At 46.7% G+C, this 57,671-nt stretch carries 56 protein-coding genes and 1 other RNA gene (2 of these 57 cut by a window edge); 19 read left to right on the top strand and 38 right to left on the bottom strand.

What is annotated here, in order from left to right:
• Nucleotides 1–470, bottom strand: the 5' portion of a protein-coding gene (locus tag ABCW47_RS12910; RefSeq protein ID WP_343210350.1) for a response regulator transcription factor. The gene continues 223 nt to the left of window position 1, outside the view; the window shows 470 of its 693 coding nt (coding positions 1–470); the start codon lies at nucleotides 468–470; the stop codon falls past the left edge of the window.
• Between the two features lie 5 nt (nucleotides 471–475).
• Nucleotides 476–2,047, bottom strand: a complete 1,572-nt coding sequence (locus ABCW47_RS12905; RefSeq protein WP_343210349.1) for a sensor histidine kinase — start codon at nucleotides 2,045–2,047, stop codon at nucleotides 476–478.
• Nucleotides 2,048–2,473: 426 nt separating this feature from the next.
• Here ABCW47_RS12905 and ABCW47_RS12900 point away from each other — a divergent pair, with 426 nt between their 5' ends.
• Both ABCW47_RS12900 and metK read left to right on the top strand, forming a co-directional pair.
• On the top strand, nucleotides 2,474–2,986 hold the full coding sequence (locus ABCW47_RS12900) for a hypothetical protein (protein WP_343210348.1): 513 nt from the start codon (nucleotides 2,474–2,476) through the stop codon (nucleotides 2,984–2,986).
• A gap of 94 nt (nucleotides 2,987–3,080) precedes the next feature.
• A complete protein-coding gene (metK, locus tag ABCW47_RS12895) occupies nucleotides 3,081–4,268 on the top strand; it encodes a methionine adenosyltransferase (protein WP_343210347.1) in 1,188 nt (395 codons plus the stop codon).
• A gap of 56 nt (nucleotides 4,269–4,324) precedes the next feature.
• Here metK and ABCW47_RS12890 read toward each other — a convergent pair whose 3' ends face one another.
• The 7 genes from ABCW47_RS12890 to ABCW47_RS12860 form a co-directional block, all read right to left on the bottom strand.
• Entirely contained in the window at nucleotides 4,325–4,522 is a 198-nt protein-coding gene (locus ABCW47_RS12890; RefSeq protein WP_343210346.1) for a heavy-metal-associated domain-containing protein, read from the bottom strand.
• A gap of 13 nt (nucleotides 4,523–4,535) precedes the next feature.
• Nucleotides 4,536–4,832: a metal-sensing transcriptional repressor gene (locus ABCW47_RS12885; RefSeq protein WP_343210345.1), complete on the bottom strand. Its 297-nt coding sequence runs from the start codon at nucleotides 4,830–4,832 to the stop codon at nucleotides 4,536–4,538.
• 31 nt (nucleotides 4,833–4,863) lie between these two features.
• Nucleotides 4,864–7,119, bottom strand: a complete 2,256-nt coding sequence (locus ABCW47_RS12880) for a heavy metal translocating P-type ATPase (RefSeq protein ID WP_343210344.1) — start codon at nucleotides 7,117–7,119, stop codon at nucleotides 4,864–4,866.
• A 116-nt stretch (nucleotides 7,120–7,235) separates the two neighbouring features.
• Nucleotides 7,236–7,400, bottom strand: coding sequence for a hypothetical protein (locus ABCW47_RS12875; RefSeq protein ID WP_343210343.1), 165 nt, complete (start codon nucleotides 7,398–7,400; stop codon nucleotides 7,236–7,238).
• A 33-nt stretch (nucleotides 7,401–7,433) separates the two neighbouring features.
• Entirely contained in the window at nucleotides 7,434–8,732 is a 1,299-nt protein-coding gene (locus tag ABCW47_RS12870) for a UDP-N-acetylglucosamine 1-carboxyvinyltransferase (protein WP_343210342.1), read from the bottom strand.
• A 135-nt stretch (nucleotides 8,733–8,867) separates the two neighbouring features.
• On the bottom strand, nucleotides 8,868–9,374 hold the full coding sequence (locus ABCW47_RS12865) for a shikimate kinase (protein WP_343210436.1): 507 nt from the start codon (nucleotides 9,372–9,374) through the stop codon (nucleotides 8,868–8,870).
• A gap of 102 nt (nucleotides 9,375–9,476) precedes the next feature.
• On the bottom strand, nucleotides 9,477–10,067 hold the full coding sequence (locus tag ABCW47_RS12860) for a flavin reductase family protein (protein WP_343210341.1): 591 nt from the start codon (nucleotides 10,065–10,067) through the stop codon (nucleotides 9,477–9,479).
• A 551-nt stretch (nucleotides 10,068–10,618) separates the two neighbouring features.
• Here ABCW47_RS12860 and ABCW47_RS12855 point away from each other — a divergent pair.
• Entirely contained in the window at nucleotides 10,619–11,341 is a 723-nt protein-coding gene (locus tag ABCW47_RS12855) for a TVP38/TMEM64 family protein (RefSeq protein WP_343210340.1), read from the top strand.
• Nucleotides 11,342–12,386: 1,045 nt separating this feature from the next.
• Here ABCW47_RS12855 and ffs read toward each other — a convergent pair.
• From ffs to metG, 5 genes are all read right to left on the bottom strand, one after another.
• An RNA gene (ffs, locus tag ABCW47_RS12850) (signal recognition particle sRNA large type) lies at nucleotides 12,387–12,648 on the bottom strand.
• A gap of 197 nt (nucleotides 12,649–12,845) precedes the next feature.
• Complete coding sequence (gene tadA / locus ABCW47_RS12845; protein ID WP_343210339.1) at nucleotides 12,846–13,313, bottom strand: tRNA adenosine(34) deaminase TadA; 468 nt, start codon at nucleotides 13,311–13,313, stop codon at nucleotides 12,846–12,848.
• A 7-nt stretch (nucleotides 13,314–13,320) separates the two neighbouring features.
• Nucleotides 13,321–14,196 carry a 16S rRNA (adenine(1518)-N(6)/adenine(1519)-N(6))-dimethyltransferase RsmA gene (gene rsmA, locus ABCW47_RS12840; RefSeq protein WP_343210338.1) on the bottom strand — a complete coding sequence of 292 codons (876 nt, stop codon included), beginning with the start codon at nucleotides 14,194–14,196 and terminating at the stop codon, nucleotides 13,321–13,323.
• A 9-nt stretch (nucleotides 14,197–14,205) separates the two neighbouring features.
• Complete coding sequence (locus tag ABCW47_RS12835; protein WP_343210337.1) at nucleotides 14,206–15,003, bottom strand: TatD family hydrolase; 798 nt, start codon at nucleotides 15,001–15,003, stop codon at nucleotides 14,206–14,208.
• Nucleotides 15,004–15,113: 110 nt separating this feature from the next.
• Complete coding sequence (metG, locus tag ABCW47_RS12830) at nucleotides 15,114–17,066, bottom strand: methionine--tRNA ligase (RefSeq protein WP_343210336.1); 1,953 nt, start codon at nucleotides 17,064–17,066, stop codon at nucleotides 15,114–15,116.
• A 171-nt stretch (nucleotides 17,067–17,237) separates the two neighbouring features.
• On the opposite strand from metG, the gene ABCW47_RS12825 reads away from it, so the two are divergent.
• Nucleotides 17,238–19,037 carry a DUF885 domain-containing protein gene (locus tag ABCW47_RS12825; RefSeq protein WP_343210335.1) on the top strand — a complete coding sequence of 600 codons (1,800 nt, stop codon included), beginning with the start codon at nucleotides 17,238–17,240 and terminating at the stop codon, nucleotides 19,035–19,037.
• A gap of 217 nt (nucleotides 19,038–19,254) precedes the next feature.
• Here the strand turns inward: ABCW47_RS12825 and ABCW47_RS12820 are convergent, their stop codons facing one another.
• From ABCW47_RS12820 to ABCW47_RS12810, 3 genes are read right to left on the bottom strand one after another with little or no spacing between them, the layout of a single operon-like run.
• A complete protein-coding gene (locus ABCW47_RS12820) occupies nucleotides 19,255–19,827 on the bottom strand; it encodes a GNAT family N-acetyltransferase (protein ID WP_343210334.1) in 573 nt (190 codons plus the stop codon).
• Between the two features lie 30 nt (nucleotides 19,828–19,857).
• On the bottom strand, nucleotides 19,858–20,421 hold the full coding sequence (locus ABCW47_RS12815; RefSeq protein WP_343210333.1) for a hypothetical protein: 564 nt from the start codon (nucleotides 20,419–20,421) through the stop codon (nucleotides 19,858–19,860).
• A gap of 27 nt (nucleotides 20,422–20,448) precedes the next feature.
• A complete protein-coding gene (locus ABCW47_RS12810) occupies nucleotides 20,449–20,868 on the bottom strand; it encodes a DUF3842 family protein (protein WP_343210332.1) in 420 nt (139 codons plus the stop codon).
• 248 nt (nucleotides 20,869–21,116) lie between these two features.
• Between ABCW47_RS12810 and ABCW47_RS12805 the strand changes: the two genes are divergently transcribed.
• The 5 genes from ABCW47_RS12805 (at nucleotide 21,117) to ABCW47_RS12785 (ending at nucleotide 28,108) form a co-directional block, all read left to right on the top strand.
• Nucleotides 21,117–21,722, top strand: coding sequence for a DUF4352 domain-containing protein (locus tag ABCW47_RS12805; RefSeq protein ID WP_343210331.1), 606 nt, complete (start codon nucleotides 21,117–21,119; stop codon nucleotides 21,720–21,722).
• 11 nt (nucleotides 21,723–21,733) lie between these two features.
• Complete coding sequence (locus ABCW47_RS12800; protein ID WP_343210330.1) at nucleotides 21,734–23,731, top strand: aryl-sulfate sulfotransferase; 1,998 nt, start codon at nucleotides 21,734–21,736, stop codon at nucleotides 23,729–23,731.
• Between the two features lie 75 nt (nucleotides 23,732–23,806).
• The gene (locus ABCW47_RS12795) at nucleotides 23,807–25,822 is read left to right on the top strand and encodes an aryl-sulfate sulfotransferase (protein WP_343210329.1); all 2,016 of its coding nucleotides are present in this window, start codon (nucleotides 23,807–23,809) and stop codon (nucleotides 25,820–25,822) included.
• A 127-nt stretch (nucleotides 25,823–25,949) separates the two neighbouring features.
• The gene (locus tag ABCW47_RS12790; RefSeq protein WP_343210328.1) at nucleotides 25,950–26,627 is read left to right on the top strand and encodes a response regulator transcription factor; all 678 of its coding nucleotides are present in this window, start codon (nucleotides 25,950–25,952) and stop codon (nucleotides 26,625–26,627) included.
• Nucleotides 26,624–28,108 carry a sensor histidine kinase gene (locus tag ABCW47_RS12785; RefSeq protein ID WP_343210327.1) on the top strand — a complete coding sequence of 495 codons (1,485 nt, stop codon included), beginning with the start codon at nucleotides 26,624–26,626 and terminating at the stop codon, nucleotides 28,106–28,108. Before ABCW47_RS12790 ends, ABCW47_RS12785 begins: the two co-directional genes overlap by 4 nt.
• A gap of 90 nt (nucleotides 28,109–28,198) precedes the next feature.
• Here the strand turns inward: ABCW47_RS12785 and ABCW47_RS12780 are convergent, their stop codons facing one another.
• From ABCW47_RS12780 to ABCW47_RS12770, 3 genes are all read right to left on the bottom strand, one after another.
• A complete protein-coding gene (locus ABCW47_RS12780; RefSeq protein ID WP_343210326.1) occupies nucleotides 28,199–29,734 on the bottom strand; it encodes a leucine-rich repeat domain-containing protein in 1,536 nt (511 codons plus the stop codon).
• Nucleotides 29,735–29,847: 113 nt separating this feature from the next.
• A complete protein-coding gene (locus ABCW47_RS12775; protein WP_343210325.1) occupies nucleotides 29,848–31,053 on the bottom strand; it encodes a YibE/F family protein in 1,206 nt (401 codons plus the stop codon).
• Between the two features lie 92 nt (nucleotides 31,054–31,145).
• Nucleotides 31,146–32,681: an alkaline phosphatase gene (locus ABCW47_RS12770; protein ID WP_343210324.1), complete on the bottom strand. Its 1,536-nt coding sequence runs from the start codon at nucleotides 32,679–32,681 to the stop codon at nucleotides 31,146–31,148.
• A gap of 213 nt (nucleotides 32,682–32,894) precedes the next feature.
• On the opposite strand from ABCW47_RS12770, the gene ABCW47_RS12765 reads away from it, so the two are divergent.
• The 4 genes from ABCW47_RS12765 (at nucleotide 32,895) to ABCW47_RS12750 (ending at nucleotide 35,800) form a co-directional block, all read left to right on the top strand.
• Nucleotides 32,895–33,482: a TetR/AcrR family transcriptional regulator gene (locus ABCW47_RS12765; protein ID WP_343210323.1), complete on the top strand. Its 588-nt coding sequence runs from the start codon at nucleotides 32,895–32,897 to the stop codon at nucleotides 33,480–33,482.
• Between the two features lie 79 nt (nucleotides 33,483–33,561).
• The gene (locus tag ABCW47_RS12760) at nucleotides 33,562–34,410 is read left to right on the top strand and encodes an ABC transporter ATP-binding protein (protein WP_343210322.1); all 849 of its coding nucleotides are present in this window, start codon (nucleotides 33,562–33,564) and stop codon (nucleotides 34,408–34,410) included.
• Nucleotides 34,407–35,087 carry a fluoroquinolone export ABC transporter permease subunit gene (locus ABCW47_RS12755; protein WP_343210321.1) on the top strand — a complete coding sequence of 227 codons (681 nt, stop codon included), beginning with the start codon at nucleotides 34,407–34,409 and terminating at the stop codon, nucleotides 35,085–35,087. Before ABCW47_RS12760 ends, ABCW47_RS12755 begins: the two co-directional genes overlap by 4 nt.
• Nucleotides 35,084–35,800, top strand: a complete 717-nt coding sequence (locus ABCW47_RS12750) for an ABC transporter permease (protein ID WP_343210320.1) — start codon at nucleotides 35,084–35,086, stop codon at nucleotides 35,798–35,800. The genes ABCW47_RS12755 and ABCW47_RS12750 overlap by 4 nt, the downstream gene beginning before the upstream one ends.
• A gap of 58 nt (nucleotides 35,801–35,858) precedes the next feature.
• Here ABCW47_RS12750 and ABCW47_RS12745 read toward each other — a convergent pair whose 3' ends face one another.
• The 8 genes from ABCW47_RS12745 to ABCW47_RS12710 all read right to left on the bottom strand — a co-directional run bounded on the left by ABCW47_RS12745 (nucleotide 35,859) and on the right by ABCW47_RS12710 (nucleotide 43,635).
• A complete protein-coding gene (locus ABCW47_RS12745; protein ID WP_343210319.1) occupies nucleotides 35,859–36,704 on the bottom strand; it encodes a PhnE/PtxC family ABC transporter permease in 846 nt (281 codons plus the stop codon).
• A complete protein-coding gene (locus ABCW47_RS12740; protein WP_343210318.1) occupies nucleotides 36,701–37,504 on the bottom strand; it encodes a PhnE/PtxC family ABC transporter permease in 804 nt (267 codons plus the stop codon). The genes ABCW47_RS12745 and ABCW47_RS12740 overlap by 4 nt, the downstream gene beginning before the upstream one ends.
• On the bottom strand, nucleotides 37,470–38,276 hold the full coding sequence (phnC, locus tag ABCW47_RS12735; RefSeq protein ID WP_343210317.1) for a phosphonate ABC transporter ATP-binding protein: 807 nt from the start codon (nucleotides 38,274–38,276) through the stop codon (nucleotides 37,470–37,472). The genes ABCW47_RS12740 and phnC overlap by 35 nt, the downstream gene beginning before the upstream one ends.
• Nucleotides 38,277–38,341: 65 nt before the next feature.
• A complete protein-coding gene (locus ABCW47_RS12730) occupies nucleotides 38,342–39,280 on the bottom strand; it encodes a phosphate/phosphite/phosphonate ABC transporter substrate-binding protein (RefSeq protein ID WP_343210316.1) in 939 nt (312 codons plus the stop codon).
• 35 nt (nucleotides 39,281–39,315) lie between these two features.
• Nucleotides 39,316–40,434 (bottom strand): phosphonoacetaldehyde reductase, encoded by a 1,119-nt coding sequence (locus ABCW47_RS12725; RefSeq protein WP_343210315.1) that lies wholly within the window; start codon nucleotides 40,432–40,434, stop codon nucleotides 39,316–39,318.
• Entirely contained in the window at nucleotides 40,431–41,270 is an 840-nt protein-coding gene (gene phnX, locus ABCW47_RS12720) for a phosphonoacetaldehyde hydrolase (protein ID WP_343210314.1), read from the bottom strand. Before phnX ends, ABCW47_RS12725 begins: the two co-directional genes overlap by 4 nt.
• Before the next feature lie 280 nt (nucleotides 41,271–41,550).
• Nucleotides 41,551–42,312, bottom strand: a complete 762-nt coding sequence (locus ABCW47_RS12715; RefSeq protein ID WP_343210313.1) for a DeoR/GlpR family DNA-binding transcription regulator — start codon at nucleotides 42,310–42,312, stop codon at nucleotides 41,551–41,553.
• A gap of 423 nt (nucleotides 42,313–42,735) precedes the next feature.
• Nucleotides 42,736–43,635 (bottom strand): hypothetical protein, encoded by a 900-nt coding sequence (locus ABCW47_RS12710; RefSeq protein WP_343210312.1) that lies wholly within the window; start codon nucleotides 43,633–43,635, stop codon nucleotides 42,736–42,738.
• Nucleotides 43,636–44,023: 388 nt separating this feature from the next.
• Here ABCW47_RS12710 and ABCW47_RS12705 point away from each other — a divergent pair, with 388 nt between their 5' ends.
• From ABCW47_RS12705 to ABCW47_RS12685, 6 genes are all read left to right on the top strand, one after another.
• A complete protein-coding gene (locus ABCW47_RS12705; RefSeq protein ID WP_343210311.1) occupies nucleotides 44,024–44,803 on the top strand; it encodes a TraX family protein in 780 nt (259 codons plus the stop codon).
• A 115-nt stretch (nucleotides 44,804–44,918) separates the two neighbouring features.
• Complete coding sequence (locus tag ABCW47_RS12700; RefSeq protein ID WP_343210310.1) at nucleotides 44,919–45,578, top strand: TetR/AcrR family transcriptional regulator; 660 nt, start codon at nucleotides 44,919–44,921, stop codon at nucleotides 45,576–45,578.
• A 187-nt stretch (nucleotides 45,579–45,765) separates the two neighbouring features.
• A complete protein-coding gene (locus ABCW47_RS12695; protein ID WP_343210309.1) occupies nucleotides 45,766–47,073 on the top strand; it encodes an MFS transporter in 1,308 nt (435 codons plus the stop codon).
• Between the two features lie 113 nt (nucleotides 47,074–47,186).
• Entirely contained in the window at nucleotides 47,187–47,693 is a 507-nt protein-coding gene (locus ABCW47_RS15145) for an immunoglobulin-like domain-containing protein (RefSeq protein WP_425516086.1), read from the top strand.
• Between the two features lie 152 nt (nucleotides 47,694–47,845).
• Nucleotides 47,846–48,307: a YbhB/YbcL family Raf kinase inhibitor-like protein gene (locus ABCW47_RS12690; protein ID WP_343210308.1), complete on the top strand. Its 462-nt coding sequence runs from the start codon at nucleotides 47,846–47,848 to the stop codon at nucleotides 48,305–48,307.
• Between the two features lie 60 nt (nucleotides 48,308–48,367).
• On the top strand, nucleotides 48,368–48,724 hold the full coding sequence (locus tag ABCW47_RS12685; RefSeq protein WP_343210435.1) for an arsenate reductase family protein: 357 nt from the start codon (nucleotides 48,368–48,370) through the stop codon (nucleotides 48,722–48,724).
• 73 nt (nucleotides 48,725–48,797) lie between these two features.
• On the opposite strand, the gene ABCW47_RS12680 is transcribed toward ABCW47_RS12685, so the two are convergent.
• The 10 genes from ABCW47_RS12680 to ABCW47_RS12635 form a co-directional block, all read right to left on the bottom strand.
• Nucleotides 48,798–49,850, bottom strand: coding sequence for a GmrSD restriction endonuclease domain-containing protein (locus tag ABCW47_RS12680; RefSeq protein ID WP_343210307.1), 1,053 nt, complete (start codon nucleotides 49,848–49,850; stop codon nucleotides 48,798–48,800).
• Between the two features lie 40 nt (nucleotides 49,851–49,890).
• On the bottom strand, nucleotides 49,891–50,916 hold the full coding sequence (locus ABCW47_RS12675; protein ID WP_343210306.1) for an SIR2 family protein: 1,026 nt from the start codon (nucleotides 50,914–50,916) through the stop codon (nucleotides 49,891–49,893).
• A gap of 151 nt (nucleotides 50,917–51,067) precedes the next feature.
• Complete coding sequence (locus ABCW47_RS12670; RefSeq protein WP_343210305.1) at nucleotides 51,068–51,595, bottom strand: spore maturation protein; 528 nt, start codon at nucleotides 51,593–51,595, stop codon at nucleotides 51,068–51,070.
• Nucleotides 51,596–51,621: 26 nt separating this feature from the next.
• The gene (locus ABCW47_RS12665) at nucleotides 51,622–52,203 is read right to left on the bottom strand and encodes a nucleoside recognition domain-containing protein (protein ID WP_343210304.1); all 582 of its coding nucleotides are present in this window, start codon (nucleotides 52,201–52,203) and stop codon (nucleotides 51,622–51,624) included.
• A 102-nt stretch (nucleotides 52,204–52,305) separates the two neighbouring features.
• Nucleotides 52,306–53,148: a 16S rRNA (cytidine(1402)-2'-O)-methyltransferase gene (gene rsmI / locus ABCW47_RS12660; RefSeq protein WP_343210303.1), complete on the bottom strand. Its 843-nt coding sequence runs from the start codon at nucleotides 53,146–53,148 to the stop codon at nucleotides 52,306–52,308.
• A 30-nt stretch (nucleotides 53,149–53,178) separates the two neighbouring features.
• The gene (locus ABCW47_RS12655; protein ID WP_343210302.1) at nucleotides 53,179–53,943 is read right to left on the bottom strand and encodes a tRNA1(Val) (adenine(37)-N6)-methyltransferase; all 765 of its coding nucleotides are present in this window, start codon (nucleotides 53,941–53,943) and stop codon (nucleotides 53,179–53,181) included.
• Between the two features lies 1 nt (nucleotide 53,944).
• Nucleotides 53,945–54,841, bottom strand: a complete 897-nt coding sequence (locus ABCW47_RS12650; protein ID WP_343210301.1) for a PSP1 domain-containing protein — start codon at nucleotides 54,839–54,841, stop codon at nucleotides 53,945–53,947.
• Nucleotides 54,834–55,829 (bottom strand): DNA polymerase III subunit delta', encoded by a 996-nt coding sequence (gene holB, locus ABCW47_RS12645; RefSeq protein ID WP_343210300.1) that lies wholly within the window; start codon nucleotides 55,827–55,829, stop codon nucleotides 54,834–54,836. The genes ABCW47_RS12650 and holB overlap by 8 nt, the downstream gene beginning before the upstream one ends.
• A gap of 196 nt (nucleotides 55,830–56,025) precedes the next feature.
• Nucleotides 56,026–56,613 carry a nucleoside/nucleotide kinase family protein gene (locus tag ABCW47_RS12640; protein ID WP_343210299.1) on the bottom strand — a complete coding sequence of 196 codons (588 nt, stop codon included), beginning with the start codon at nucleotides 56,611–56,613 and terminating at the stop codon, nucleotides 56,026–56,028.
• Between the two features lie 41 nt (nucleotides 56,614–56,654).
• Nucleotides 56,655–57,671: the 3' portion of an aminotransferase class I/II-fold pyridoxal phosphate-dependent enzyme gene (locus ABCW47_RS12635; protein WP_343210298.1), read on the bottom strand. Its footprint extends 384 nt past the window's final position; the window shows 1,017 of its 1,401 coding nt (coding positions 385–1,401); its start codon lies off the right edge, out of view; the stop codon is at nucleotides 56,655–56,657.

The following is a 57,671-nucleotide window of genomic DNA, read 5'->3' as shown; positions in this document are numbered from 1 at the left end:
GTAAACTGCTTCTCCTCTCCGTGAATATACACACGGCGGGCTGTTTTATCAATCTTAAGTCCTCTGATCTCAATAATCTCGTTTTCCTTTATGCCGGAACCTATCAGCCGCTGATACCTCGCCAGATGGGCCTTCACCCTGGCGACCAGCTCACTGGGACTGAACGGCTTCGTCATATAGTCGTCCGCTCCCAGTCCAAGCCCCCTTATTTTGTCTACATCCTCTTTCTTGGCAGAAACCAGAATAATCGGAATATTCTTCTTCTCCCGGATAGCCCTGCAAATTTCAAACCCATCCAGTCCCGGCAGCATTAAATCCAGTATAATCAGATTATAGTTCTCAGCCAGAGCCGCCTCCAGTCCGGCGGGCCCGTTGCACTCAATATCCACCTGAATATCACTCAGCTCCAGATAGTCCTTCTCCAGCTCTGCGATCGTAATCTCATCTTCAATAATCAGAACTCGATCCACGTCTTTCACATCCTTTCATGATTTTTAAATGGATTGGAAGGAATCCTTATAATTCGTTTCTTCGGCGGAGGCACCGGAATTTCAGCCTCAGCCTTCTCCCCTCTGGCTCCGTATTTTTTCAGCGTAAAGCAGATCGCAGTTCCCATGCCCTCTCCGCTCTTCGCATATATTTTTCCCCCGTGATCATCAATAATCTTCTTGGCAATGGAAAGCCCCAGTCCGCTTCCACCTTTTGCCGAATTTCTGGAAGCATCCGTCCGGTAAAATCTCTCAAAAATATGATCCACTTCATCCTTGGCAATCCCTTTGCCGTTGTCCTCTATCTGAATTGCCACAAAGTCACCCTGGTCTTTGATCCGTATATTGATAATCCCTTTCTTCTTGTCCATATATTTCAGAGAATTCCCGAAAATATTATTAATTACCCTCTTTAGCTGCTCTCCATCGGCCATAACCGTCACATCCTGCGGAATCTCGTTATAGTAGCAGAGTTCTATATTTTTTACCTCCATATCCAGGCTGCGTTCATTAATACAGTCCGAGAAAAATTCCGCAACATTTAATTCCTTGAAATTATAAACCATGGCATCACTCTCGATTTTCGTAAAATCAGCCAGTTCGTCCACCAGATAGGTCATGTCATTCGCTTTGGCATAAATCGTTTTCAGGTACTTCTCCTGCTTCTGGGGAGTATCTGCGATACCATCCATGATGCCTTCTGTATATCCCTTTATCGCCGTCAGCGGAGTCTTCAGATCATGGGAAATATTCCCCACCAGTTCCCTGGAGTCCTCCTGATACTGTATCTGGCGGTCAATCATCGCTTTCAGGCGGATACGCATCTTCTCAAAATCTCTGCACAGCATGCCGATCTCGTCGTTCGACTCCGCCTTAATCGAATACTCCAGGTTTCCCTTCTGTATTTCATTGGTAGCCTTCCACAGCTCGCTCAGCGGCCGGAAAATTCCCTGATAGATCCAGTAGGTCAGGATCAATGCCGTGATGCAGAGAATCAAAACAATCGAAAATAGTATCTGGCTGATAAAAGATTTAGCCTGGGGCAGGAGCGTATTCACATCCGTCACCAGGAAAAGCGATCCCTCTGATCCATCCGAGAATAAAAAATCCTGCTGCTTGAGCAGAAACGCCTTCTCCCCGCTCATGTAATAGCTTCCTTCATAGGAATCCGGCCCTGAATAGTCGGGCAGCTCCGCTTCCATTGTGCGGTAAGCGGAAGCATCGCCATTATAAAAAATTTCGTTTCCCTTTCGCACCAGCAGGAAGGATGAGCAGGTGTTTAACTCCTGATCAAGCCCGGTGAGATATTCCATATCTTCAAACTTCTCAGGGTTCTCTGCTGCCGTCTTCTGAACCTGTGCAAAGGTTTCCTTTGTCGCTTTATCAAAAATCCGGATCGGGCTGTATAGGACCTGCGTAACACCGTCATTTACATCATAATGTTTCTCAATCGAATTATTCTGCAGCACGTAAATCAGGCCGCCGGCAACTGCCAGCAGCAAAATTGGAAATAGCATCGTGATTAAAAAAGCCGTCATCAGACGTTCCCGCAGTTTCATGAAAAACCTCCAGGTCGAAGTAAATTAGTATGCCGCTGCAAGCCATGCAACCTCGCCTTCCTCCGGTCGGCTCGGTTTCGGGCTGCGCCCTGTCTGCTATCCGCAAGCCATGCAACCTCGCCTTCCTCCGGTCGGCTCGGTTTCGGGCTGCGCCCTATAAGACCAGGAGCCGGAAGAATCCTTTATGCAAGCATAGGATTCTTCCGGCTCCTGGTCTTGCATGGCTTGGCTTTCGAATATTATACCATATTTCCACCGGCTGTCGGGAAACTTTATAAACATTTCATGAAGTATAAACTTATTTTATATTTTCTGTTATTTGACGGAGCTATTAGGGTTTTTAACGTCCCCAAACTATGTTATACTGTTCTTTACTGCGGGATTTATCCCGGACTATAGTTTACATAAGAGAAGGGTTACGGGGATATGAACAAGAAAACATTTATGAAACTTATCGTTGCCATGCTGTTGATTCATTTAGATTTTAATATTGGTCTGGGAGGCGCCTCACTGGATATTCTGCCGAACTTCATCGGGTATATCCTGATCTTTCTGGCACTGTGCGATTTTGAAAAGCTTTCCTCCGGTTTCAGGAAATTCAAACCGGTCTGTATCGTACTGATCTGCTATAGCGCTGTTACGTGGGTGGTTCCTATTAACATCTATCTGGTTCATGCAATTGTATATTTTATCAATGTGGCCTTCTGGTTTATGCTGCTGGCCGGAATCAGCGCTCTTTGCCGGCAGAGCGGGCTTACCGCGCGGGCCAACACACTGGCGGGGATACGGAATTTTTATTGTATCTTCCAGATCTGCTTCTTTATAACGGCCAATCTGTTTTATATTGAGATTCTCGCCATGATTCTGGGTGTGATTAACCTGCTTATGATTCTGCTTATTGCCTATAATTTCAATCAAATTCGACAGGAGATCCAGTAATGCTTGACTGAATATAGGAAAGGTTGTATCGTTATAGCTATATGTTCAGGCCTGTACAGGGCCTGAGACCAGAGATATGAAAGGAGATTTACAAATGAACAAAAGACTGATTACTTCTGAGTCAGTTACAGAAGGGCATCCCGATAAAATCTGTGATCAGATTTCCGATGCCATATTAGATGCTCTGCTGGAGCAGGACCCCATGAGCCGCGTGGCCTGTGAAACAGCTGTTACCACCGGACTGGTCCTGGTAATGGGAGAAGTAACTACCAGAGGTTATGTTGATATTCAGAAAATTGTCCGGGACACGATTCGGGGGGTGGGCTATACCTCTTCCAATGCCGGATTTGATGCAGATACCTGCGGCGTAATCGTTGCGCTGGACGAGCAGTCCCCTGATATCGCAATGGGGGTCAACAAGGCTTTGGAAGCCAGAATGTCTAATGAAGATATTGAGGCAATCGGCGCCGGGGATCAGGGCATGATGTTCGGCTATGCCACGAATGAAACACCAGAATATATGCCATATCCGATTCACCTTGCACACCGGCTCACCAGACAGCTTACCAAGGTCCGCAAGGATGGCACGCTGCCTTATCTGCGTCCGGACGGCAAGTCACAGGTAACAGTGGAATACGATGAACAGGGCAGACCGATCCATCTGAATGCGGTAGTTCTTTCCACCCAGCATAAATCTGATGTGACACAGGAACAGATTCATGAAGATATCAAAAAATATGTATTTGACCCGGTTCTTCCCGGTGAAATGATCGATGAGGATACAAAATTCTACATCAACCCCACCGGCCGTTTTGTTATCGGCGGTCCCAACGGGGACAGCGGCGTTACCGGCAGGAAGATTATAGTTGATACTTACGGCGGGGCTGCCCGCCACGGCGGCGGGGCCTTTTCAGGCAAGGATTGTACCAAGGTAGACCGTTCTGCTGCGTACGCCGCCCGCTATGCGGCCAAAAATGTAGTAGCAGCCGGCCTGGCCGATAAATGTGAGGTGCAGCTTTCTTATGCCATCGGCGTTGCACAGCCCACTTCTGTCATGGTTGATACATTCGGCACAGGCAAAATAAGCGATGAAGCATTAAGCGATATCGTACGGGAAGCCTTTGATCTGCGTCCGGCTGGTATTATACAGATGCTGGACTTAAGGAGGCCGATCTATAAGCAGACCGCGGCCTACGGTCATTTTGGCAGATCTGATCTGGATCTTCCATGGGAAAAACTTGACAAGGCGGATGAGCTAAAGAAGCTCGCTGCTGATAAATAATATCAGAATAAAAGAAAGGCCGGACAGATTAAACAAAATCCGTCCGGCCTTTTTCTCTAGTTCGCTGCCTGTGCAGTAAAACCAATATCGTCCATCTCGGAGATCGCCAGCTTAACCGCCGCCTCATCCCCGTCCACGCTCACGGTCTTATCGGCCAGATTCACCTCAAACTTAAGGCCTGCGGCTGTTAAGACGTCTGTAATCCTCTTTACGCAATGCTCACACGCCATTTCCTTCACATTTAATACTGTCATTTTCTTATCCTCCTTATTTCATAAGTTTTCTCAATGTTTTCATCAATTCATCTATGACCTCATCTTCCTTGTCATCCTTTATATCCCGGACAACGCAGGTGCGGATGTGATCTTCCAGCAATTCTTTACTGAAGCTGTTGAGCGCAGACTGAATCGCGGATACCTGGGTGAGGATATCCACACAATAAACCTCTTCCTCCACCATCCTTCTGACTCCCCTGACCTGACCCTCGATCCGGTTCAGCCTGTGAATCAGTCTGGTATATTCATCTGTGTCTCTGTGCTTCTTTTTACCGCTTTCCTCAGACATACATTTCTCCTCCTGGTTACTGATTACTCTCTTAATCCAGCTTCTTTGTGCGCAGACGAAGTGCATTGCCCACAACGCAGATCGAACTCAGCGACATAGCAAATCCGCCGATCATAGGACTCAGCAGCATTCCGTTTATCGGGAACAGAAGCCCGGCCGCTACCGGAATACCGATCGTATTATAAAAGAACGCCCAAAACAGGTTCTGCTTGATATTGCGGATTGTCAGCTTACTCAGTTTAATTGACTTATAGACATCCCGAAGATCTGATTTCATCAGCACAATATCACTGGACTCTATCGCCACGTCGCTGCCGTTTCCAATGGCTGTTCCGATATCCGCCTGCACCAGCGCCGGTGCATCATTGATACCGTCTCCCACCATCATAACTTTTTTACCCTTCGCCTGCAAGTCCGCAACTACCTGCGCCTTGTCTCCCGGGAGTACCTCGGAGATAACGCCGTCCACTTTAACCTGCCGTCCGATGTAATCTGCCGTCAGCTTGTTATCACCGGTCAGCATATATACTTCAATGCCCAGGCCCTTCATTTTCTCAATCGCCTCGATACTTGTTTCCTTTACTGTATCGGCCACACTAATGATACCCTGAACCTTCTGATCCACAGAAACAAACATCGGCGTCTGTCCCCGGCCTGCCAAAACCGCGGCCTGCTCTTTATATTCACCGGCCTCTTCAATCCCATTATGGCCCTCCAGCAGCTTTATATTGCCCACCAGCACCATATGGTCCTGAACCTTTGCCTGTACGCCCATACCGGTAATGCTTTCAAACTCTTCCGCAGGATAAAGAACGCCGTCCTCCCGTTTTTCTCTGGCTCTTGCTACAATAGCCTGCGCCAGAGGATGCTCCGACCCGGCCTCAACGGCGGCAGCAAGCTGGAGAAGTTCATCCGGCTCCATATCCTGGCTTACAATATCCACTACCTGAGGTTTACCCTCCGTAATCGTACCGGTCTTATCCAGGACAACGGTATCAACCTTGTGTGTTGTTTCCAGTGCTTCTCCGCTCTTAATTAAAATACCATTGCTGGCGCCAAGTCCGGTTCCTACCATAATTGCCGTAGGAGTGGCAAGCCCCAGGGCACAGGGGCAGGCGATAACCAGAACAGAAACAAATATTTTCAGCACAAAGGCCAGATCATAGCCAAGCAGCAGCCATATTACGGAAGCTGCCAGGGCAATGATCATAACCGCCGGCACAAAGTAGCCGGCCACTTTATCTGCAATCTTGGAAATAGGGGCCTTTTTGCCCTGCGCATCCTCAATCAGCTTTATGATCTTTGCAAGGGTAGTGTCTTCACCGGTACGGCTGACTTCCACATACATAACCCCATTGTAATTCATGCTTCCGCCGATCACTTCGTCTCCCGCGCTCTTTTCCACAGGTATACTCTCACCGGTCAGCATGGATTCGTCCACGCTGCTCCCGCCTCGTACGACGATACCATCCTGGGGTACCCGTGAACCTGGCTTAATGACAATAATGTCGCCTTTTCTCAGCTCACTGATCGAAACAGTGACTTCTTTTCCGTCTTTTTCCACAATCGCAGTCTCCGGAGTGAGCTCCATCAGCTTCTGAATAGCTCCGGATGTCTTTCTCTGGCTGTTGCTCTCCAAATATTTGCCCAGCATGACAAGTGTGACCACAACCGCCGCCGATTCATAATAAAGATGATGTGCATTCATTGGATTGGATGGAATCAGAATCGTCTGAACCAGACTGTAAATAAATGCACTGCTTGTTCCCACTGCTACCAAAGAATCCATATTGGGATTCCCGTGGAACAGTGTCTTAAATCCAATCAGATAAAACTGCCGTCCGCAGTAGAGAACCGGGATTGTTAAGACCAGCTGCAGCAAAGCAAAATTCAGCGGGTGCGTATTCATATGAATAATATCCGGTACCGGCAGCTCAAAGGGCAGCATGTGCCCCATAGCAAGATAGAGCAGTCCCACTGAAAATACTATAGCGGTGATCAGCCGTCTCTTAAAATTCTTATGCTCTTTTTCTTGCTCCATGGCTGTCAGCTTCTTTTCATCAGCCCCCGGCGCCTCATATTTATGAATACCAAATCCGGCCTTTACCACTTTTGCCTTGATCAGTTCTTCATCTACTTTCGAATCATCATACACAATGGTCATTCTGCCGGTTGTCAGATTCACATCGCTGCGCTCTACTCCGTCTATCTTCCTGGTGGCCCGTTCCACGCCGCTGGAGCAGGCGGCACAGGTCATACCTTCGATTATATAAATTTCTTCTTTCAAATTCATCCCCTGCTTTCTTCAATCATTTTGGCATATACTATATACCCCTATTAGGTATATTACGCTGTATTTCGTATTTTGTCAATAGCAACGCTGATTTTTTCTTTCAATATGCCTCAGTATGCCCCGATTCCCTGCAAAACAATCGCGCCGGTCATTTCGCAGCCCGTCTTATTGTAACAAATGCCGGCAAACTGCCTTAAATAAAGAAAAGCGCCTGCAGGCCACTCTATGACCTGCAGGCGCTTTCCCGGGAAACACAGCAAATTTCTTTGACGCATTTCCCTCCCCTTTTATTCAAACCCCAATACTTATTAGCCTACTTTAAATTTGAACTTGCGGATTGCCCGCTCGTCTTCCACATTTACCTTTGCCATATCGGCTCCCAGCATCTGCATCTTTCTCTCGAATGTTTCATAGCCCCGTTCAATAAAATGTATCTGTTCAACCATTGTATAACCGTCCGCCGCCAGGCCTGCAATGACAAGTGCCGCACCCGCGCGCAGATCAGGCGCACATACCGTTGCTCCGGTAAGCCCGTTCACACCGCTGACAATGGCCGTATTTCCCTCTACCTTGATATCAGCTCCCATCTTGAAAAGCTCATCCACATACATAAAACGGTTTTCAAAAATACTTTCCGTCACAATGCTGGTCCCGCCTGACATAGCCAGGAGTGTTGTAATCTGAGGCTGCATATCCGTGGGAAATCCCGGATAGGGCAGTGTTTTCACCTGCGTATGTCCCAGACGCTTGGTCGCAACAACTCTGACGGCATCATCAAATTCTTCAACATTAGCGCCAATCTCAATTAACTTGGCCGTTATGGACTCCAGATGCTTCGGGATAACATTTTTAATCAGGATATCTCCCTTGGTAGCTGCCGCGGCAAACATAAAGGTTCCCGCCTCTATCTGGTCCGGAATAATAGAATATTCTGTTGCATGCAGGCTCGGCACGCCTGTAATACGGATGACATCAGTCCCCGCACCTTTTATATTGGCGCCCATGCTGTTTAAAAAGTTCGCCACATCAACAACATGAGGTTCCTTAGCCACATTCTCCAGTATCGTTTTACCTTCTGCCATACAGGCAGCCAGCATAATATTAATCGTAGCGCCGACGCTGACCACATCCAGATAAATATGATTACCCTTTAAGTGTTCCGCTTCCACACAGATCATATCCTGCCCAATCGTAACTTCCGCACCCAGCGCTTTAAAACCCTTTATATGCTGATCAATCGGCCTGCTGCCGATATTGCAGCCACCCGGAAGAGCAACTCTGGCTTTCTTGTATTTTCCCAGCAGCGCTCCCAGAAGATAATAGGAAGCTCTGATTTTTCTGATATATTCATTGTCTACATCCCAGGCGTGGATATTTCTGGCATTGATTTTCACTACATGCTTTTCTGTCTTTTCCACCGTAGCGCCAATGCCCTCAATGGCCTGAATCAAAACATTTATATCTCGTATATTTGGTAAGTTATCAATGGTCACAGTTTCATCGGTCATTGTCGCTGCAGCCAAAATGCCAAGAGCAGCATTCTTCGCGCCGCCGATTACAACCTCACCTGCAAGGGGTTTCCCCCCTTTTATAATATATTGGTCCATTGCACACCTCGAATATAATCTCTTTTTTCGTTCCAAAAATTTAACAGCTTTCCCATTATAGCACACAGGCCCGCATATGAAAACACTTTTTGTCAAAAACATGGCAGTATCCGGCATTTCCCGGCCCTAAAAACTTCAGGTACCGCCCAGTTTTTCCTTCCCATTCCGGAAGGTTTCAATTGCTTCCCTCGTCTTCTGCATCAGCTGGCCAACGCTCAGTCCGTCCGCATCCACGATAATATGTGCATATTTCTCATAAAGAGGACACCGTTCCTTATACAGATCCTTCAATGACTGGCCATCTTTTAATACGACTCCCCGTTTTTTCGGGTTACCGATTCTCTTTTTCAATACCGTATAGCTCAGTCTTAAGTACACCACCGTCCCAATCTCCCGCAGGTGCTCCATGGCTTCTTCTCCATAGACTACACTGCCTCCCGGCGAGATAATGCTGCGTTCTGCCAGAATACCCGCATTGATCCGATTCTCTATTGCAATAAATGAATCAATTCCTTCTTCTACTATAATTTCACTCAGCAGACGTCCTTCCGTCTCCTGAATCAGCAGATCTGAATCCACAAACCGAAACCCCATCGCCTTGGCGAGTATAACCCCTATCGTACTCTTTCCCGCCGCAGGCATACCAATCAGTACAATATTATTGTTCTCCACTTTTCTTCTCCTGCCGGCAAAACTGCCGGCCCCGTATCTTCGATCTTTTATGGTGCAGGCTGAAAATTTCATTCAGCCTTTCTTTCTTCGTACAATTTTCTGTGCGCCGCGAACGGAAAATCCAAACGTCCCCAGGCCTTTGCCCAATCCATAATAAGTTCCGTGCGAGTAAACAACCGGCTCTGCCGCATCCAGATGAAATTTCCCCTTATCATCCAGATACGCTGCATCCACATCCACACACACGATCTCCGCCAGAAACATATCATGGCTTCCAAGAGGAATCACCTGCTTTACCCTGCATTCCAGGTTAACCGGACTCTCCTCAATAAGCGGAGCCTTCACTTTCTCAGCCGGCCGGGCGGTTAATCCCATCTTACTGAATTTATCCACGTCTCTGCCCGATGCAACGCCACAATAATCCGCGGCCCGCAGCAGCTTCTTCGTCGTCAGATTTATCACAAATTCCTGTGTCTCCTGAATCATATGATAGGAAAATCTGGACGGCCTCACCGATACAGATACCATCGGCGGATCAGAGCAAACAGTTCCCGTCCACGCCACTGTAATGATATTGGGCCTGCCCTCCAAATCAGCGCAGCTTACCATAACAGCAGGCAGCGGATACAGCATATTGCCCGGTTTCCAGACCTTCTTCTCCATCTTATTTCCTTCCTTTATTCTATCCGAAAGCCGCCTGCCAAAGTTCCCATCCAGAACCGGCAGCTTTCCCTGTATCTTCTTATGTAGACAAACCGGCTGATTTCTGTGCACATAAACCTTGATACTTTAATATATCCCTGGGACCGGCCGGGCGTTCGTCGTACATTTCTTAATTTTATCGGGCCATCCATCTCCCCATGTCTATTCTCCGCATCTGGATATCCTGCAGCAATACAGGAAAATCAAAAGGATCAGGCAGCCATTATTAAGCATATAGTACCATCGGACATTCGGAAAAACAAGGACAAACACAAAAAACCACTTTTTACAAGTAGCAGAGGCAGCTATATTTTTCTTCCTTTTCCGATTTTCCCGTGTTATAATTTTATAACATAATCAAGACAAACCCGATATTCATAAATTAATAGTACGGGATTTTTAATTAGAATGAGTTACGGTACAAGGGCTGTTTATTGCCGTCAGGGTCAGGAGGGGTATTCTGTCAGATGGCGGCAGGTTTGTTATATGGCAAACTGAAAACAGGGGGTTATATGAAGAAGAAAAAAACAAAGATGGAGTTTGTCCGTTATCTGCTTCTGGCAGTGACTATTATTGTGATTATGGCCGCTGTCGTTTATTTCGTGTCCATTGTTGCTCCGGATCTGATTCCGCTGCTTGAGCACGGTAATGAACAGGAAATTGAAAATTATCTGAGAAATGCCGGAAATCTTGGCTATATATTTCTGGCGCTGCTGCAATTTCTGCAAATTGTAACCGTTGTCTTTCCGGGTTCTCCGATACATATAGTCGCCGGGCTGTTATACGGTGTCATAATCGGCACACTGCTGTGTCTGATCAGCCATATAGCTGCTAATTTGTTTGTCTTTTTACTTTCCCGCAAACTGGGCAGCCTTATCGACGGAATGTTTCCGGCCAAGAGCAACGGCCGGTTCGAAACCATGCTCTTACATACAAAAGATCCGGCATATACCGTATTTCTGGCCTGTCTGATTCCAATGGTTCCCAATGGCATGATCCCTCATATCGCCGCAAAGACAGAAATCACTTTAAAGGAGTTCACTCTGGCAGTTGCCTGCGGCAGTTTCCCTAGTATTTTTATTTTTGTATTCTGCGGAAGGCTTTTACTGCAGGGACATTTTATCCTTGCCGGAGTTCTGGCTGTTCTGGAATTAATCGGGGTTCTTCTGCTGTTTCATTTCAGAAACAGGATCATGGAACATCTGCCCAATCGCAAACAGCATGGGGCTGCCTGAGCAGATGGTAAACGAGCGAAAAGAAGCCCTCCGTGTGTTTGACGGAGGGCTTTTAGTTTTTTATTCAGTTTATTTAATTGTACTATATTTAATAAGCCGGAGGATTATTTTTAAGGCCATTCTATGAATGTTGTTTCCTTACTGATTTTATTATTCCTCTTTTCCATATCTTACTGTTTTATGAGAGTCTTTTAATCCTTCAATCTTCACATCATCTTCTGCTCTTCAGTCCTGATTCACATCACTTCCAAAGTGTTCTTATGAGTTTCTAATCTCTGATCTTCTGTCCAAACTCCTTAATTGAATTTGTCCTTATCCACTTAATGTTCTGTCATTGACCTTACTAACGGCTCTGCCATCAATCGTTTATCAACGACTCTCACACTAACTTCATTAACATAGGGAAACGTCTATGTTAAATCTACTCTCTTACCGGAATAATGAAACCTCTTTTTTTAATTAGATGAATCAATGAGTCCTTCTTAAAATCCATCTTGTCACTCCGACTTTTGTATATTGTTATATACGAGATGTTTTACTTTGCGAAGGCCATTCTTTCTGACTTCATTGATTCACCTTTTAAATGTTCATCTATCGTTGCCAAGGGAATCACCTTACCTTTCTTTTACTTCAACTCTGTTGTTATTAAGTGTTTGTTCTTTGTTATCTTGATTATAGTATAGTGCTTTTTATTTGTCAACACATTTTTCTAAAATAATTCATTTTATCTATTTACATCAGTTTTCAGAATATTCTTTCAATTAATCCTTCTGATTAGAACCAGTTATCAGACAACTTTTTTCTCCTAAACTCTCTGAAACGACTGGCGCCGCACACGGAGAGAGCCATCTTATATAAAGAAAAAACTCTGCACATCAATGCGCAGAGTTTTTTCAAGTACGCCTCGGCGTACTTGCTGCGAGCCGCCGGAGGCTTTATCTCGGAAGGAGACTGAGCTCCCACCAAGACGTATTTGTTATTTACTCACCACCTATTGAGGTGGGAGTCTTATCTACTTCCATGATAAATCTATTTAATTTAAATTCCGTGCATTCTGCTTCGAATCCCTTTCATAGGCGATACCTTTACAGTTAACTCGGCTCAGGCACCCTTACGGCACACAGAAGGTTCCGCTTAGTGCTGCTCCATTCCTGACCTGACACGGTTCACGAATTCCTGTTGCGCAAGACCCAAACGTCAACATCACTTATAAAGGCCGGCCCCACAAAAAAAGACCCTCGGCAGAATATCACCCCTGCTGTAGCGGATTGCAGGTACAGGGCACCGCTATCTCCCCGGCTGCACGGAAACTTTATGACAAAATAACACGTGGTTTACAGTATAACCGCTTTATTATAGTATGTCAAGAATATTAATTTTAAAATAATCTAAGGAATAGTGAAGAAGGAAGAGTGAATAATGAAAAATGAAGAACGGGAGAAAGAGTGTTTCTTCAAGAGTTAGCTATTATAATCTTACTACGTTTTTCCTTCTTCATTCTTCCTTATTTGCTGCTCTTTCCCTTCCTCAGCTTCCTGAAGAATTCCTTCAATAGCCCGCTGCACTCTTCTTCCAGCACTCCTCTGGTCACTTCCGACTGATGGTTGAATTGTTCCATTTCGAGCAGGTTTAATATAGACCCGCAGCAGCCGGCCTTAGGATTCATACATCCGATAACAACCCTTGGTATTCTGGCCTGAATGATTGCCCCCGCGCACATCTGACATGGTTCCAGCGTCACATACATGGTGCACTCTTCCAGCCTCCAGTCCCCCAGCTTTTTACTTGCTTTTCCGATTGCCAGGATCTCCGCGTGAGCCAGCGTGCTCTTCTTCGTATTCCGCTGATTATAGCCCCTTGCTATTATTTTATCTTCATGAACGATCACGCAGCCGATTGGAACCTCCAGCAGATCACCCGCCTTCCTGGCCTGTTTCAGCGCTTCTTTCATATAGTAGATATCGTCTTTCATGTTACTTTCATACCTCGGTTCTGTCGGCTGTCAGCAAGTTAGTAAAGGCTGCAAAGTCTTCCAGCGTAAAGGTTTCTCCCCGCACGGTAGGACTTTTACCCATCTTACGGACCGCCTGTTCGATTTTCTCCTTGGGAATGGAGATCACAGGGGAATTGTTCAGGCTGTTGACCAGGGTTTTCCGTCTCTGGTTAAATACCGCCCGGATAATCTGAAACATTAATTTCTCATCCTTTACCTCGACCACTGGCTTTTCATGCAGGGTCAGCCGGATCACTGCCGAACCCACATTTGGTCTGGGCATAAAACAGTTCGGCGGTACATTGGCCGCCAGATATGGGCTGGCGTAATACTGGACACCCAGGGACAGTGCCCCATAATCCTTGGTCCCCGGGCCGGTCTGCATTCGCTCCGCCACTTCTTTCTGCACCATGACTGTGATGTTCTCCACCGGCACATGACTTTCCAGAAGACCCATTATGATAGGCGTTGTAATATAATAAGGCAGGTTAGCGACGACCTTAATCGGCTTCCCGCCGTTTTTCCGGTCGATCAGTTCCTGAATATCCATTTTCAGGATATCCTGGTTCAAAATTTCCACATTGTCATAGCCGGATAAGGTGTCTTTCAGAATAGGGATCAGATTCTGATCAATCTCCACCGCCACGACTTCTCTTGCACTCTCGCACAGATACTGGGTCATGGTGCCGATTCCCGGTCCGATCTCCAGCACCATATCGTCTTTTGTAAGTCCTGCTGCCGCGATAATCTTATCCAGCACCCTGGTGTCGATCAGAAAATTCTGACCAAACTTTTTTTGAAAGTTAAATTTATACTTCTGAAGAATCTCAATTGTATTCTGGGGATTTCCAAGTGTCGCCATCCGCGTTCCTCAAACCTTTCTGATTGTATTGACTGTCTCTTCTTCCATATGGTATAGCTTAAAGGCATTCTTTCGGGTGGTATCTATTACCTGTTCCGCCGTTATCCCTTTCAGCTCCGCTATTTTCCCGACGACAAGAGACAGGTTGCCGGAACAGTTTCTTTTTCCCCGGTTGGGTACAGGAGCCAGATAAGGGCTGTCCGTCTCCAGAACGATTCGTTCCAGCGGCACGCTCACAACTACCTCTTTCAGTTTTTTCGCGTTCTGAAAGGTGACCACTCCGCCCACACCGATATAAAATCCCATGTCTACATATCTTTGTGCCATCTCTGCCGAGTAAGAAAAGCAGTGAATGACGCCGCCGATCTCCTCTGCTTTTTCCTGTTTCAGAATATTGTAAGTATCCTGGGCCGCATCCCTGCTGTGAATAATGACTGGCATTTTCAGCTCCCTGGCCAGATTCAGCTGCCTGATAAACCATTTCTTCTGTGTATCGTGATCCGGTTCATCCCAGTAATAATCCAGCCCGATCTCACCTACCGCTACTATTTTCTCTCTAAAAAGCAGCTCCCGCAGAAGGCCGAAATTCTCCTCATTCAGCTCCCCCGTCTCGCTGGGATGGACACCAACCGCTCCATATATAAAAGGATATTGCTCCGTTAATTCCACTGTATCCCGGCACCCCTGCAAATTAGCCCCTACGTTGACAATCGGCCCTATGCCGGAAGCATGAAGGCGGTTTAAGAGCTCCTCCCTGTCCGGATCAAACTGTTCGTCATCATAATGCGCATGTGTTTCAAATATCATGTCAGCCTCCGTTGTCTTTCCTATTCTGATGCGTTAACGCCTATGGTAAAAACAGACTTCACAGCCCAAAAGGCTGTGAAGTCTGATCATCTCTTTTTTCAGTTCTGTGTTTAACAGATCTCCGCTCCGGACGGCATGTCCTTCTCGGGAACAACCAGAGCCAGATTGCCATTTTCATCTTCTGCACATAAGAGCATCCCCTCGGAAAGAACCCCGGCCAGCTTGGCAGGTTTTAAGTTCACCAGAACCATAACCTTCTTGCCAACCATTTCCTCCGGTTTATAAAACGCCTTGATGCCGGATACGATCTGCTTAACCTGACTGCCGATTCTTACCTGGGAGCACAGAAGTTTCTTCGACTTCTTCACTTCCTCACAGGCAATAATCTCTCCTACCTGAAACTGCATGGCGGCAAAGTCATCATAGGCAATCTCCGCCTTCGGCTCCAGATCAATTACGTGTTCTTCCGGTTCTTCCGGTTTTGCCTGGTCTGCCTTCAGTTCTTCGACCTGGGCCAGCACCTCATTCAGATCCAAACGGGCAAACAGGATTTCCGGTTTGTCCGTCACTTTATTTCCCGACGGATACAGCCCGTATTGATCCATCTGATCCAGGCCGCGGCAGGCAGTATTCAGCTGGGTGAAAATCTTCTGCGCGGTTTCCGGCATAAAGGAAGCCAGCAGGCTGGTCCCGGCTGTAATGCTCTCCGTCAGATTATAGAGAACTTCCGCCAGGCGGTCTTTCTTAGCCTCATCCTTGGCGAGCGCCCATGGCATTGTCTCGTCGATATATTTATTACAGCGTTTAAACAGCGTGAATATCTCAGAGATAGCATCCGCCACCCGCAGAGAATTCATCTTGGCTTCTACCTTCTTCGGCGTCTCCAGAGTCAGAGCCTTTAACTCTTCATCCACAGGTTCCGCTTCACCGGTACGTGTTACCACGCCGTCAAAATACTTATTGGTCATTGAGATTGTCCGGTTTACCAGATTGCCCAGAGTATTGGCCAGGTCGGAATTCATCCGCTCTACCATCAGCTCCCAGGTAATCGTTCCGTCATTGTCAAAAGGCATTTCATGAAGCACGAAATAGCGGACGGCGTCCACTCCGAACATACGGACCAGATCATCCGCATAGATCACATTTCCCTTGGATTTGCTCATTTTGCCTTCTCCCTGAAGAAGCCAGGGATGTCCAAAAATCTGTTTTGGAAGGGGCAGATCCAGCGCCATCAGCATAATCGGCCAGTAGATCGTATGAAAGCGGAGAATATCCTTGCCGATTAACTGCAGGTCCGCAGGCCAGAACTTCTTAAAGTTCTCACCGTGATTGCCGTCAACATCATAGCCCAGACCTGTAATATAGTTATTCAGAGCGTCAATCCACACATAGACTACATGCTTATCATCAAAATCCACCGGGATTCCCCACTTGAACGAGGTACGGGACACACACAGATCCTGAAGGCCCGCTTTGATGAAGTTATTCATCATTTCGTTCTTGCGGGACTCCGGCTGGATGAATTCCGGATGTTCCTCAATATGTTTGATCAGCCGGTCCGTATAGTTGCTCAGTTTCAGAAAATAGGCTTCTTCCTTGGCCGGCTGGCATTCTCTTCCGCAGTCCGGACATTTGCCGTCTGCCAGCTGGGAAGCCGTAAAGAAGGATTCACAGGGCGTACAGTACATCCCCTCATAGTATCCCTTGTAAATATCACCTTTTTCATAGAGCTTTTTAAATATCTTCTGCACCTGTTTTTCATGATAAGGATCGGTGGTCCGGATGAATTTATCATAGGATGTATCCATCATATCCCAGATTGTCCGTATCGTCTCTGAGACCTGATCTACAAACTCCTGAGGCGTGACCCCTGCTTTCTCTGCTTTCTGCTCAATCTTCTGTCCATGCTCGTCCGTCCCGGTCTGAAAGAACACATCATACCCCTGTGCCCTTTTATATCTGGCAATACTGTCCGCCAGAACCGCCTCATACGTGTTTCCGATGTGTGGTTTGCCGGACGTATACGCAATTGCTGTAGTAATATAATACGGTTTCTTCTCCATTCCCGTAATCCCCTTTCAATTCAGAGCAAGTTCTTTCCTATATAAAGAACGAATATAATATAACCAATGTAGCGAATCCGCAGGACTTTGTCAAGGTTGCCCGCGGTTTTTGTGCTATACTTGGACTTGTCTATGTATAATAGTAGCAGAGAATAATCTTGGGAGGTTCACATGAAAAAAAATAGTTTGAGAGCTGCGGCTGCCCGGGGTAAAGCCCCCGTCACCGGAAGGAAAAAAGGAACTTGGAAAAATAAAATAGTATTCGGTATTCTCCTGGTCATTCTTCTTGTGGTTTCAGTGACAGCCTGCAATCTATTTTCTTTCCGTCCCTCCGGTTCGGAAGAGGTTCAGAAAGAATTCGATTCCTTTGTTAACGATATCTTTTTATCAAAGGTTCAGGGGGACAGTATTTCACTGAACTGTTACCTGTCGGACCCGGAAGCCTTTGGAATTACCGATTTTGCGCCTACTTTGGGCAGTTTTTCAGCGGATGAGCTGCGCGCTCAGCTGGCGTCCAGCGAAAATATCCAGGCTGCGTTAAAAAATTTTCCATATAAGAAGCTGACTGATGAGCAGCAGCTGATTTACGATTCTCTCAAGTTTTCCTATCAGACCGATCCCAAATCGGAAGATTTTATCTATTATTATGAAGCTCTGGGGCCTACGACCGGTCTCCAGGCACAGCTTCCGATTCTGCTGGCAGAATATCATTTTTCTTCCTCTGCAGATGTAGAAGAATATCTTGAGATTCTTCCTCTGATCTATCCGTATTTCGAAGAAATTGCCGCATTTGAAAAGGAAAAATCGGAAGCCGGGCTGTTTATGAGTGATTTTGCTGCAGATGATATCATTAAGCAGTGCAGCGGGTTTATATCCAGTCCCGATTCCAACTTTCTGCTGGAAACCTTTTCCGACCGTCTGGAAGGACTGGAACTCACCGACAAGGAAAAGAGCGGCTACATAAAACAAAATAAAAAAGCGGTGAAAGAATCTGTAATCCCCGCCTATGAACTCTTAATTGACACGCTGACAGAATTAAAAGGAACCGGGACCAACGAGGAAGGGTTATGCCACTATCCTCTCGGCAAGGAATATTATACCAGCCTGGTCCAGGGCAGCACCGGTTCTTCCAAGTCGGTGGAGGAGATGGAAAAACGGCTGGAAAAACTGCTCTCCGACAGTCTGGGGCAGATGAAAGAAATTGCTACCGCCGATCCGGATGTATATGACGAGATCCTGACCTCTGTTTTTCCGGATGCCAAGCCAGATGAACTTTTAAATGAGTTAAAGGAAGCTTGTGCGGTCAATTTCCCGGGAACCCCGCAGACTGCTATTAAGGTAAATTATGTCCATCCCTCTCTGGAAGAGTATCTGAGCCCGGCTTTTTACCTTATGACCCCAATTGACGAGGCCTCCGAGCACGCCATCTATATCAACGGCGGCAGCGATTATGACGCGGCCTCTCTGTTCACCACTCTGGCGCACGAAGGATATCCGGGGCATCTGTACCAGGATCTCTACTTTTCTTCCCAGGATGTGAGTCCGCTGAGAAAGGTCATGAGTTTTGGCGGTTACAGCGAAGGCTGGGGAACCTATGCGGAAATGTCTTCTTATAATATGGCCGGTTTAAAGGAAAATGTGGCGGGCATGCTTTCTAATAATATGGAAGCAACCCTGGCGGTACACGGGATTACCGACATCGGCATCCATTACTATGGCTGGAGTTTAAAAGAGGCAGAACAATTCCTGGCCAAATTTGGTATTAAAGATAAGGACAGTATAGAGCGGATCTATAAGCGTATTGTGGAAGATCCCGGCAACTATCTGAAATACATTGTCGGTTACTGTGAGATACTGGATCTGAAAGAACAGGCGAAGAAAAGCTGGTCCGATTACAGTGATATGAAGTTCCACACTTTCTTTTTGGATATGGGGCCTTCTCCCTTTGACGCGATAAAAAAGAGGATCTGATGAAACTTTATTCGAATCTGGTTGACATATACAGAGAGAGAATTTATACTTAAATTGGTATAGGTATTGTTTATAAATGAGACAGTCCGGCAGGCCGGATTGCTTATACTAAATTAGGCTAATCCATTATATGGTTTAGATATGGTTTGATGAATTGAGATATAATCAGGAAAACCCCGCAGATTCTGTCTGCGGGGTTTTCCTTCGTGAACGATTTTTAATCCATCGTGATAAACACGTTGCTTTCATAGTATTTCTCAGGCACCAGGGTATGATAGATATCCTCAAATTCCCGGAACAGCATTTCATCATCGGGTTTCCCTGCAACAGGCAGGTAGAAAACACGGTAGTCAACTGTGAATACACAGGCTTTAATGCCGGTGCGCACCGCACCGTTTCTCTCATAAAACTGTACTCTGCGGGTCCTTATATTTTTTTCCTCCTCGTTCTCTGCCCGGTCAATATCCTCCGTCTCAATCAGAATACCCTGGGTATCCTGATAGGCATCCCGAAGTTTCTGCAAAAAGGTGCTGCCCAGCCCACGGTCCCGGTACTCTCTGCAGACGGCATAATAATCCAGCAGGGTACAGGAACTTGTCCTGCTTCGTACAAGCAGTGCATATGCCAGCAGCCTGCCTTCTTCAAAAAGTCCATAGCCCTCATATAAATTCAGTTCCATAAGCATCAGAATTGTTTTCAGCGGCTTTAATTCAGCCTGTGGAAATGCTTCCTGCATATGCGTATGATAAATGTCCGATACAAATGTACGGTCTAATTTCTTTATATCCATTTCTGATTCTACCTCTCTTATTTTTCTATTCTAATATATCTTTGAACTTCCAGGCTTATAGTAATCCCTGGAAGGATTGCTTTCTCTCTCAAATTCCAGTACATCCTGTAGCCTTATAACTCTGTAGGAAGGGATATAAGCTTCCTTGTATATTTTTGAATGTTCCACCGGCGGAAATCCCTTTTCCTCATAGCTGGTAATGAAGCGTATAAACTCTTTTGTGCTCCAGGGGAGTCTCCCTGACCGGCAGCACTGGTAGAGGCTGTCCAGTTTTTTGGAAAACTGATGCTTGTCTCCTTTCACTTCCTTTGCCGCTTCAAGGAACGCACGATTGATGGTCACCGGTGAAATGCCTGCATCCACAGCGGGCCGCAGATTCAGGCGGCAGAGGCCATTTCCGATTCCCTCGACCATATTTTCATCAATACCCCGGCTGTACGGGTTCTCCATCTCCTTTTGAAGCAGTCTCAGACTTTCTGCCTCATCCATAATCAGATGACCGCTTCCAAATTCATTCTGATAAATCAATTTTACCGCATCCTGCATCTGCATGAGCGGATAATGCTTATAATTGGTTAATAATATTGTTATCATACGTACTCCCGAACAATCCAAACCATATTAATCTTCTATATTTAATGCAACCTGTTTTACTGCCAGCCGTATCAGTTCTCCCAAAGGAACATCCTGAACACCAGCCACCACATTGTTGCAATGGCAGTGGTTTACAGGTATTAAAACCTTGACCGCCCTGCAAAATCCCACCGCTTGTGCCATGGCAGGTGTAATTTCGCCCAAAAGCGAATTGGCGATCACCATTCCCAGCGGCCCTACAATAATATCGGCATCTTTACTGTTGACAATAATAGGATTTTCTCCGGTAGCCCCGTAATGAGCTCCGGCTTTCAGCATGGCAGAGGTAGCCAGGCTGTTTGTGCCGATCCCGTATATTTCAATACCGGTCACATTTTTCTTCAGCTCCTCTACAATCGCCTTACCCATTTTTCCGCCCTGCCCGTCAATTACGATTACTTTTTTCATTATTTCCCGATCCCTCCTGTATACGTTCTTATAGTTTAATAAAATATATAATAAATTGCAACCTGCCATCAAGTTAATACAGGTAAATAAATGATTTTTCGTCTTTTTAACCATCACATTTTCATCATAACCCTTTTTTATACTTAACTCGACGTTCTAACATTATAAATTCTACACAGGGAGTGTTTTCCGGAAGAATATTGCTTTCAGCAACCGGGAAATGTACAAACAACAGGAGGAATAAGATTATGAAACGAACCATATTAGCCGTAACCTTACTGCTGACAATGATGCTTTTGCTTACGGCCTGTTCTGACAAAGACAGTACTGCCGGCAGCGGCAATTCTGATCCGTCGCCGGATTCCGCTGCCGCAGCTGACAAGGAGGACGATAAGGATGATGAGGATGTTTCCGCCGCCTCCGATGACGAATCTGCCATAAATGAAATAATCTCTGTCGCCGGCTGGACAATCGGCATTGAGAATGTAGAAATTGACAAATCTCTGGAAAATGCCAGCACGATACTTGGATACACCAATGTTGCGACATCCAAGTTTACCGCGGAGGCGGAGGATGGGTATGAGTACTGTCTGGTCAAGATGAGTTTTGAAAAAGAGGACAGCACGGAAGATATTTCCTGGGACAAGTTTGTTCTTACAGACAGCGAGGGCAATACGTATTCCCGCTGTGACGACAGTTTTCTGTCAGATCTTGGAATGAAACGGATTCCGGGCACCAGTCTGAACTTTGGTTCCCATGAAGGATGGCTTGCCTTTGAAATTAAAGAAGGGGCTTCCGGACTTACTATTTCCTATCCCTTTGAAAACGACACCTTTGAATATGCCATCGACTAAAGGAGGCCAAAATGAAAAAAAGTATTTGGATTCTGTTAACGGTGCTGCTTCTCTTCACCCTGGCCGGCTGCAGCAAAAAGGAAGTATCGGACCAGGAGGACCAGAATACTCCGATTGACACGGATGATAAACAGGAAGAGCCAGACCGCCTGACGCCCGATTTCAGTGATTATCTGGAAGAACAGCGTTCCGTTGATGAAAATCTTCTGAAAGAAGCGGATAAGGGCTATACCCTGGATAATCCTCTCGTTGTGGTGAACCCTTACGGGACTTCCCCTCTGACCGCAATCGCCATATTTAACACAGATACCGAGCAGTCGGTTACCGTGACGGTAAAAGGTAAAAAAGAAAAAGATAATATTGAACACACCTTTGATGCGGCGTCTACCCATATTCTTCCCATTTACGGTCTGTACGCCGGCGGTTCCACCGAAGTGGAATTTGTTCTGGAGGATGGGACTTCCAAGACAGTATCTGTTGAAACAGATGCCCTGAATACCAATCTGGTGAAGGCGGAGATTAAGAAAATTGATAAAGATCAATATGACTATTCCAAGCTGACCTTTGCCTGTGCTATGATGGATGCAAGCGGCTATACCGGTGTGGCATACGACAGCGAAGGAGATATCCGCTGGGCTCTTTCCAATACGATTGCCATGCCGTTAAAGAGGCTGGCAAACGGTCACCTCATGATCTCTTCTTCCCGGGTCCTGAAAACGCAATACTACACCACAGGCCTCTATGAAATAGACCTGAGCGGTAAAGTATATAATGATTACCTTGTGCCCGGCGGACAGCATCACGATTTCTGGGAACTGCCAAACGGCAACCTGTTAGTCTGCAGCGATGCCCGTGATTTCAGTACCGTGGAAGCCCATGTGGTGGAAATTGACCGGGCCACCGGGGAAGTTGTGGACGAAATTGATTTATCTAAACTTCTGAATCCAAAGGACGGCGGTTCAATTAACCGGACCGACGAGGACTGGTTCCACAATAATGCGGTCTGCTACGATGAAAAAACGGACACTATCCTTCTTTCCGGCCGCCATGTAGACGCGGTTGTGGGAATTAACCGTTCCAGTAAAGAGGTTTCCTGGATTCTGGGAGATCCGGATGGCTGGGAAGATGCAGATCCGTCCCTGTTCTTTACTCCTGAGGGAAAAGATTTTGAATGGCAGTATGCCCAGCACGAAGCTACCATGCTTCCAAATGGAGATATCCTGCTCTTTGATAACGGAGCCGGAAGAACCAAAGTCGGAAAAGAAGATCAGAAAGTAACCGGCAGTGATGTCTATTCCCGTGCCGTTATTTACCGGATTGATACGGATAAGATGACCATCCGCCAGGTCTGGGAATATGGCAAGGACCGGGGTGAGGAATGGTACTCTTCCTTCATCAGCGGCGCCCAGTACCTGGGAGAGGATAATATTTGGGTGACCTCCGGCGGTATTTCCTACAATCCTGAGACGAAGTCTTATGACAGTCAGGCGGGACAGGGATTCGGGACGAATGAATTCTCCACCTACATCAATCAGGTGAAAGATGGTAAAGTAGTATTTGAAATGAAGATAAATAACTGGTGTTACCGCAGTTATCACATGGATATGTATTCCGATGAGGGAATCCTGGATCTTACACAGGAAGGCAAATATCTGGGCGATCTGGGTGAGACCCCCGCGATAGATGCCGGCTCCTTCGATGCCTCGAAGGCTGTTCCCGCAGATTTTGAATTTACAGTAACCCAGTCTCCTGACCGGCTTGCAGTGAGCGGTTCCTGGTCCGGCACCGGCGACGACGCCCGGATGGTTCTCCTGTCGGAGGACGGCACGGCGAAGGCTTATGCCATTCCCGCACCTGCCTTTGCAGGTGAAGAGGGTGCACCTGTTGCTTTTACCGCCTGGACATCACCGGTCTCCCTTGACGGCAGCTGGAATCTTTATCTGGTCAACAACGGAACCATCTATGATACCAACTATCAGGTTACCTTTGAAACCACAGATGCTAACTAATACTTCGCCTGTACTTTCTTCTCAGCTAAGCGATACCTTAGTGCAGCCGGAAGAAACAGGCTGAAAGGCAGAATCATGCATAATAGTAAAAACATATTAAACAAACCCATGAAACGATTACTCCTTTTATGTTTTCTGCTGCTGTTCATGCTGGCAGCGGCAGGATGCAGCAAGGCCGACGCCGGCCAGAAGGATAAAAAGAATAACTCCAAGATGGTTCCGGAGGACACGCCGGACATGGATCTGGACAGCGGTACTGTTGATCCGGCTGTCTCCGTGGTAAAGGAGACGACCGTTCCCGTTGAGGAATCCATCGCTGTTGTTCATCAGAAAACCGATGATCAGCTTCAGGCTATGGCAGAAAGCGGAGACTATACGTTTGAGGAGCCGATTGTTATCCAGGACCCCTACCAGAATTCTCCTCTTTCAGCAGTCGTTATTTTTAAAACGGACAAGGAATGCCGCGTCCGCTTTACGGTGCCCGGAGACACTCCGGAAGATGATGTATCCGGTGAAACCGTATCAGGAACTGTTCACCGTGTGCCGGTGATCGGCCTGTATCCAGGCAGAGAAAATAAGGTGCTGCTGGAACTGCTGGACAAAGACGGCAAAACATCGGATAAAAAGGAAGTCCTTATTCAGACCGATCCGCTTCCCAAGGCTTTTGATAACATTGTAAGGGTGGAAAAAAAGACGGCTGTTTCCGCTTATCCGCTGACCGAAGTATCCGGCCAGAACACCCCTTATCCATTTGCCTATGACAGTTCCGGCAATGTGCGCTGGTATCTTTCCACAAAGACCGGAAGCTATGGAATGTTCCCTCTTTCCAATGGAATGTTTATCTTCCAGGTGAAAGATGTTATGATTGAAACCTATGAAAAACCCCACAGCCAGGAATTATTCGAGATGGATCACCTGGGCCGGGTACACCGGGTTTATTATGTAGAAAAAGGTATGCACCACGATATTGCCGAGATGACGCCGGGCGGGAATTTCCTGATTTGTTCCAGCTCTATAGACGGGCATGTAGAGGACACCATCCAGGAGATTGACCGGGAAACCGGCGCTGTAGTCAAAACTCTGGATATGAGGGAAATCTTCGGAGATACCTATCGGGATATGATCGACTGGGCTCATTTAAATACGGTGTCGTATAATCCTGAGACAGACACCGTACTTCTATCCCCCAGAAACGTTCACTCCGGTATAAAGGTTAACTGGACGACCAACGAGCTGGAGTGGATTCTGTGCAATCCGAAGTTCTGGGAGGGAACGGAGTTTGAATCCAAGGTTCTCAAACCGGAAGGAGATATCATCTGGCATTACCAGCCTCACAGTATTTATGAGGTACCACAAGATCTGGACGGCGACCCGGATACGATCCATATAATTATGTTTGACAACCACTGGCATAAAACCAGAAAGGTTAAATTTATGGATGATCTGGAGGACTCCTATGTCTCCATCTATACAATAAACGAAAAAGAAGGAACTGTGCGCCAGGAGCATACCTATGCCGGAGTGAAATCCAAAATCACGTCCAATTCTATCCTGGAATATGAAGACGGACGTGTCTTCTTCATGGGAGGCTATCTGGACCCGCTGATTGACAAGCGGAAAGCTATGATTTATGAATTTGATTATGAATCGGAGGAAGCTATGAATCAGTATTCCTTCCGGTATTATTTTTACCGCGCTTATGAGCTGACGCCCAATTATGAGATTCTTTCCTCTCCGATGGATATCGGCGAGAATTATACCAGAGGAACCCTTCTGGCTCCTGTCAAGACCAAGAAAAAGCTGAAAGTGCCAAAGGAGACTCTGACGGAAGAAGTAACATTTACTATTACCGATAATGTATTATTCCTGAACAGGACGGACCACTCCGTATCTGCCCTGGAATTTATCGGGGAGAACGGATCTTACCGCTATGATCTTTCCTTTACCGGGGAGGGAGAGGATACCTATGTAGATCTCTACTACAATACGGCCATCCCTCTGGATTTGCTGGAAGATGACACTTACAAGCTTGTCGTTAATTACAAGGACACGCGGTATAATACCAATCAGACTATAACTATTGCTCATTAAAAGAATTTTACGGGCCGAACCGTTCCCTTGCGGGAATGGGTTCAACGGACTGTATTGAACCGGCACAGGGCGTCCAGAGAGCAGGACGCCCTTGCTGGATAACTGTTAAGAAAGGAGGGGACTTCCCGTGCAGACAAAGGGAACTATTTTAATCGCAGATGACGATGACCGGATCCGCCGGATGTTAAAGGATTTTCTTACAATTAAACAGTACGCTGTAATAGAAGCAGCTAACGGGGAAGAAGCTCTGGACCTGTTTTATGCCAATTCCAACTCGGTTGATCTGATCCTTCTGGACGTTATGATGCCTATTATAGATGGTTTTGAAGTTTTAACCGACCTGAGGCACTATTCACAGGTTCCTGTGATTATGCTGACGGCAAAAGGAGAAGAATATGATCAGTTAAACGGCTTTAAATGCGGAGCCGACGATTATATTCCCAAGCCTTTCCTGCCCTCTGTCCTCCTGGCTCATATCGAGGCGGTCCTAAAGAGGACCAGGCTGTCCGGAACTGATGTTTTTGCAGGTAAGATTAAGATTCAGCCGGCTCAGCACCGGATCTGGATGGACGACAAACAGCTTACTCTGACTCCCAAGGAATATGACCTTCTTTTGTACCTGGTACAGCATGAAAATCTGGTGCTTTCCAGAGAAACTATTTTAAATTCTGTCTGGGGAATTGAATATGAAGGGGATCTGCGCACCGTAGATACCCATATCAAGCAGCTCAGAAGCAAGCTCTCGTCCTGTAATTATATCAAAACAGTTCACGGGATCGGATATCAGTTTGAGGTAGTGGCATGAAAAAGGCTTTCGGCACCATTCGTTCCAAAATTATGGGGATTATAGCCCTGATCCTTCTGTGTATCATGGCGGTGCTGTTTTTTATTAATTTTTCCTTTTCCAACACCTACTATCTGCAGCGAAGAAGCAATGCTCTGGAGCATACCTATCAGGATCTGGTACAGCTGAGCACTGACAATCCTGATGTTCCTCTGAATACACTGCTGTCCGGATATGAAAATGATACGGATGCCCATATATTAGTGGCGGATTCCTCTTACCGCTGTATATTTGATAACCGTCAGTATAAGTCCAACGGCGATCCGGCAGACAGTCTGAATAATACCTTCAATTTTGAGAGATTTAAAGATTTGTACTCTACCAGCCCCTTTGCATCTGTAAGGAAAAATGAAAATAAGGACATTGACAGCACGCGTTATCTGCAGCTGTTTGGGATTATTCCTCATCAGGACCAGACATTTTATGTGGTTCTGCGCTCCTCGCTGACTGCAATAGCGAAGACCAGGGGCGAGGTGAACTGGTATATGACCCTGCTGTCCGCCGCTGCCTTCTCTGTGGGGGCTGTCCTGATTTATCTGGTGGCCAAGCGGATGTCGGAACCAGTGGTCGAAATTGAGCAGGTCGCAAACCGGATTGCCTCTCTTGACTTTTCTGTCAGGGCCAGGACGGGCCGGTCCAAAGACGAGCTGGGGCAGCTGGCCAATAGTATTAATATTATGGCGGACAATCTGGAACAGACGATTGGAGAGCTGAAAGAGAAAAACCATCTTCTCCAGGAGGATAATGAATACAGAAGAAAAATTGACGAGATGAGAAGAGATTTTGTGGCAAATGTCTCCCATGAATTAAAGACTCCCCTCTCCGTCCTGACCGGATATACGGAAATACTTAAAAATACCACGGATGAAATCGACCGGGATTACTACTATGATGTCATTTTAGATGAGACACAGAAGATGAACCGGCTTATCTCCGATCTGATGGACTTATCCGGTATTGAACATGGATTAAAATCATTGGAAGTAGAACGGACGGACCTGACTTCCATTGCAGCAGAATTACTGGAAAAGAACCGTATACTATTTGATGAACGCAGCCTGCATCTGGAGTATTCTCTTCCTGGTCCCTGCTATGTGATGGGAAATGAGCTCTATCTCCGTCAGGCAATGAACAACTTCCTGATGAATGCTGTTGCCTACACCAAAAAAGATGGCACGATCCGGGCTGAAATCCGCAGTACCGAAGACCAGGTCGTCTTTTCCGTCTACAATGACGGAATGCCGATCAGCAATAAATTGATGGAAAATATCTGGGATGGCTTCTACCGCGGCGACAGAGCCCGGACCAGAACCGCCGGAGACCATATGGGTCTGGGCCTTTATATTGTCCGGACAATTATCGAGGCACATCATGGCTCCTATGGTGTGCAGAATGAAGAACATGGTATCACCTTTTATTTCTCCTTAAAAAAGATGATATAGATTCACTGAAGTGGACACGTGTGTCGCCGGACGCACGGACAGAAAGAAGCAGGCGCCCCCTTGCATTATGCCTGCTTCTTTCTGTTTGTACTATTTTTTTACTGCTTTTCTCGTCTTCACCGTTTCTTTTATTACCTTATTCTGGTTAGCCCCGGATTTTACCGTCTTCCGCCGATACAGGGTATAGGCCGTATCTGGCTTCAGATTTCGAAATAACGTACTCTTCTGCCATTTTCCATTGTTCAGCCGGTACTCAAATCCGCTGCTTGATCCGTTCTCCACCTCAATCTCCTCTGCGGTGATTCGCGTCACAAGGCTTGGAACCGTTATCTTAACAGTCAGCACTTCTTTATTCTTCTTTAACCTGGCATATACCGTATATTCCTTCAGGGGTTTACAGGACTGAAAAACCGGGCTGTCCTTATATGTACTGCCGTTCAGGCTGAACTCATAATCTTCTCTTACACCCCCGGAAACCATCTCGATGCGGATGCTGGCATGTACATCTGCCGTGGCGATCACTGTCTCTGTGTCCTTTACCTTGTCAAATGTCAGGATTCCCTCCAGCGCCTCACGGTACGGTTTTGCGGTTCCCTTTGGCACAAGTACCGTTGCCTCAGATGAATCTTCCTCACTGATTGGTTCCTCCCCCGGCGCGGTCTCAGGGGGCGTCTTTCCCAAGAACTGTATATATTGAAGGGAGCTGCTGCGTGCAGTTATGTTATTTCCAAGTGTAGTCACTGAGTCAGGAAATGTCAGATCTTCCAGGCAGGGACAATCGGAAAAGGCCCCCTCGCCCACAGCTGACAATCCCTCCGGAAGTATGATTCGGCTCACATTGGTACCGGCAAAGGCATAAGGTCCGATCTGTGTCACACCCGCCGGAACCCGGTAGGTTTCTCCCTCTGTTAAGGCTGACGCTTTGAACAGTTTCGTATTGTCCTTAGAAAATAGTACATTATTTGCCGCTTCAAAACAGGGATTCTTTTCTGAAATCGAAATCTCTGCATTTCCAGAATAAAACTCCGGGTCAAACCCCGTGAGCGTGGACGGAAGAGAAAGCGATTTTAACATACCGTCATTCTGAAAGGCCCAGCGCCCTATGTAGGTGATTCCTTCCGGCACATCAACTTCTTCAAGTCCATAACAGCCAAAAAAGCAATAGTCTGGAATCATAGTTATCTTATCGGGAAGTTCCGCCGCTGTAATGGAAGCGGCGAAAAAAGCATAGGGCTCCAGAGCTTCCACTGTGTCCGGCAGAATAATGCGCTCCGGGCCCTTGTAATCTTTCTCTGTTCCTTCATAGGTAAAGGCATGCCCCATAACGGCAGTAGCTGGATACCAGATATACTGGTAGCTCACTCCGGCCGGTACAGTCAGCTCAGCACCGGTACTGCCGTTCCATTCCCACTTTTTTACCGCGGCTGTATGATTATCCAGGTCAAGCCGCCAGGTGAATTCCCCCTCTTGTATCTCCATCCAATTGGCCTTCGCCTCTTCCTCCGCCTGAACCGGTTCCGGCAGAAGCAAAAAACCCAGGACACAGACAAACAGGAGAAGCCAGGTACGTATCCTTTTCATCTCATTTTCCACATATACACTTGCCCGAAGGGCTCCTGTATCCATTTCTCCTTCATCAAGAATTGCTCTCTATGTACGTTTATTAAGCGATTCTATTAAAGCGTATAGTTATGGCAAAACAGTGGCATGCAGCTGTGCCGGACTATTCTGGAAAATGGTTACTCTTCCGGCATATTCTTATCCGTAACTGATCGTTTCCTGCCGGTGAGCAGGATACCGCTGGTCAGTGCCGTGAACGGCGCAATCGTCACCAGACCGAAGCTGCCGACGATAGTATCCAGAATCTCGGCGGAAACATACTTATAGTTCAGAATATTATCCAGGGGTGTCCCCTGGGCCATAAATACCATGAGAAGAGCAATATAGCCCCCGGAATAGGCGAGCAGCAGCGTGGTCGTCATCGTGCCGATGGCGGCTCTTCCCACTGCCATTCCGGACTTTACCGCTTCCCGCCTGGAGATATCCGGTTTCTTCTGCACGACCTCCCAGACAGCAGAGGTTATATCCACCGCCAGGTCCATCATCGCACCGGATGCTCCGATAAATATGCTGGCCATATAAATCTGTGTCAGGTTCAGGTCCTGATAACCGCTGTAAAGAAGGCTTTCTGAGTATGACATGATTGCCCCGTGAATCTGAAAGGCATCTGTAAAAAGAATACCCAGAACCCCGGTGGTCACGATTCCCAGACAGGCGCCGGATACCGCTGAAACGGCCTTTTTATTAAACCCGTAAACCAGTGAGATAATTGCCGCGGTCAGGAAAATCGTTACCAGAAAGCCGATCCATATTGGATTTTTTCCATTCAGATAGCTGGGGACCAGTATCTTCCAAATGACCAGGACTGTCAGAAAAAAGGAAAGGATGGAACGAATTCCGGTTTTTCCCGCAAAGAGAATAATAAACAAGATAAAGGCTGCCGCCAGGATCATTTCTTTATTCAGCCGGAAATGGTCAATCAGATTAACAGAGAGTATCTCATCCTCCTGGAAACTGATCACAGCCAGCGCTTTATCGCCCTGCTGAAAAATCTTGTCGCTTTCCAGCGATCCGGTCAGCATATTAATCCCCCAGACGGTCTCCCCCTTAAACTTTCCTCCCAGCATACGGACTTCGCAGCGCTGTTCCCCGGATTGAATCAAACCGGTGGAAATAATATTGCTGTTATCGGTGGCAAGAATCTCCACCCTGCTCCGGTCTGTCCCCTGGTAAATGACGGCGTCCTCATATCCGGTAGGCAGAAAGATCAAAACAGCAATGATTAATATTCCAAAAATCGCAGGCAGGCGGTAGGATACCGTCTGTTTTGTATGGTCAGCATCATCGTGGAGAATATGAAAAATGGAACGTTTTGAAAGCTTCAATCCGCGGTACTCCTTTCAAAACAGAACAGACAGGGAGTGCCGCAAAGATCCCGCAGCCGCTCCCTGATCATCTATCCTGTCAGTTTATCGTATTATTTAACGCCAGTAATATCTGCAAGTTTATGATAAATATCTGTGTTGTCGTAGAAGCCCTGGAAGATACCTTGACGGTGTCCCATCGCAAATACCGGTACGGGAAGTCCCGTATGTGCGTAGGATGCAAAGTTAATACCTGATTTGTTGTTCAGAATATGTGTGATTGTTACGCTTAAAGGTTCGTAGCTTCCGTACAGCAGGTATTCTTCCTGGCTTAATTCCTCTCCGCTGTCCGACATTGTTTTTTCATACGCAGCCTTCAGCTTCTTATATTCATAATCGGTCAGGACCAGTTTCGAATCTTTGGAAGCATCCTTGTCATTTTTTGTCATCAGGCCGAAATTGGACTTGATATCTTTGAGCACAGTTTCAAAGGAAGTTTTATTTTCTTTATAGGCCGCCACATATTTCTCATCAAAGGCAGCGTAGGAGATTTTCTGATTGGTCAGATTGGTGAGATAGGTATCATAATCTGTCCCTGCGAATCCAATGGTAAGACCGCCGGTCTCGTGATCGCCTGTTACCAGGATCAGAGTCTCTGTGGGATGTTTTTCGTAGAATTTAACTGCTTCTTTTACCGCGTTGTCAAGGGCGATTGTATCGTTGACAGTAGATCCGGCGTCGTTTGCATGGCAGGCCCAGTCGATCTTGCCGCCTTCAACCATCATAAAGAAGCCATTTTCATTGTCCAGACATTCGATTCCTTTTTCCACATAATCAGCCAGAACCCATTCTGATTTATTTTTATCAGCGTCCAGCTGATAAGACATTGCGTCTTCATCTGCCAGCACTTCTGAAATGACAATGCTCTTTCCGTCTGTTTTCGTAAGTTTCTCGGCGTCTTTCTGGTTCATAACCACTTTATAACCGGCCTGTTCCGCCAGATCGTACAGATTCGTGCGGTTTCCGTCATCACCGGTTACCTTCTTTAATCCGCCTCCTGCGAAGAAATCAAATTCACTTTCAATCATCTCCAGACCGATTTCATAGTAGCTGTTTCTGGATTTCTGATGTGCATAAAAAGCGGCCGGTGTGGCATGGTTTAAGTTAACCGTACTGATAACGCCAATTTTATAGCCCATCTGTTTTTTCAGTTTTTCTGCAATTGTCTCATATTCTTTTGTAAATGTTGTATCCATGTTTATCGTACCGCTGTATGTTTTATGGCCGGTAGAAATTGAGGTCGCGGTCGATGCGGAATCCGGACAGAACGACGTGCTGTCAAAGGTCTGTGCAGAGCCTGCTACCGGAAATTCCATAAAGCTGAGATTATCGGTTTCCACCTTGCCTCCGCTTTTCTTTGCACCCTGATAATAGGACGCGCTTTGAATCTGCGGATAACTCATTCCATCACCGATAAACAGGAAAATATACTTTGGTGCGGCAACCTGTGCAGCTTCTGCGGATACCGGGGTTATGACTGTTTCTGTTTTTGCCGTCTGTTCCCCGGATGCCTCTCTGCTGCATCCGGTAAAAACCGACACTGCTAAAATAAGGACCAGCAGCAAAGCAAGTATTCTTTGTTTTTTCATATAATTCTTTCCTCCCTGAGTTTTTTCATCTTGCAGTTTCCACTATAGCAGTTCAGTTTAAAAAGTTTTCCGCTGCTTCCGTTAAATTCCGGTAAAACTTTCTCCGAAGACTGTTCTCCTGGTAAAGGCGCGGCTTATTTACCGCTTGACAGGAATCACTCATATAGCTATAATGACTGCAAAGAACAAATTGGTCAAAAAGAGGGAAAAGTTGTGCCAAAAGTATTTTCGGATGAAGAAAGAGCCTATATCGATAAACGCCTGCGGGAGGAAGCTGCCTACTGTCTCATGACCTTCGGTGTCAAGGGAACCACTGTAGACGAGCTGGTAAAACGTGTTAACATTCCCAAAGGGACTTTTTATCTGTTCTATGATTCCAAGGAATCCCTGCTGTTTCAGGCTTTGCTCACGCTTCATGAGCAGATGGAACAGACGTTATTCAAGCGGATCGGGGATCTGCCGGATAAACGGGATGTGGAAGCGGTTACGGATGTCGTCCTGGAATTATATGTAATGGCGGACCGTTCCGGTCTGCTGCGCATGATGACGACCGGCGAGCTGGAAATCATTTACCGTAAGCTTCCCGTTGACTCCTTCCAGGGACATCTGGAGCATGATTCTGATACGATAAGAACAATTTTTAATATGCTGAATATTTCCACAGACAATATAGACCACTATGCAGCCGCTTTCCGAAGTCAGTTTATAACGATGATCTACAAGCGTGAGATGGGGGAGGACAAAGTATTTGCAGCCCTTCGTCTCTGTATCAGAGGTCTGATTCTCCAAATGTTTGAATAGATGTTTGGCAGCATGCAAATTATTTTTTACCCTTTATTTGACCATTAATACTAATCCAGTCATAATATGGAGGTTTCTTATGAAAATTACTGTAAACGATTTATCCTTCAGCTATACGAGACAGCCCTTTATTCAGGAAATGAGCTTTCAGGTGAAGGAGGGAGAAATCTTCGGATTTCTGGGGCCTTCCGGCGCAGGCAAATCCACACTGCAGAAGATCCTGACCGGGCTGATACCAAATTACACCGGAACTGCACAGCTTGCAGGAATGGAATGCCGCCAGCACACAGATGATTTCTACGAGAAAATCGGTGTGGATTTTGAATATTCTACCATGTATGAAAAACTGACGGCCCGGCAGAATCTTCTCTTTTTCGGTTCCCTGTATAAAAAGCAGGTCAGATCCATAGATTCGCTGCTGGAGCAGATCGGACTGGAACACGATGCCGATAAAAAAGTGTCCGATTTCTCCAAGGGGATGCGGTCCCGGCTGAATTTTATCAAAGCCCTTCTCCATGATCCGGATATTATATTTTTGGACGAACCGACCAGCGGACTTGATCCCACCAACAGCCGCATCATGAAAGATATGATAGCTGCTGAAAAGGCACTGGGTAAAACCATTCTGCTTACAACCCACAATATGGCTGACGCAGCCGAGCTTTGCGACCGCGTCGCCTTCATCGTGAATGGCAGCATTGCGGCGTTAGACAGCCCCCGCGGCATGATCATGCAAAAGGGGGCGGCCAAAGTTACTTATACTTATATGGAGGGAGAAGAAAAGACAGGCAGCTGTCCGCTGTCTCATATTTCAGAAGACCGGCTGCTTGCCGGCCTGGTAAAAGAAAACAGAATCACTTCCATACACAGCAGCGAGCCAAATCTGAATGATATCTTTCTGGAAGTAACAGGGAGGCAGCTGGTATGAAGACATTGCAATTATTCCGCGGGGATGTCCGCTTTCAGATCAAGTATGGCTTTTACTTTATTTATACTGTATTTACTGTCCTGTATAGTTTCGTGCTGATGCTGATGCCGGAAGAATGGCGTCGGATAGCAGGTACCGTCATGATCTACTCCGATCCGGCAGCACTTGGTCTGTTTTTTATGGGTGCAATTATTTTGCTGGAGAAAAATCAGAGAGTTCTGAACGCATTGGCGGTTTCACCGGTTAAAGTGAGGGACTACCTGTTGGCAAAAGTATTATCCCTGAGTCTTATTTCCACAGCCGTTTCCCTGCTGCTGTCCCTGGCCGCCGGCCTTCGCCATATACCGGCTGTACTGGTTGTCACCGCCCTTACTTCCATTATTTTCTCTCTTCTGGGACTTATCGCCGGGGCAAAAATCCGCAGCCTGAATCAGTACATTATTGCTTTGCTGCCATTGGAAGCAGTATGCTTTATCCCTCCCCTGATCAGCCTGTTTGCCGCTCCGCCTCTTCTGCGTTTTTATCCGCTTTGCGGCGCGGTTTATCTGATCAACGGTACAAGCAAGATGCCTCTCTATGATATCTGCAGCCTGCTCATTCTGGCTGTTATATTATTTATGATTGCCCATAAAATGACCGGGGATATGTGGAGAACACTGGGAGGTGCAAGGATATGAGAGCTATAAGAATCAGTTTTATACAGATGCTGGTCCAGATGAGAAAGGATTTCATGCTTTTTGTCATGCCTGTCATTCCATTTCTGGCGGGTGTTCTGTTCCGCTTCGCTGTCCCATTTGCCGAAAGGAAACTAACCGGATATTTTTCTGTTCCCGGCATCATTGCCCCCTACTATCCTCTTATCGACGCTGCGCTGACCCTGATGACGCCGGTATTGATCCAGTTTACCGCTGCGCTTATTATGCTGGAGGAGGCCGATGACGGTATCATCCGCTATCTGTCTGTTACGCCCCTTGGCAAAAAAGGCTATGTAATCTCCCGCCTTGTTATTCCCACGGCCTGCACAATCCCCCTTAATCTGCTGGTATCGGCACTGTTTCATATTGAGGGTTTTGGACCTTTGAATACCATTCTTCTGTGTACCGCCGGCTCGATATACGGATGTGTGATTGCCCTGATGATCGTAACCCTGTCATCAAACAGAGTAGAGGGAATGGCGGTAGGAAAAATGACATCTCTTTTGACCATTGGTTTGGCCGCTCCTTTTTTTATCCACAGCCCGGCCCAGTACCTGTTTGCCGTTACGCCGGCTTTCTGGGTCGCCAAATTTGTTCTGGAAGGACATATGATTGATCTGATTGTATGTGTTTTAATCAGTGCCATATGGGCGGCGGCATTATTCCGGCGGTATATAAGAAAAAATATACAATAATAGGCGGACATGGCAGATTCTCTCACAGGAGAAGGAACAGAGATAACGTTCCTTCTCTTTAAGAGAATCTTTTCTTAATTCTTACAAAGATTCTTTCTATACCGTATGCAACGGCAAAGACAAGCAATATAGCAACGCCGGCGGTACCGTAATCATATCCCTGCAGGCTGGTTGAAATCACATAGCCGATGCCTCCTGCCCCGACCATTCCAAGAATTGCACATTCGGAAAAATTAGTTTCCAGGCGCATCCCGGCCCAGGCAACGATCTGTGATAAAGCAGCCGGTAAAATCGCATTTGTAAAAATATTCAGTCTGTTTGTTCCTGTCACTTCCAGCGCCTCGATCGTTTCATCCGGGATACTCTCAAAGCTCTGGGCAAAAGATTTTGTAAAAAACGCGGTAGTGTGAACGCACAATCCCGCCACTCCCGCTTCCGGTCCCATCCCTAAGCAGACCAGCATAAGCAGAACCCACACAGGGGTAGGCACAGCCCTCAGAAAAGTAAAGAAGGACTGGGTGATTGCAGACAGAGCAGGCACCCGGAATACATTCCGTGCCGCCAGCATCCCAAACACAATTCCCAGGGCCAGACTATACAGCAGTGATAACACGGCAATAGCCACCGTTTCGATCAGCGAAGAAAGTACCAGGTCCAGATTAGCCAAGTTAAGATGTGCCAGATTCCAGAAGACTTTTCCCACTTCCGGAACACGGGAAGCCATTTTACCCCAGTCAATTTCCAGATAAAGCAGGCTCACAACCGACAAAGCTGCTACAGTGATAAGAAAAGCAGGAATAAACCGGTTTTTCTGCCTGCATTTTACCGGAATACGCGCTGCGCGTCTTGCCTTTGCCGGTTTTAATTCTATGTCCAAAGCAATGTCATTGGAATTTAAATTCATTTTAATAACTCCTTTCGAAGTTTACTGGTGACCCGGTCAACTACAATAACCATAACTGCGACTAATAAAATGATACTCAGCGCTATATCATACCGAAAGCCTTTTATATAGGAAAACAGTGTCAGGCCCACGCCTCCGCCCCCTACCATTCCCACAATTGTCGAGGCGCGGATATTGATTTCCACACAATACAGAAACCAGGATAAAAAGCCGCTTAAACAGGACGGAAGAACCGCCTGCGATATCCGCTGCAAAAAAGTTGCTCCCACTGTCTGCAGGCTTTCCACACAGTCCTGTGAAACATCTTCCATCGTCTCAATGAAAGCACGAACCATAAAGGCAAAGCTGGTGACGCACAAAGCGGCAAAGCCAACCCCTGTGCCGATCCCCAAGGAAGAAAACAGGATAAATGCCCAAACCAAAGCCGGGATATTCCGCAGAAAGGTTGCGAAGCCGCGGACAAATTTTGCGGCTCTGGGAAACGGGGAAACCTTTTCGCTTCCGAACAGCGATACAAAGAACGCCAGGACGGCCGCAATTGTGGTAGCAGACATGGCTAAGGCCAGGGTGACCAGAACACTAGACAATATTCCCGGTATCCTGCTTGATTTTGGTAAAGCAGGGGGTAAAAAGTCTTCGGTGATAAATTCCCAAAATGCATTTCCATTTGAAATCAGTGTCATTACATTAAATTTCGTGAGGAAGGTGCACACAATGAATAAAATGATTGCTGCAAGCAGGAAGCCTGTATACAGCCGTTTTAAATCACGCGCAATCAGCGGCATCCGTTTCGTTACCATCGCTTCCTCCAATCATGAGATTTTCCCGTGAAGTTCCATAGATTTGTTCAATCATCTCATCGTTTAACCGGGCAGGGGTACCGTCAAAAACAATCTCTCCCTTTGACAGACCAATAATGCGGGTGGAATATTTTAAGGCAACATCCAGCTGATGAAGGTTAACAATACAGGCGATATTTCTTTTTTGCGTCATGGCATGAAGCAGTTCCATAATCGTTTTCGCACTGGAAGGGTCCAGCGAAGCAATCGGTTCGTCGCACAGCAGCATTTTGGGATTCTGCATGATCGCCCGGGCGATTCCTACTCTCTGTTTCTGTCCCCCTGACAAATCAGAAGCCCGGTTATAGCTGAACTGTTCCAGTCCCAGCTCTTTCAGCAGGTCCAATGCTTCCTGCTTATCTTCTTCGCTGTACAGCCCGAATACACCCTTTAACCCATTCATGTATCCCAGCCGCCCGTGAAGGACATTCTGCAGGACGGATAAGCTGTATACCAGATTATAGTTCTGAAAAATCATTCCCACTTTACGCCGCTGTTCCCGCAGTTTTTTACCGTGCTGGCCGGATACCGTCTGTCCATCCAGCCAGATGGTGCCGGAGCTGATCGGGATCAGCCGGTTGACAGCCCGCAGAAGTGTGGATTTTCCGGACCCGGAAGGGCCGATGATAGAAATGAATTCCCCTTCCGTGACTTCCAGCGTAACCTTCTTAAGAGCATGCACTCCGTTGGGATAATTTTTAGATACCCCTTCAAATTTTAGTATAGGTTCCATGTTGTCCTCCATTCTGATGCGTCCAGATTCCTGGCTTGATAAATCGTTCAGCCTTTTCCTTATATTTAGAACTCGTTAATAATCTTGTTCAGTTTAATAATAGCTTCATAGTCGCTCATACCGCACTCAACGAAACGGGCGCCGGGCACTTTAATAACGTCTGTAAAGTATTCTTCATTGTCGTAGGAGGTCAGAAACTCCGTCAGCTTATCCCGTGTCTCCTGATTCACATGTTCGCCTGCAACCATCGCTTCCGCCGGGATGGAACCCGACTCATGAATAACTTTCACATCACCCTGAGCCGCATTGCCGTGAGCAATTTCTGAAGCCAGAATCTGATCGGAAATAGGAACCACGTCTACATCACCTTTTATAACTGCCTGCAAACCTGCCTGATGAGAACCGGAAAAACTGACCGCCTCAAAGAAATCTCCGTTTGTATGCAGGAGGTCCGAGTTGAGTTCATCATCCGGAAATGCCTGAATGATTTCCGCAGTGGGCACAAGATTACCGGAAGTGGAATCCGGATCAACAAAGGCCATTGTCTTACCTTTAATATCCTCAATTGAGTTAATCTGATCATTGCCGCTGCTTGTGATGAGAACAGAGTGGTAGATTGCCTTCTCCGGGTCCCCTTCCTCCGCTTTCATGACAATCGGCTCCAGGTCGGTACGCTCTACTCCCAAAGCCAGGGCCTGGGAACCCATATAGGCCATATCCGCTTTCCCTGTACGCAGTGCCTCAATGATAGCGTTGTAATCGCTTGCCTGAATTTCTTCTACTTCACATCCCAGAACTTCGCTCAGATCTTTGGCAAGTCCATTCCGGGCGTCTGCACTTTCAGCAGTGGATTCATTCGGGGCATACGCAATCGTAAATACTCCGTCCTCACCGCCGGGGCCATCCGCATTTGCTGTTTTTCCTGAACTGCATCCCACGAGCATGGATACCGTCATCAAAGCCGTCAAACCTATTCCAATCAGTTTTTTCATCTTTTTTTGCATAGTTATAATTCCTTTCTCTGCGCAATATCCAGTATTTATGAATAAACGGACTCCAATATCTCTTTGATTTTCATAACTGTAATTTCAACCGGATTATTATCCGCGCGGCCTTTCGTCATCCCCAATTCCGCAAGATGGGGAAGATCTTCCGGCTTAATGCCCCATTCCCCCAGTGTATCCGGCTGACCGGAACGTCTGAGAAAATTGCCTATCCGTTGTTTCAGCATTTCGGCCCCTGTAACATCCAGGGCATCCAATAATTCCGGCATTCCCTCCACGCTGGACACATTCATTTGCAGCACCGGGGCCAACAGCATTGCTACAGCCGCACCGTGGGGAATATTGTGATACATGGTCAATGGATAAGAAATCGAATGACATGCCGTGGTTTTTGTATTGCTGAAAGCCAGCCCCGCCAGCATACTGCCCTGTGCCATCGCGCTGTACGCTTCTGTTTTTCCGGAAAGCAAATCTTCCATATGACTCATGATCGTATGGATAGCCCGAAGGGCCATCGCCCGGGAGACCGTGTTAGTTCCATTTGCCCAGTAGCTTTCCACAGCATGGCACACTGCATCCAACGCAGAGGATACGGCTAATTTTAATGGCATTCCTTCGGTTAGTCCGGGATCTATCAGAGCCGCATAGGCATAATTGTCATGATTCTCCACAGAACGCTTGGCGTCTTTGTCCGGGTCCCATATGGTTGCCCAGCAAGTCACCTCACTGCCTGTTCCGGATGTGGTGGGAACCCCGATCCATCGTACAGAAGGGCTTCCGAACCTTTTATCCTCAATGAATTCTCTCAGGGCGTCTTCATTTTCAATTTCTTTTCCGTACATGCAGCACAAGGATTTACCCACATCCATAATACTGCCTCCGCCAATGGCTACAACGGCATCAGGAGAAAACTCCTTTGTCTCCTGATAGCACTTAAAAAGCTGGCTCACCGTAGGATTGGATGCTGCAAAAATAACTTGTTTCACATTAAAGTCTTGAAGGCAGGTAAATACCCTATGTTCAAAAACCTTTTCACCCCATGCCAAAACGAGAAGCCTTCCATTGGTCAATTTCATTTCCTTTAAAATCTCAGGCAGGCGGCTGAAAGCTCCTGCTCCCTCCACAGTTTTCACCGGATTGTAATAAAGGTTCATTTTGCCGCTTCCTCCGCCGCTAAACGGCGATTGAACTCCTCAATTGCGCCGGGCAGGTCAGAAATCGAATCAATCACCATATCCGCACCGGCCTGGCGGTAAATTTCTGCTATTTCACACTTACGGTCCGCCAGTTCTTCGGGGCTCAACGCTTCATATTCATCCTGTGACAGTCCCAGCAGATTGGAACCGGTCAGGATACCCACGGTCCATGTTCCTGCATTTTTGCCTTCCGCCATATCCAAAACAGTATCGCCGACCTTCACCACCGTGCAGGGCGGATAGACATTCATGCGGCGCATACATTCAAATAGCATAAACGGAGTCGGGCGGCTGGCTCCGGTTACATCCGGGGTGATAACACAGTCTGCACAATACCCCTTCTCCCGGGCTCCCGGTATAACCTGCTCCATTATTTGAGAAGTATAGCCGGTTGTAGAGCCTATTTTAATTCCCCGTTCTCTCAATTCATTCACGGTTTCAACGACCCCCGGAATAGGAGTACTGTATCCGGCGACCACTTGATACAAGGTATCTTCAAATTTCTGGTATAAATCCTCCACATCCTGCTCAGTCCACGGCCTGTTATAAACCTGCAGCCACTGGCTGTTTCCGGATTCACAGGACAAAAGTTCGCGTATGTGCGCTTTCTTTTCCATACCCATAGGCCGGTTGATCTCTTCTTTTGTAAGGCGGATGCCCGCCGCGGTAAATATATGGTCAAATACGGTGCTGGGGGCGCTGGAGGCATAATCTACCGTAGTGCCTGCCCAGTCAAAAACAACCATTTGAACTTTCTGGATTTCATTTGTATTCCTGTCAATATTATTTTTCACACCAATTCTCCTTGCTTTGTTTTGCTGTTTTTTATCGCTTCTTCTAAATAATACACCGAACAAAACAGCAAAATCAATCAAATAGACATAAAATATATGTTAAATATAGAAAAGAATCCCGCAAGCGGGATTCTCCGCCTGCGCTGGCTGCTCTTGCAACGCGATTCCTTACCGCCGCAGTGCGATCCCCCGGAGGGGTTTCTCATATAGAGAACGACGTTACCTATATAAGAAAAAAGGTCCGGGCTTCTGCCCGGACCTTCCATATCTTTTATGTGTCCTATATAATAACAATCCCGCACTCCTTATATTTTTTCCTTACCTCTTCAGAAATATTGTCATCCATCACTACCCTGTCTACCTGTTCCCTGGAAAGGATTTTCTTCTTAGAACATTTGCCGAGCTTACTGGAATCCATGACCGCAATCACCCGTTTCGAGGTTTTCGCCAGCAATTGAATAATGCCAGCTTCGTTAAATCGAAAGTCTGTAAATCCATCTTCATAATTAACCGCATTCATGGACAGGAAGGCAATGTCAGGAAAATATTGACTAAACTCTTTTTCACAGACTGATCCATAGGTAGAACGTTCTAAAGAATCCACATTTCCGCCCACAGCAATCAAATGGATCAATTCGCTCTGCAGTAATATGTTAATTGCAGCATAGTTGTTCGTTACAACTGTAATTTCTTTGCCAAGATTCACAAGTTCCTGCGACAGTATTGTATTTGTTGTACCTGAATTAAGGGCAATGACATCACCCTCCTCTATCAATGCCAGCGCCTTATGGGACGCCTCCCGTTTTAAGTCGCTGTTCACTATTTCACGCCCGGTAAAATTTAAATAAGACGTTAACGATTCAGGCAGACAAGCACCGCCATGTACATATTTTATCAGTCCCTGCTGCTCCATTGCTTTTAAATCCCGCCGGATCGTATCTACCGATACATGAAGCAGCCTGCTTAGTTCTCCGATTTTCACTGTAGACCGTAATTGCAGCTGCTGCATAATCAATTCTGCACGTTCCGCATATAACATCATAGTTTTTCTTCCTGTCTGTTCTGATTTCCATAGATATTACATATTGTAATTTCTCAGGGTAAATTATTCAAGCCTTTATAAGGAAAACCTGTTCTTGACTAATATTCTGAACTTGTCACAGGGTTATCTGGCGCTTCTTCGCAGCATTTAAGTATTAATTTGCACCGAATTGGCGCTCTCAAAGCTAAATTTCCATGTTATACTAAAAGTACATAAATTTTTCCGTGGTCGGTCGGATTATTGTCTCTTTTGGTGAAATGATTTGATACCCTTCCTACAATCAGTCATTACCTATCTCTCAGAATACGGCTTATGGCCGTAATACCCACCCTCATCCGACCGGTTGCGGAAAGTTATGTATTTCCTGTTTGCCCCGGCATGTTATCTCATGTCCGGGCTATTTTTATGCCCCGATTTATATGCTCAGTCCATTTTCTCTACAGCCATGAAATAAACCTTTCCAGGTTCAGGCCGCAGATTAAACCGCACACCAAGCTGCTCTTTCTCCTGCTGAAATTCTAGGTTTCGGAGCAGTTTCCTCTCCAGATCTGTTCGGTCCATCTCATAACACTGAATACAACAGTCCGTAAAAACCGGAGTCCGGGCCAGTACCTCTATTTTCATCTGCTGAATTGTCCCGTCAGTATAATTCCTCGTGTCCATAAGCAGAGTTTCCGGAAAGTCCAGTGTTACCGCATCCTTCCAGATCATGGAAATAGAAAAATGAAATTCTGCATCCTTCAGTATACCTTTACCAGGAAACAGTATCTCCAGATAGGATAGTTCATTTCTGTGATTTTCCCGCTTGATCATAAGCCTTTCACCGCTTATCAGATCCATCGCCTGAAATTCGGCCGGTATATTGTGACTCAGTTCTGATTTGGCTGTCACCAGCCGGAAGACCTTCACCGCTTCATTCAGATTATTATGTCCCCTGAACTCCCAGCAGAATTCCTGCATAACCTTATACGGATCTGCCGCCTGTCCGTAATGAAATGAAACCGCCGCCTCTTCTATGTCCATTTTATTATAATAGGAAGAAGGCCTCTTTCCACTGTCCAGCAGATAATAGATCGTACTGACCATCGGGTGATTTTTATAATACAGATTATCCAGCAGAATCGACTTCCGAGACAGCTTTCTGTGCCGGAACAGGATAAAGCAACAAAATGAGAACAGCAGAGCTGCCAGGGCAATCTGTGTCGTTCCTCCTGCAAAGAAGTCAACAATCAGCTTGATTGCGCTTAAAATCCCAAATACAGCCAGCATCCCGTCAATTGGATGTTCCCGATATGATTTCAGCTGCTTTTTTAATGCATTCACGCTCATCCCTCCCCGTTTTTCTTTATCATATCATATAGTTTCTATTTCACACAATTTTCAAATTTACAACATATTTTCTTCACAGGCTCACGGTATGATAAAGATGTTCAAAGGAGATGACCTTTGAACAGAATAACAGGAGTTATTCGAACGATAAATCCTTTTTCATATCCCTACCCCTCTCTTAGGCCCCTGCAATGGGGCCTTTTTAATTGCGCTCAAGTTGGCTCGGCCAGATGGACAGGCAAGATACAGTGTAAACTGACTGGCTGGCGGCCGATTTACATTTACAGATCACCTTACATGAGTTATAATACCGGTATTTTAAAACGTGTATCCGGAAGGAAACCCTGCGCCCCAGGGCAAAAATTTATCATGGAGGTTTTTTATGTCATCTACCGCTCTGAAACTTACGGCTCTTGTTCTCATGCTCATTGACCATATCGGAGAATTTATCCCCGGTATCCCTGTCTGGTTTCGCTGGCTTGGCCGTCTTTCGGCACCGGTCTTTCTCTTTTGTATGGTGTGGGGGCTTGCCTATACCCATGATAAGAAGCGGTATCTGAGCCGCATGTATTTTTTCGGGGTCATTATGGCTGTTGGAAACCTGATTTTAAATTCCACAGTCCCCCATCCTTACACATATCTCTTCAATAATATTTTCGTCACTCTGTTCCTTGTGGGCGTTGTTGTAGAATTGATTGAACTGCTGAAAAAAGACTGGAAAAAGGGGATTTTAGGTTGGGTATGCTTCATCCTTTTTCAAGTTGTCTCTACCATAGTCTGCATTTTCCTGGCCCAGATTCCTCTTTTCTCCGGCAGGCTGGCCCGCACCGCCGCAGCCCTGCTGCCCAATCTGACCCTCTGCGAAGGCGGTGTGATTGTGGTGCTTATGGGTGTTCTTCTCTACTATACAAAGAAGAATAAAAAAATACTTGCTCTTTCCTATCTGCTATACTGTGCAGCCTTTTTCTTCTTGTCCTGCGGCACAGATTTCAGTTACAGCAACCTCTTTCTGCTCAATTACCAGTGGATGATGGTTTTCGCACTTCCGTTTATGCTGGCATATAACGGCAAAAAAGGAAGAGGAATGAAATATCTGTTTTATATTTTTTATCCCGCTCATATTTTTGTCTTGTTCCTGTTGGGAAGCTTTCTAAACCGTTAGTTGGTTTGGCCCGGTTGTCCCCGGCTGTTAAAACTCAATTTGCTCATTGACATCCGATATTTTTCATGCTATCCTCTATACATACTGTTGGTATGTATAGAGAGGATGAGGATAAATGGCCCGCAATAAATATCCGGAGGTTACCGTGAATCGGATACTTGACGTCTCTTACCGTCTTTTTATGGAGAAGGGATATGAGCACACCACCATACAGGATATCGTGGATGCTCTGGGAGATCTGAGCAAGGGGGCTATCTATCATCATTTTAAGTCAAAGGATGATATTATTGAGGCTGTCGCGGAGCGGCTTTATCTGAAGACAAATGAAGATATGGCAGTCATGATGCAGCGCACGGATCTCACCGGGTTGGAGAAGTTAAAACAGCTTCTGTGGCTTTCCCTTAAGAATCCGGGCCAGAACAAGCTGCTGACCGCAGCACCCAATCTGATGAAAAATCCCCGCTTTCTGGCAGATCAGGTATATGACTCTGTGAATGGAACGGCCGTTTTCATTCTCCCGGCAGTGGAGGAAGGAATCCGGGATGGTTCTATCACCACCGAACATCCGAAACAGCTGGTGGAAGTCACGCTGTTGCTGTTAAACATCTGGATGAATCCTCTTGTATTTATCTGTTCAAAGGAAGAACTGCGGGATAAGTATGATTATCTGGATGATCTTTTTACCTATCTGGGAGTTCCCATTTTAGAAGAAGGTATGCTGGAGCTGGTTGAGACTTACCGACGTTTATTACTTGCTTCCGAGAATAAGGAATAGGGGAATATTGTCTGCCCTGAGGGGCAGATTTTCTTTCAGCTATTTTACATACCATCGTTCGGTATCTATAATCGACAGCATGCATAAGCTGACAGTATAAATCAAAAAATTAGATAAGGAGAAGTAAGTCTGCCTCTTTCCTGTACAGGAACAACCACCAGCCGGCAGTCTTCAAGTGCAAAACAGAATGAAACAGAAAACATTACAGCAACCTGCGAAAACCCCATTATTTCAAAGGGATTTCCTGCTCGTGGTAATCGGCCAGATTATCTCCCTCTTCGGCAACGCAATCCTGCGCTTTGCCCTTCCTCTTTACCTGCTGGATATAACCGGTTCCTCCTCCTATTTCGGGCTTGTCTCCGCCTGCTCTTTTCTTCCTATGATTCTCATGTCCCCTATAGGAGGCATTATTGCAGACCGGGTGAATAAAAGAAATATTATGGTGATCCTGGATTTTACCACCGCCGCTATCACCCTGTTATTCGCTCTGCTTATGGGCAAAGTTAACCTGATTCTGCTGATTATTATTACCTTAATTCTGCTTTATGGAATTCAGGGTACCTATCAGCCTGCCGTACAGGCCAGTATTCCGGTTCTGGCATCTCAGGAAAATCTTTTGTCCGCCAACGCAGTCATCAATCAGGTCAGTTCCCTCTCCGGTCTGCTGGGCCCTGTCATCGGCGGACTACTCTACGGAAGTTACGGTCTCTTCCCTATCCTTCTGGTGGGTATCTTCTGTTTCTTCTGTTCGGCCGTTATGGAAATCTTTATCCGTATTCCCCATAACCGGCGAAAAAGCTCTCAGGGAATTATCCGGATCGCGGTTCATGATCTGAAGGAAAGCTTACATTTCGTGAAAGAGGAAAAACCTGTCATCTGGAAAGTAGTGACTATTGTAGCTCTTTTTAACCTGTTCTTAAGCGCCATGCTGATCGTGGGCCTTCCGGTTCTGATTAAAAGGGACCTTGGAATCTCTGACCAGCTGTATGGATACTCCCAGGGAGCCCTTGCCGCGGGCGGTCTGTTCGGAGGGGTTATGGTAGGTATCCTGAAAGATAAACTGCGGGTGGGCAATGCACATCTAACGTTGTTTGCAGGATGTATTGCCATGCTTCCCATGGGTCTGGTCTTTCTACTGCCGATAGCGCCGTTTTATGCTTATCTGGTAATCGCGGCCTGCAGCTTTGTCCTGATGATGCTCTCCACCATGTTCAGTATCCAGATGCTGGCATTTATTCAGCGAGAGACGCCCGACCATCTCATCGGCAAGGTAATATCCTGCGTCCTTGCTCTTGCCATGTGCGCACAGCCTCTGGGGCAGGCTATTTACGGCGTACTTTTTGATGTGTTCCGGAATCAAAATTATTTAATTTTGTTCGGTGCTGCGCTTATCTGCGGCCTGATCGCAGCGGGTTCCGGCCGGATCTTTGCTTCTCTGGAACAGTCCTCTGGGAAGTCTATGCTGACGACAGACACCATCGTTCAGGAAGACTAAACGATAGGAGCTGTTTGTAGATATTTTGTCTGCAGACAGCTCCTCATTATGTCTCATATTATTTATCTTTCAATGCTTTTGTTCCTATGTTATATTGATAATATATAGCGTCGATGGACAAGGGAATTATTATGAAAGTTAAATTTTGTTTATCAATTGTTCTACTATTAATTTTATGTGGTTGTTCTAACAGGCAGCCGTCTGGTGATTTGAATGATAAAAGCACATTATCCCGTAGCTATTTTCGGGATAGTGAATTTTTGTCATCCTCTGAAATCTATTTAACAAGTAAAAAAGAAATATATAAGAAGCATGGCACCTATACTTTTACTTTGCACAATAAGTCCGTTCATACATTATCACATGGTACTCTTGGAAATCACTGTTATCTCGATTTTTTTCTCGATGAAGCCTGGTATAATGTTCCTGTAAACAGACCTCGCGGCTTTGACTATATTGATTGGTTTTACGTACAACCCGGGGAAACCTCGGATATTCAATTTTTTTCATCTGAATTAATAAAGTTAATTCCTGGTACATACCGTCTTAATGTCGAAGTATACAACGAATCAGACTCGCAAGATATTTATTTTGTATGCTATGAGTTTTACATTGAGTAGCACTAACAAAACAGTTGAAGATTAGGAACAAATCTTCAACTGTTTTTCTTGTTTTAAGATAAAAAGAATGATGCAATATATAAAATAATATGCTATCCTACATGATATATAGGATTAACCTGTATAAAAAATATGTTCAGGGAGGTAATAAAATGGATAAACTTGTTGTTTCCTCGCCCTGTTTTGAAGACGGCGGTCTCATTCCTCTCTGCCATACAGGCCATGGAGAAGACCGTTCACCCGAATTAGTCTTAACCGGATTAAGCCGGGAGGCTGTCTCTATCGCTATAATCATGAATGATATGGGACACCCGATTCCGGCATATAACCACTGGATTATATGGAATATCCCTGCCGCGGCAGTAATACCCGGGAATATCCCCCACGGCAAATGCGTTCCCTCTCTGGGAGGCGCGGTTCAGGGGATCGGATATGGAAGAAACAGATACCGGGGCCCTAAGCCGCCGTTTCGGTGGTCGCACGTATATCACTATAAAGTGTACGTCCTAGACTGTCTGCTGGATCTGGACGCTGGAAAGAGAAAGAAAGATCTGCTCTCTGCCATGCAGGGGCATATTTTGCAGCAGGGGGTTCTTACCGGGCACTACCGGTGATATGCTGTGCAATTGAAGTGAATACAGAAGAGACAGGAAGGAAGCGATGCTATGAAACGTATATTATTTATCGAATATCCCAAGTGCTCCACCTGCCAGAAAGCAAAGAAATGGCTGGATGAGCATCAGATTGAATATGAAGACCGGCATATCAAGGAGAACAACCCTACCGGGCCAGAGCTGACCGAATGGTATGGGCGGAGCGGGTATCCCCTTAAGAAGTTCTTTAACACTTCCGGTATGCTGTATAAAAGCATGAATCTGAAGGAAAAACTCCCGGATATGACGGAAGAAGAGCAGATCGCTCTGCTGGCTACCGACGGTATGCTGGTGAAACGTCCCCTGATTATCGCGGATGATTTTGTTCTTACGGGGTTTAAAGAAGCCGAATGGCTGGAAAAACTGGCAAAAAATTGACCGCCCACTATGCGGACTTCATACACACCAAGAGGATGCAGTTTTGCCGCATCCTCTTTCTTCTTAATCATTATTAATTTTCCAGACAGAAATTAATCAGACAGTCAATTCTCTTCTTTCTCTGGAATTTGGCTCTCGTGTTGGACTGCATACTGATCCGGTATCCTTCCACATCTTTATAGTTGCTCTGTCCGGCTCTCACCAGACGGTAAAACTCATTCAGCCTTCCGGATACCTTTCCGATATCGGCATTCCTTCTGATACATTCATAACAGAAAGCAAACAGCGCATAAAAATGGCTGACTCCCTTGATCCGGTAGGCATCAAAGTCCAGTTCCAGATGGTTTAAATAGTCCACAATAGTTCTGAAATTCTCGATGCACTCTTCCTGCTTCTCTCTGGTTAACTTCACTGACCATTTTTCATATTTCTCATCCAGGCTTGTCCTTGAGATACCGTCCGCCGCCTCTCCGTCCAGCAGATAGAAGACCAGCTCCGATACAAATTCCGTATCCTGCATTCGGTTAAACCGGATCTTCTCCAGCTTGGACCAGTCAATATAACTAACCGCCTTCATAATCAGATCCAGAAGAAGCGTATTGTGATACTTGGCCTTTCTCAGTTCCTGGGGCTCCAGGGGTTCTCCGTTCCGGTTCAGCCGGTCAAATACATTATCAATGATATCCAGCTCATCACTGTCAATATACTCCACCGTGATCACATACCGCCATAGCTGTTTCTTATATTCTGCCAGTTCTCCTTCCAGATCCTGAAAATAGATCCCGTTTAACTTGGAATTGCCAAAAGCCCCCTCGTCGAAGTCCTGGGGAAGGGGAATCCGGTTTTTCAAAAACTCCGTGATGGCCGTCAGCCTCTGTTTCCCGTCTATCACATCATACTTGGTGGACCCGCTGGCCTCATCAATACGCTGATGAAGAAAAATAGGCGGCATAGGATAATTCTTTAAGATAGAATCGATCAGGAAAGACTGCTTCTCCATATCCCAGACATCGCTTCGCCTCTGATATCTGGGCTGAAAATTATATTTATCCAGATTATATCTCTCATAAAACTCAGAGATTGTAATCTTGGTAGAATCCCGCTTCAATATTGCAATATTACTCATCTTGGCCTCCTTTCCGGCAGGAAGAATACCGCCGGCCTCTTCATATCAATCCGCCCAGATTATCCGCTCTGGTATATAAAACGTAATTATCAAACACACAGGATAAAACCGCATTCAGCGCCCGGGGCGGCCTGGGATTAATCATATACATCTGAAGCCTGCTGTCCAGGCTGTTTAACACATCGTCAATCTCCTTGCGGTCCACATGCCAGTATGAAAGTCCCGAAAGAATAAACTTGTCCCCCTCCTGCAAAGAAGAAGCCTTCGCCTTCACTTCCTGCCGCAGCTGATCCGCCCATCGGTAGGTAAGGCGGCTGGAATCGCCGGAAGGAGGAATCAGGGCGCTCACCAGGAAATTGTCATCCATCCCTTCATAGATAACATTAAAATCATGGATATCCGCCTCATACATAACCGAGTCCTTCCTTATCCCATAGGAAATCCGGTCATTTTTCTTATTGTGGGCAAAGCTGATGGAGCCGTGTGGTTTAATCAGCTTGATTTTATTACCCTGTTCCGCCACCGGCAGCACGTCAAAGGGGATATTGTGAGCCATTAAAAGCCGCTCCAGGAACACATCATAATTATAGGTAACGATGATAATCTCACTGTACTCCGGATTTGCATAAGCATTCTTGATCAGCTTGTACCAGCCCCAGTCCAGTATTTCCCTCTTCTGCATATCCTCTTCCCGCACCATACCGTCGTATAAGATAAACAGGTGTTTTAAATAAGCCGCCAGCTCATAATAGGCGTTCAGATAAATATTGTCCTTTCTCTTTGATCCCACAGAGTCCATATTCTTCGGCATCATATTGATACAGGAAATAATATCCTCGATCAGCTGGGAAGCGTCGCTTATGTCCATGTAGGATCTGGCTCCCAGATTCCAGAGATTGTGGCAGTATTTATAAGAGAGAAAGCCCTGTTCATTCTGTCCGTCCGGCCATACGACGGAATCTCCGTTTTTAAACAAATTACTGGTGTCGATCCGGTCTGACAGCCCCAGCCGCCCAATCAGATCAATGGTGATTCCATTTCCGATCATTATCATTAGTTTCTTCATCTCATACCCCTGCATATCGCAGATTTCTCTGCGATACTGCCTCTAAACAGACTTCACGTTTCATCCTACTTGTAGTATACGGAACTTTTTTCGTTCCTTCAAGGATTTTATGGCAGTCCGCTTTCTTCCGTCTCAGACCGGTTTGTACCCCTCACATCATAATCTTAACCAGCACCAGACTGGCAACGATCCCGGTTAATGTAGCCACCAGAGCTCCCGCCAGTGTATAGCGGCTCTTCTTTACGCCCGCAGTCATAAAGTAGATGGACATAGTATAAAAAATCGTCTCCGTACTGCTCAGCAGAACAGACCCCAGATTCCCCTCAAAGGAATCCGGGCCGAACTGTTTAAACAGGTCCAGCAGCAGGCCGCTGGCCGCGGAAGAAGAAAACATTTTTACAACAATAAGAGGAAGCACTGCCGCCGGAAATCCGACCTGATCCATCAGCGGTTCCACGGCTCTGCACAGGAAGTCCATAGCGCCGGAGGCTCTTAAAATGCCAACCGCCACCATCAGTCCCACCAGTGTCGGCAGGATACCGGCTACCACCTTCATCCCGTCCTTGGCTCCCCGCACGAAGGTATCATAGACATCCACCTTATTTAACAGCCCATAGGCCACAATATAAAAAATAACAATCGGAATCATATAGTCCGACAAATAAACCAGAAAATTCACGTTTGCACCCCTCCGCTCGGATTCACTTAATCTCTGGATACCTTTCTGGCAATGACAGCAAACAGGATGCCCGCCAGGGTAGATATACAGGTAGCCACAATCGCGGCTCCTAATATTGCCGTTGGTTTTACCGAACCGTACTGGCTCCGGTAGGCAATAATATTAATAGGAATCAGCTGGAGCGAAGAAATATTCATAATCAGAAAGGTACACATATCGCAGCTGGCCCGCTCCGAATCCCGGTTTAATTTCTTAAGTTCCTTCATCGCTTTCAGTCCAAGGGGCGTGGCTGCCCATCCAAGGCCCAAAAAGTTGGCGACAAAGTTTGAGGCTATGTATTCTCTTGCCACATGATCCCTGGGAATATCCGGAAACAACAGCGTAATAAGCGGACTTAAGACCTTCACCAGGGCCTTAATCAACCCGCCTTCCCTCGCCACCTCCATCAGACCGGACCAAAGCGTCATAACTCCCAGCATAGTGACACAGAGGCTGACCGCCTCCTTGGCGCTGGTCAGCGCCTGAGTTCCGATCACCTCTCCATTTCCCTGCAATACTCCCAGGACAACTCCTATCAGGATCATTCCCGCCCAGATATAATTCAGCATAAAAAAATCAACTCCCTAATCCACTATATTAGAGAGTTGATATGATTATTCGCTCACAGCCCCACACAGCATGAAAATGGCGGCTGCGTCCGGCTTTTCCATTTATTCTTCTAACAGCGCCTGATAGATTTCCCTCTTGGGAACCCCCCGGTCCGCCGCCACCTTCTTCATCGCACTCTTTTTGTCCATCCCCTGGGACAGATAAATCTCCATATGCTCCTGCACCGTCTGACCGCGGAAGCTTTCCCTGATTTCTTCCTCCATCTGGGCTCTGGAACGACCTTCAATGACCAGCACGCACTCCCCCTTCGGTTCATTGGCTTCATAATATAACACCGCCTCAGAAAAAGTGGTGCGAAAAGCTGTCTCATATTTCTTGGTCAATTCCCTGCAAACCGTCAAATTACGTTCTCCCAGAACTGCATACAGTTCCTCAAGTGTCTTTCTAAGCCTGTGAGGCGCTTCATAGATTATAATCGTCCTGGTTTCCTGCTTTAATTCTTCCAGAATACCGGCCCGCTCTTTCTTCTCAGACGGCAGAAAGGCTTCAAAGGCAAACCGTCTCGTAGACAAACCAGATAAAGTCAGCGCTGTGATACATGCCGCCGGTCCCGGAAGAGAAGTAACTTCAATCCCCGCCTCGTAGGCCATCTTCACCAGCTCCTCCCCGGGATCGGATATGCCCGGCGTACCGGCGTCGGTGACCAGCGCAATATTTTTTCCTTCCAGAAGCCGTCCTACCAGAACCTTCGCTTTCTCATATTTATTAAATTCATGATAGCTGGTCATGGGCGTCTTTATCTCGAAGTGATTTAGCAGCTTAATACTGTGTCTGGTATCTTCCGCCGCAATCAGATCCACCTCTTTCAGGGTCCTTAAAACCCGGAGGGTAATATCCTCCAGATTCCCGATGGGCGTCGCACACAAATAAAGTTTTCCGGCCATACTTATCTCCATTCCGAAGCATTTTTTGCATCAGTACCCGTAAATATCATAGATTTCCCGGGTATATTTCCCCGGCTCCTTATATACGATCAGGGGCGCTTCCACCTTCACCATGGACCCACCGCCCTTAACCGCCTCGATCAACACCATATTCGGCTCCCTGTCTATGTAGGGATGAACGAACTTCATCCGCTTCGGTTCCAGATGATATCTCGTCAGCGTCTGCATAATCTCATTCAGCCGGAAAGGCCGGTGAACCATATACAGCCTTCCCCGCTCCTTCAGCACCCTGCTGCCCTCCCTCACCACATCCTCCAGATTACACAGGAGTTCGTGCCGGGCAATCGCCATGGGAAGCTCAGGATTGACCAGGCCGTGATGGTTGTTCATATAAGGCGGGTTTACCGTAACGACATCAAAGGAAGCTCCCCCGTAAAGGCGGGAAGCTTCCTTAATATCTCCTGTGGTAATTGTAATCTTTTCTTCCAGTCCGTTCAAACGGACACTTCTGCGGGCCATATCCGCACTTTCTTCCTGAATCTCAAGGCCATGAAAACAGGCGCCTTCCGTCTTTGCCTCAAGCAGAATCGGAATAATCCCGGTTCCCGTCCCCAGGTCCAGAGCCCTCTCGCCAGACTTAACTCTGGCAAATCCAGACAGCAGCACAGCATCCATTCCAAAGCAGAACTTCGCGGGATGCTGTATGATACGGTATCCGTTTCTCTGCAGTTCATCCAGCCTCTCCCCCTCTTTAACCAGGGAATCAGCAGCCGGATCATTTCCGTCCGTTCTCATATCAATAGAGGGTTCCTTCCTTTTTCTCAAGCAGTTCCAAATTCTTTAATTCATCATCCAGGACGACCTTCTCTTTCTTGCGGCGGGGCCTGAATTTCAGTTCCTCCACCCGGTATTCCCGGACATCCTTCTCGTCATTTTCCAGTTCTACAACTACTTTGACCATCTGTTTCAGAACATTGACGCTCTGTACCTCGCCCTTTAAGTTCTCCGAGGTGGTTACCCGGTCTCCCACATTCGGAAGCTTGCCGTTAAGCTCTTCATAAGCCGCTTCCTCATGTTTCAGACAGCACATCAATCTGCCGCACACACCGGATATTTTAGATGGGTTTAATGACAGATTCTGCTCTTTTGCCATCTTGATCGACACCGGGACAAACTCGGACAGGTGTGTATGGCAGCACAGCGGACGGCCGCAGATTCCCAGGCCTCCCACAATCTTCGTCTCGTCTCTGACCCCAATCTGGCGCAGTTCTATTCTGGTTTTAAAGACAGAGGCCAGATCCTTAACCAGCTCTCTGAAATCAATTCTTCCATCTGCGGTAAAATAAAACAGCACTTTATTATTATCAAAGGTATATTCTACATCGATCAGCTTCATCTCCAGGCCGTGCTTGGCAATTTTCTCCAGGCAGATATGAAAGGCCTCCCGCTCCTTGATGCGGTTTTCATGATCTCTCTTCACATCTTCCATTGTAGCCATACGCAGCACCGGTTTCAGCGGATGCACGATATCTTCTTCCTTCAGTTCCCTGACGCCGATCACCACATGGCCGAACTCAATGCCTCTGGCCGTCTCGACAATCACTTCATCTCCCTGCTTGATATCAAATTCCAGCGGGTCGAAGTAGTAGATCTTTCCGGCCTTGCGGAACCGGACTCCTATTACTTTAACCATTTCCATTCTCCTTTAAGGTAAGCAGCAGCATCTCAATGGTGATATCAAAATTAACATTGGCCCTGAGCCTGGCTTTCGCCTTCTCCATGGCCTGAATACATTTTTCTATTCCCTCATAGCTGATTTTGCTGGCGTGTTTCGTAATATGCCGTATCTCTTCTTTATAAAGCAGCAGATTGGCATCCCTGGTAACCTTGAACATGCAGACGTCCCGGTACCACAATATCATAAAATCTATACAGTCGTCGATCTCCCTCTTGCGCTCCGACAGACGGTGCATCCCGTTGATCAGATCCTGCATACTCATCTCATACAGATTTTTCAGCAGAACTAAGACCTCCTCCTTCATCTCCATAAAATGTTCGGAGGCGGCAAATCGGATCGCTTTACCCACATTGCCCTGAGAAAAAGCTGCAGCCAGTTCGGCCGCATAGTCCGGAACCCCTTTTTTCTCCATCAAATATGCTTTGATCAACGGTGCCGCAACTGGTTTGGTCTGCAGCAGGACACATCTGGACTGGATCGTGGGCAGAAGCCTGTTCACATTATCGGTGAGCAGCAGAATAACAGCGTAGTCCGGCGGCTCCTCAATGGTCTTTAAAAGGGCATTCTGGGCCTGCTCCGTCATCTTATGTGCTTCATCCACAATATAGATCTTGAAGGGGCTGCTGTAAGGTTTAATGTCGACTGTATTGTTGATCTGGCTGCGGATATCATCCACACCGATACCTGTTTTCTCATAGGTGACATAAATCACATCCGGATGGTTTCCGCTCTCTAACTGCATACAGGACTGACAGCTGCCGCAGGGGCGTTCTCCCTCCCCCTGGCACTGAAGCTGTTTAGCAAATGCCTTCGCCAGCAGCATCTTGCCGGAACCGTCTTCCCCATTGATAATATAGGCATGGGAGACAAGGTTCTCCGTTATGGCTTTCTGAAAATGTTCAATTATACTATCTTGTCCAATAATCTGACTGAAATCCGCCATATCTGTTCCCCTGCCTTTCCTCTGTGTTTTTTCTCTGTACCGGAAAGGGCCGGATGCAGGCAGCAAAAGCACCGTCAGTTCCGTCCTTCTCCAGTGTTTCCAATCATTTCTAACGATCGGATTCATTGAAAGTATAACACAATTTCATCTTTCTGTATATCGCAAGTTTTTCCCTGTTCTTCCTTTGTATTCCTCACTAAGGTTCTATATTTTCCATCCCATTCCTTATCTGCCCAAGACAGTCTGAAAGCTCCAGATTGACATATCGTTTATCAATGCCAAGACGTCTCAGATTCTGCTCAGAAAAATCTTTTTCATCTGCCAGAAACCGCCGGCACATCTCCGCGTATTTAGGCTCCGCCTGCTTTTGTTCCCTCCTAAGCGCCCGCTCCAGGCGTATTCCGTCCGGCACTTCAATGTAGATGGGAACCACTCTGTCCGGCCCGAAGAAGCGCGCCAGCTTCTCATATCCTTCCAGGGTCCCGATCAGCAGGCAGTCCTGCTCCCCTTCAATCTGTCCGTCGTCCGCGGTAAAATAATGCCAGGGCCCGTGTACCGTCTGATAAGTTCTGCACTCAATAATTTTTCCGTCCTCTTCCATTTGTTTCATCGTCTCTTCGGACACAAAATGATATTCCCGGCCCTCCGCCTCCCCTGCCCGCACCGGCCTGGTCGTATAAGGCACAATCCGTTTCAGGTTCTGCTCCGGGTTATCCAGCAGCATCTGATAAATGGTATCCTTTCCTGTAGCACTCTTTCCCATCACAACATATAACTTTGCCATGAAACTCCCTTCTTCTCTCTGCCGATTACGGACAGCTTCCGTTAACTGTGTCCATCTACTTTTATTCTGCCCGTTTTGCCAAGTCCATGGAGTGTAAGCCCAGCAGTGCGGGCACCGGCGGCAAAATCCAGAAACTCTCCGGTAATTCTCTCACCCGGTACTAACAGAGGAATTCCCGGAGGATACAAAGAGATATACTCACCCGCAATCCGGCCGCGGCTCTCGTTTAGCGGAAGTTCCATACATTCCGATTCCAGAACCTCCCATGCCTCTGCCGCCTTAACTGCTTCAGGCAGCGTTCTCCCCGCGGCGGCGGGTATCTGCGCCGGCCTCAGTTCCCGGTCTATCCTGCAAAGCGCTTCCGCCAGACGCTGGAATCCCTCGTCCCGGTCACCAATACCGGTCATCGCCAGAACATAATCCGGCCCTTCCATCTCGGTCTCTATATGAAATTCCCGCCTCAGCCGGTCCGCGAGCTGCGGACCGCTCACCGTCCCGCCGGCCAATATGACCAGTTTGGAGGGGTCTTTACGGTAACCCTCTGGCTGCTTCATCAGCGACAAATGCCGCAGCTGCTCCATTTGACCGGTAAATCTGTCAATATTGCGCGCCAGCTTTTCAAAGAGCGGCTGTCCCTGCTCCCGCAGCACATTGACACAGCGTCCGATCCCTGCCATCAGCACATAGGATGGACTGGTTGTCTGATACATATTAATATATCGCTTCATCCGCTCTTCTGAAATAAAAGGTCCCTGAATATGCAAAAGCGCTGTCTGGGTAAAAGCCGGCAGCGTTTTGTGTATACTGTGAACCGTTATATCCGCTCCCTCTGACACTGCGGAGGGCGGGAAATACCTGTGAAAGCCAAAATGCGCACCGTGGGCCCCGTCCACCAAAAGGGGAACATGATAACTGTGGGCTGCCCTTCCGATTTCTTTTACGTCGGAGAGCACCCCCTCATAGGTGGGTGAAACCAGGATCACCAGCCGGATCTGCGGGTCTTCCTTTAGCTTCCTCTCCACCTGCTCCGGCCGCACCCCCACGGCAATACCGGTATC

The organism is Anaerolentibacter hominis (assembly GCF_032380675.1).
Taxonomy (GTDB): Bacteria; Bacillota; Clostridia; order Lachnospirales; family Lachnospiraceae; genus Anaerolentibacter; species Anaerolentibacter hominis.
This window is presented reverse-complemented; position numbering and strand designations above follow the sequence as displayed.

Bases quoted from the DNA above. Each gene is read 5' to 3' on its own strand.
- ABCW47_RS12855 (WP_343210340.1), top strand. From the start codon at position 10,619: ATGAAGAAGAAAAAAACAAAGATGGAGTTTGTCCGTTATCTGCTTCTG.
- metK (WP_343210347.1), top strand. From the start codon at position 3,081: ATGAACAAAAGACTGATTACTTCTGAGTCAGTTACAGAAGGGCATCCC.
- ABCW47_RS12885 (WP_343210345.1), bottom strand. From the start codon at position 4,832: ATGTCTGAGGAAAGCGGTAAAAAGAAGCACAGAGACACAGATGAATAT.
- ABCW47_RS12870 (WP_343210342.1), bottom strand. From the start codon at position 8,732: ATGGACCAATATATTATAAAAGGGGGGAAACCCCTTGCAGGTGAGGTT.
- ABCW47_RS12640 (WP_343210299.1), bottom strand. From the start codon at position 56,613: ATGGCAAAGTTATATGTTGTGATGGGAAAGAGTGCTACAGGAAAGGAT.
- tadA (WP_343210339.1), bottom strand. From the start codon at position 13,313: ATGAAAGACGATATCTACTATATGAAAGAAGCGCTGAAACAGGCCAGG.
- ABCW47_RS12865 (WP_343210436.1), bottom strand. From the start codon at position 9,374: ATGCCTGCGGCGGGAAAGAGTACGATAGGGGTTATACTCGCCAAGGCG.
- ABCW47_RS12705 (WP_343210311.1), top strand. From the start codon at position 44,024: ATGTCATCTACCGCTCTGAAACTTACGGCTCTTGTTCTCATGCTCATT.
- ABCW47_RS12740 (WP_343210318.1), bottom strand. From the start codon at position 37,504: ATGGTAACGAAACGGATGCCGCTGATTGCGCGTGATTTAAAACGGCTG.
- rsmA (WP_343210338.1), bottom strand. From the start codon at position 14,196: ATGGCGACACTTGGAAATCCCCAGAATACAATTGAGATTCTTCAGAAG.
- ABCW47_RS12825 (WP_343210335.1), top strand. From the start codon at position 17,238: ATGAAAAAAAATAGTTTGAGAGCTGCGGCTGCCCGGGGTAAAGCCCCC.
- ABCW47_RS12680 (WP_343210307.1), bottom strand. From the start codon at position 49,850: ATGAGTAATATTGCAATATTGAAGCGGGATTCTACCAAGATTACAATC.
- ABCW47_RS12745 (WP_343210319.1), bottom strand. From the start codon at position 36,704: ATGAATTTAAATTCCAATGACATTGCTTTGGACATAGAATTAAAACCG.
- ABCW47_RS12815 (WP_343210333.1), bottom strand. From the start codon at position 20,421: ATGATAACAATATTATTAACCAATTATAAGCATTATCCGCTCATGCAG.
- ABCW47_RS12780 (WP_343210326.1), bottom strand. From the start codon at position 29,734: ATGGATACAGGAGCCCTTCGGGCAAGTGTATATGTGGAAAATGAGATG.
- ABCW47_RS12795 (WP_343210329.1), top strand. From the start codon at position 23,807: ATGCATAATAGTAAAAACATATTAAACAAACCCATGAAACGATTACTC.
- ABCW47_RS12695 (WP_343210309.1), top strand. From the start codon at position 45,766: ATGAAACAGAAAACATTACAGCAACCTGCGAAAACCCCATTATTTCAA.
- ABCW47_RS12890 (WP_343210346.1), bottom strand. From the start codon at position 4,522: ATGACAGTATTAAATGTGAAGGAAATGGCGTGTGAGCATTGCGTAAAG.
- metG (WP_343210336.1), bottom strand. From the start codon at position 17,066: ATGGAGAAGAAACCGTATTATATTACTACAGCAATTGCGTATACGTCC.
- ABCW47_RS12690 (WP_343210308.1), top strand. From the start codon at position 47,846: ATGGATAAACTTGTTGTTTCCTCGCCCTGTTTTGAAGACGGCGGTCTC.
- holB (WP_343210300.1), bottom strand. From the start codon at position 55,829: ATGGCGGATTTCAGTCAGATTATTGGACAAGATAGTATAATTGAACAT.
- ABCW47_RS12650 (WP_343210301.1), bottom strand. From the start codon at position 54,841: ATGGTTAAAGTAATAGGAGTCCGGTTCCGCAAGGCCGGAAAGATCTAC.
- ABCW47_RS12835 (WP_343210337.1), bottom strand. From the start codon at position 15,003: ATGATATTTGAAACACATGCGCATTATGATGACGAACAGTTTGATCCG.
- ABCW47_RS12875 (WP_343210343.1), bottom strand. From the start codon at position 7,400: ATGCGTCAAAGAAATTTGCTGTGTTTCCCGGGAAAGCGCCTGCAGGTC.
- ABCW47_RS12715 (WP_343210313.1), bottom strand. From the start codon at position 42,312: ATGATGTTATATGCGGAACGTGCAGAATTGATTATGCAGCAGCTGCAA.
- ABCW47_RS12725 (WP_343210315.1), bottom strand. From the start codon at position 40,434: ATGAACCTTTATTACAATCCGGTGAAAACTGTGGAGGGAGCAGGAGCT.
- ABCW47_RS12755 (WP_343210321.1), top strand. From the start codon at position 34,407: ATGAAGACATTGCAATTATTCCGCGGGGATGTCCGCTTTCAGATCAAG.
- ABCW47_RS15145 (WP_425516086.1), top strand. From the start codon at position 47,187: ATGGACAAGGGAATTATTATGAAAGTTAAATTTTGTTTATCAATTGTT.
- ABCW47_RS12805 (WP_343210331.1), top strand. From the start codon at position 21,117: ATGAAACGAACCATATTAGCCGTAACCTTACTGCTGACAATGATGCTT.
- ABCW47_RS12800 (WP_343210330.1), top strand. From the start codon at position 21,734: ATGAAAAAAAGTATTTGGATTCTGTTAACGGTGCTGCTTCTCTTCACC.
- ABCW47_RS12785 (WP_343210327.1), top strand. From the start codon at position 26,624: ATGAAAAAGGCTTTCGGCACCATTCGTTCCAAAATTATGGGGATTATA.
- ABCW47_RS12665 (WP_343210304.1), bottom strand. From the start codon at position 52,203: ATGCTGAATTATATCTGGGCGGGAATGATCCTGATAGGAGTTGTCCTG.
- rsmI (WP_343210303.1), bottom strand. From the start codon at position 53,148: ATGGCCGGAAAACTTTATTTGTGTGCGACGCCCATCGGGAATCTGGAG.
- phnC (WP_343210317.1), bottom strand. From the start codon at position 38,276: ATGGAACCTATACTAAAATTTGAAGGGGTATCTAAAAATTATCCCAAC.
- ABCW47_RS12760 (WP_343210322.1), top strand. From the start codon at position 33,562: ATGAAAATTACTGTAAACGATTTATCCTTCAGCTATACGAGACAGCCC.
- ABCW47_RS12810 (WP_343210332.1), bottom strand. From the start codon at position 20,868: ATGAAAAAAGTAATCGTAATTGACGGGCAGGGCGGAAAAATGGGTAAG.
- ABCW47_RS12860 (WP_343210341.1), bottom strand. From the start codon at position 10,067: ATGGAGAAGAAGGTCTGGAAACCGGGCAATATGCTGTATCCGCTGCCT.
- ABCW47_RS12905 (WP_343210349.1), bottom strand. From the start codon at position 2,047: ATGAAACTGCGGGAACGTCTGATGACGGCTTTTTTAATCACGATGCTA.
- ABCW47_RS12750 (WP_343210320.1), top strand. From the start codon at position 35,084: ATGAGAGCTATAAGAATCAGTTTTATACAGATGCTGGTCCAGATGAGA.
- ABCW47_RS12770 (WP_343210324.1), bottom strand. From the start codon at position 32,681: ATGAAAAAACAAAGAATACTTGCTTTGCTGCTGGTCCTTATTTTAGCA.
- ABCW47_RS12655 (WP_343210302.1), bottom strand. From the start codon at position 53,943: ATGAGAACGGACGGAAATGATCCGGCTGCTGATTCCCTGGTTAAAGAG.
- ABCW47_RS12820 (WP_343210334.1), bottom strand. From the start codon at position 19,827: ATGGATATAAAGAAATTAGACCGTACATTTGTATCGGACATTTATCAT.
- ABCW47_RS12675 (WP_343210306.1), bottom strand. From the start codon at position 50,916: ATGAAGAAACTAATGATAATGATCGGAAATGGAATCACCATTGATCTG.
- ABCW47_RS12700 (WP_343210310.1), top strand. From the start codon at position 44,919: ATGGCCCGCAATAAATATCCGGAGGTTACCGTGAATCGGATACTTGAC.
- ABCW47_RS12730 (WP_343210316.1), bottom strand. From the start codon at position 39,280: ATGCAAAAAAAGATGAAAAAACTGATTGGAATAGGTTTGACGGCTTTG.
- ABCW47_RS12900 (WP_343210348.1), top strand. From the start codon at position 2,474: ATGAACAAGAAAACATTTATGAAACTTATCGTTGCCATGCTGTTGATT.